We start from the raw sequence: 56296 nt of genomic DNA, 5'->3' as shown, positions 1-56296 counted from the left end.
TCAGCCTCTCTGAGGCTGATGGCAGGGGGACATCGCAGACTTGGCGACATCCCCCGTCTTCAGGAACCTTTTGATCAGAATGCGCGCTGGAACCCGATTTCGACTCCGACGGCCTCATAGTCGGACAGGCCGAGGCCATCGTAGTCGAGTGTAACCCGCCACCGGGTGTTTTGCCTTATGCTGTAGTCGATGCCGAGGTTGATACGTCCGCGCAGAGCGCTGTCTTCGGGCATCACCTCGATCGCATAGCCCTCACCAGAGGTGTTGGAGCGTATCAGCTTGATCCCGCCGGAGAGCGTCAGAGCGTTGTTGGCGCGCACCCAGCCGACACCATAGCTCAGGTCGAGCCCGAGCGAAGCTTCCGACATCGAAAGTGTCTGGCTCGGGACGTCATTGCCCAGACCGTCGACGTACCGCTTCTGCCGGTCCTCAGTATAGGCATAGCCCAGGTTGGGCAGAAGGGTCAGCGCACCCGACTGCAGTTCGCCGGAAACCTTCACCTGTGCCAGGGCGCGTTGGGTGTCGAAAGTGTCCGTATAGGTGCCAAACGGCGTGATCTTGTTGGAAGACTGTCCAAAGAGCGCACGTCCTTCAAAATACACCGGAGCCTGGGGCAGACGCGCGACGAAATACGGCCCGGCCAGCCAGCCCGTGCCACGAAGCTCTGCACCGTCCTGGCCCGACTCGGAGTGGTCGAACTCCAGCATGCCCCCGACCAGCAGGTTGGGGGTAAAGGTCACATGGCTTCCCAGGGCGCCAAAGACATAGGCGGTCTTTTCGCCATCCACTTTGCTCCAGCTGCCGTTCAGAAGCATCCAGACAGACTTTTCGGTCCCTGAAGCGTAGGAAAAGTTGCCGGAACCCTGGGTCGCGATGGTCGAAAAACTCCGCCCACGCGATCCGCTCAAAAGCCCGCTCAGATCCGGCTGACTGGCAAGAAGTTGTCGGGCCCGCGTCTGCATGAAGGTCGCGATCTGCTCCTGCGTCTCCTGCACCGTCGCACTGGCCACGGACAGCGTGTTGGACTGCAGATTGCCGTTTCCTGCCGAATCCTGCGCCGCCGCAGCGGGCAAGACGACCGTGGCAATACCCGCACCACTTGCGAGCACTGTCATGGAATAGTCCAGTCCACTGCCGGTGAGCCCGGAGGCTGAACCGTTGGCAAGCTCGAAGTCATCGATCACCAGACCCGTTACGATTTCGGAAAAGGTGATCGTGACGTCAAACGTTGCGGCACCTGCCGTCGATGCCTGCGTCGTGGTCAGTGAAACGCTTGGCGAGGTGGCGTCGTGGGTCGATGTAACTTCGTTGGAGGCCCTGTTGAGGTTGCCTGCCGCGTCGGTGAAGGTGCTCGCCGCGACCGAAAGAGAGACGAGACCATCAGCAACGGGCGTCAGAACGGCAGTGTACCTGGTGCCCGAGCCGGTAAGAGTCGCCGTGGCATTGACAAGCGACAGATCGGATCCGTCGAAATCGGTAGCTGCCTCCGACAGGGTGATCGCGGCCGTCAGATCACCCTTCATCGCCCCGGTGAACGAGGCGATGGAGAGCGTGGGCGCTGTGGCATCGTGGGTCGAGGTGACTTCGTTGGAGGCCGTATTGAGGTTGCCTGCGGCGTCGATGAAGGTCCCTGCGGCGACAGACAGCGAGACTGCCCCGTCTGCAAGCGGCGTCAGCACAGCGACATAGCTGGTGCCAGAGCCGCTGAGGTTGGCCGTGGCGTTAACCAAGGAGAGGTCAGCCTGTGTGAAGCTTGTGCTCGCCTCAGACAGGGTGATCATTGCCGTCAGATCGCCGTTCAGCGGACCGGTGAAATCGGCGATGCTGATGGTTGGGGCGGTTGCGTCATGCGTCGAGGTGACTTCGTTGGAGGCGGTGTTGCCATTGCCCGCCGCGTCGGTGAACGTCCCTGCGGCGACAGACAGCGAGACTGCCCCGTCTGCAAGCGGCGTCAGCACAGCGACATAGCTGGTGCCAGAGCCGCTGAGGTTGGCCGTGGCGTTAACCAAGGAGAGGTCAGCCTGTGTGAAGCTTGTGCTCGCCTCCGACAATGTGACCACCGCCGTCAGGTTGCCGTTCGCCGGGCCGGTGAGGGGTGCGATTGAGATGGTGGGTGCGGTGGCGTCGTGGGTCGCAGTGACTGTGTTGGAGGCAGTGTTGAGGTTCCCCACTCCGTCAGTGAAGACGCCTGGTGCAACTGAGATCGAAACAGGACCATCGGCAAGCGGCGTCACCACGGCAGTATAGCTGGTGCCCGTGCCAGTCAGTATGGCGGTCGCGTTCGTGAGGGTGAGATCGCTGGCTTCAAAGTTTGTGCTGGGCTTCGACAGAGTGATCTCTGTCGTCAGGTCGCCGTTCGCAGGCCCGATGAGGGCCGCGATGGAGATGATCGGCGCGCTGGTGTCGGGGGTCACTGTGACACTGAAACTCCCCACCCCCGTGTTGCCCGCCGCATCAGATGCTTCGTAGGTGACGGTCGTCAGACCCGCAGGGAAAGCCGCCCCAGAGGCAAGACCAGCGGTCAGCACCGGCCCCGATGTCACGCCGAGGTTGTCCGTCGCCGTCGGAGCCACATAGGTCACGACAGCCAATGCAGTGCCTGTCTCTGCCGGTACGATGATATTTCCGGGCACGGTGATCACCGGGTCCTCGCCATCCACCACCGTGACGGTAAAGTTCGCCGTGCTGATGTTGCCCGCAGCATCCTCTGCCGCATAGCTGATTGCCGTTACGCCAGCCGGGAAGGTCGCGCCAGAGGCAAGACCCGCCGTCAGCAGCGGGCCACTGGTCACTGCCATGTTGTCCGTCGCTGTCGGCGCCGCATAGGTCAGAACAGCAGTTGCCAACCCCGGTTCGGCATTCACGGTGAGGTTCCCGGGCACAGTTACAGCCGGGGGCTCGCCATCCTCCACCGTCACGCTAAAGCTGGAGGTCCCGATGTTTCCGGCACGCGGTTCGTTCCCTGTCCAATGGTCGGCCTCTGGATCACGACCAATCCGGCAATGCGCAAGCTTGTGCTGGAAATGCTTGCGCTGGAGCGTGAGCCGGGTGTGCTGTCGGTGTCTCTGGCGCACGGGTTTCCGTGGGGTGACATTGCTGAAGCGACCGCGGGCGCGTGGTGCATTTCAGACGGAAACCCTGATCAGGCCAAGACTGTGGCACGTCAGATCGCCGAACATTTCTGGGCCATCAGGGAGGATGCCCGGACGAAGCATCTCTAGCTGCCCGATGCCATTGCTTATGGAAGGCAAGTCGACAAACCGGTGGTCATCGCAGACCTTGCAGACAATCCCGGTGGCGGAGCGCCGGGAGACAGCACCTTCGCATTGTTGGCGTTGCAGGACGCTTGCGTTGAGCGGGCAGCTTTCGGCTGCGTATGGGATCCAAAGTGGATCACGGGTAATGAGCGAAGCAAGCCAGTTACGACACTCTCCGTGAGGTGATCGCGGAATTTACCGCGGAGTCGGCCGAATGCGTTTTTGCAGATGATCTTGCCCTCGGAGACGCCTGGGTGCTGAAGGAAATCACGCGCGACGAAAGCCGCTATGTTGTTCACTGGACCTTTGTGGATGGCACGGACGCTTACCTGACCGTGGATAACGTCAGATCGCCGTTCAGCGGACCGGTGAAATCGGCGATGCTGATGGTTGGGGCGGTTGCGTCATGCGTCGAGGTGACTTCGTTGGAGGCGGTGTTGCCATTGCCCGCCGCGTCGGTGAACGTCCCTGCGGCGACAGACAGCGAGACTGTGCCATCCGCAAGCGGGGTGAGCACGGCGGTATAGCTGGAGCCCGAGCCGCTGAGGTTGGCCGTGGCGTTAACCAGGGAGAGGTCTGCCTGGGTGAAGCTTGTGCTCGCCTCCGACAATGTGACCACCGCCGTCAGATCGCCGTTCAGCGGACCGGTGAAATCGGCGATGCTGATGGTTGGGGCGGTTGCGTCGTGGATGGCTGTGACCCTGTTGGACGCCGTGTTGACGTTGCCCACCCCGTCCGTGAAGCTGTTTGCCGCGACAGACAAAGCAACCTCCCCATCGGCAACCGGCGTCAGTACCGCAGTATAGCTGGTGCCCCTGCCTGTCAGTATTGCGTTGGCGTTCGTGAGGTTCAGATCGCTGGCCTCGAAGTCAGTGCTCGCCTCCGACAGGGTTATCTCTGCGGTCAGATCGTCGTTTGACGCACCGGTTAAGGCCGCGATGGAGATCGTCGGCGCTGTGACGTCAGGGGTCACGGTGACAGTGAAACTTACAGTCCCTGTGTTGCCCGCCGCGTCAGTCGCTTCGTAGGTGACGGTCGTCACGCCCACGGGGAAAGCCGACCCAGAGGCAAGACCGGCGGTCAGCGTCGGCCCAGACGTCAGACCGACATTATCCGTCGCAGTCGGGGCAGTGTAGGTCACGACAACCGTTGCCGTTCCCGCATCTGCCGGTGCCGTAATATCCGCGGGCCCCGTCACCACCGGCGCCTCGGTGTCCAGCGGCGCCTGCACCGTGATCACCACGGTATCGGCGGCCGAGGAGTCGAACCCGTCATTCACTGTCAGGCTGAAGCTCAGCAGCGCATCGGCATCGCCGATGGCCAGCGTCGGCGCGGTAAAGCGGGGCTCTGCAGCTGTCGGATCAGACAGCACCACCGCAACGCCACCGGTCTGGATCCAAGCATGGCTCAGCGTCTGGCCAGGATCATTGGCGTCAGAGCCGGTGCCGTCCAGCGTCACGCTCGCCGCAGACGCAACGGTTCTGTCAACCCCGGCCCGGGCCGTCGGAACGGCATTCAGAACGGTGTTGACGGCAATGCTCACCCTGTTGTCGGCCTCGGCTGCGTCCTTGTTGATCAGGTTGGCCGCCAGGGTTTTGAACGCCGCGTTGCCAACCGTGATGACCCCCGATGTCGTCGCGTTTGTATCAGGAGTGAATGTTGCGGAATAGGTGGTGCCACTGCCGGTGATGGCGCCCAGCCTGCCGCCGGAAACCACAATTGCACCGAGGTCGTTCAAGTTGCCGGTTTGGGTCAGCTCAAAGGAAATGGTCGCAGTCTGGCCGTACAACAGCGTAGAGACATCCGACGTAACGCTGACACGCGGGCGCGTTCCTATCACCCTTTGGTTATTGACGGCGCGCGTGCCGGTGGCCCCGACGATGGCAACCTCATATTCGGACACCTGATCGCCACTGTCCCCTTGCCAGACGACCCCCATGTAGTTTTCTGCGGCCAAACTTGCAGCCGTCGCGCCCTTCTGGGAAATGATTGTCACATCTTTCTGATTGCAGGCAGATTCCAGCGCCGAGGCTGTGATCGCACTCTGCCCCCCGACGCGTACGGGCACCGCGTCATTGCTCCAGTAAGAGCCACCTGCGACGCGTCCACTACCTGACATGAACAAGGTGGTATTTGTGTTCGGTGCTGAATTCACGGACCAGAAAGCCCTGAAATTACAGATGAGATATTCTTGCCCCCAGCCTTGGAACGCGTGAGCGGGCCCTGCGGTTGTGAAGGCGGCAAGGCATAACAGCGTCCTTGCAGCCCGGGGTGTCGTTGCACAAAATATGTCTCGGGCTACCCGCAGCCGCCGTGCCGAAAAAAGCCAGTCAATCATTTTCAGGGATCCAGTCGCCTTGGCGAACAAACACTGCCCACCACAGGCAGTTAACAATTTATTAACTAATCATCGGGCAGCACGTTGGTAATTCTCATTCTGACTTTGCTTCGCGACGCCAGCCTAATTGCGATATTAATGTCGCTGAAACCCGCCCACACGAAATAAAACGTGCTAAACTTATCGTACCAGTTCTGTAAAACATGCCTTTTTGCATCACTCTAGAGGCATGTCCCGGGGGTCGGGACGACTGTAACCCGTGACCTTTGTATTCATGCTGAACACGAATCAGAGTGACCCGCCCTTCGGTGGTGCGTTCGACCGCCCGGGCACTGCGCATGCTCCCCCCATGCGAACCCGTCGGGCGGCATTGTAAGGCTGCCGGTACCTCTCTGTGAGGCTAACGCAGGACAATGATACTTTGCCCCCTTCCTTGGCCCTGAAGGGCTATCGCTTTCCACGTTTGGCTATTGGCTATCCCGTCGGGGCCTACTGCCGTTTCGCCCTCAGCCTGCAGGATGTTGAGGATTTTTTGGCAGGACGCGGCAGAACCGTCAGCCATGAGGCGACCCGAAATTGGGTGGCAAAATTTGGAGCGCAGATTGCGTCCAAGTTCCTGCGTGATCGCCCCCAGTCCGCCGACAACCGGCACTAGGACGAAGTTGTGATCCCGATCCACGAGCAGAAGCACTGGCTCTGGCGTGCGGTCGATGGCAGGGGAGACACGCTCGAAATCCTGATGCAGCCGCGCCGAAACGCTAAATTGCAAAGCGGTTTCTAAGGAAATTCCTGAAGCGGTGGGGCAGGCCTCGGGCCATTGTAACGGATAAATTGCGCAGCTATGGCGTTGCTAAGTTAGAGTTTTGCCCTGGCGTTGATCAAAGATCGCACAAGGGATTAACAATCTCAGCGAGGCGTCACATCGGCACACCCGCCGAAGAGAGAAGATATTCGGCCGGTTCAAATCAGCAAGACAGGCTCAGATGTTCCTCTCTGTCCATGATCAAATCGCAGTTCTCTTTCGCCCTAAACGCCAGCGCCTCAACGCCGCCTTTTACTGCTGCGCACGAATAAATGCCCATGGCCTCTGAGTTGGCTACGTGGGTGAGATCGTCGCCTGAAGCTACCGTATCAGAGCCCTATTCAAGCGCTGGGAAATAAACTGACTATGCCGGGTATGGCCACGAACTTGTGATAAAGCGAGTCGATTTTGGCGTGGTCTCGGGCGCGCTTCTCCAAGCCTGCCAACTCGGTGCGCAGAGCAGCGCGGACCCTCAGCACCGGATCTGCAGCGGCTTGAAGCATGAAAATGCAATCGGCGCGTTCCCATGCCCGCGACTCGAAACGTCCTTTGGCGATACGTCCATCTTCAGCCCAAAATTACGCAACACGCCCCGGAGCGAGAGTTCAAGGTTTACGATGGGCAGCAGGATAGCCTTGCGCGAGGACAGCAGCGCGCGGATATCGATTTACAGTGGACACCCCGGAGCCATCCCATTTGCAAAAATCGCGCGATCCCTTCGGCATCCTGCCTGTCAGTCTTGATCGGCATCTCCCTCAGGGCGCCCTACTCCTGCCGTGTTTGCATCAGAACCGTATCAAAACCAGCCTCACTGAGGTGTCGATAGAGCCACTGCGACAGCGGCCCGACTTCCAGTCCGACGCTGACGATGGTCCAGACAGTGATCGCAATCGCCTCTCCAGATCTTCTGGCACGCTGGACGCTGTCGTTCCCCTGATCACCGTGCCATAGGATGACAGTACGCAAATTGCAGTGCTTTCCAGTGAAACATTCAAACCAATATACAGATCCATGTTGTTACCCTTTCTTCGCAAAGAAATTTGGGGCGGGCCTAACGGCAAAACCCCGGTGACACTCTTCCTACGTGCGAAGGGCAACGAAACCTCAACAACCTCCCGATGGCACTTCACAACAGTGAAGGTGAGCGACGAGCCCCATTACGACATTTTTGCAAAGACCGGCGGCTCGGCGTGGCAGAGGGACAATACGGCTCCAAACTTCCATCCAAGAGCTTACTCGGTTGATGCAACGTCGTCCGTCGAAGGAGACATTCGCCGCAGCAGAGAGTTCAGACTAAACGCGAATGCACATGTGTGGAAAAAAGTGGCATAGATGCAAATCCCTCGTCAGTCACGTGTCCCCGAAGCGCTTTAGCCAGAGCCTGATCCACAAATTTTCCCAAACGCAATATTGCTGGGCAGACAGTTCAATCGGATGCTTTACGGCGTTCTCGAATGACATATCCCATGGCGGCAATGAAAAGTCCGGCCATCGCGTACCAAGTCAATGCATAGATAAGATGGGTGTTGCTAAATGTCAGGCGGGTCAGTCCACCACGCGGCCAGGGGATATTCGAATCCGCGCGATCGGCATCGATGAAATACGCTGTTTGCGCATTTTCCAGACCGGCGGCCCTGCTCATCTCCGTCAGGTCGGCTGAGACCCAGCGCCCGGTCGCGGGCTGATTGCTTTCCAGAAGGGTGCCCCCCGGTTGGTCCAGACGCACCAGTCCAATCACCTCAATGGGTTGCTGAGGTTTGCTCCAAGCGCCTTGGTCAATAGCGTTTGGCACGAACCCGCGGTTGATCCATATAACGCTGTCACTGGTCCTGAGCGGGGTCATGATCCAGTAACCGGGCCCAAACTCTGTGACCGCCTTGACCCGAAGGCTCAGGTCATTGGCAAAGGTGCCTGAGGCGAAGACACGGAGATACTCTGGTGCGGTGCTCGGCGGGGCGGGCACCGCATCGCCATAGGCGCGGGTCTCAACCTTTTCGATAAGGTCCAGCTTCCATGCCAACCGGCGTATCTGCCAATTTCCAAGGGCGATCATGCTGACAAGCATCATACCCGCCAGCACCAGAATCGTCACATCGACCCAGATAGGACGTCGCGCGGCACTCACTGCAATTCGCGCACGCGATCAATCTGGTCATGCGCGGGCATCATGTTGTTGTTGAGGTGCGTCATTACCCAGATCGAGCCGACCAAAACGATCAAAAGCAGAATTCCGGTAAAGACCATTGACATGACCTGCCAACCTTCCTCTGCTTTCACAGTGACGTGGAGGAAGTAGGATACATGCACCATGATCTGGACCGCGCCCAGACCGAAGATGATCGTCAGGGCCAGCCAGAGATTGATCTCCACTTCGCTCAGGACAATCCAAAAGGGGATCAAAGTGAGGACGACGGAAAGGCCAAAGCCGATGAAATAGGAACGGTAGGAGCCGTGGGCTTCGTGTTCGTCGTGATCTTGTGTGGTCATAGCAGCACCCCCGTGAGGTAGACAAAGGAAAAGACCCCGATCCAAATCAGGTCGAGGAAGTGCCAGAACAGGCTCAGGCACAGTATCCGGCGTTTGTTGTCCTCGTTCAGCCCGTGCTTTTGCACTTGCACCAGCAGGACAGCCAGCCAGATCGTGCCGGACAAAACGTGCAGGCCGTGGGTGCCGACCAGAAACCAGAAGGAAGACAAAAAGGCGCTCGCCCCCGGTCCGGCGCCCAGATGCCAAAGATGCTGGAACTCGAGCAGCTCCATCACCAGAAACGCGATGCCAAAGGCACCCGTGACCAACAGCCAAGTCGTCATCTGCCTTTCTTTGCCCTGCTGCATATTGATCACGGCAAATCCATAGGTGATCGATGAAAACAGCAGGAAGAATGTTGCCAGAAGGATCTTCTTAATCTCGAAAAGGTCCGCCGGCGCGGGTCCGGCGGCATAGTTTGTCCCAAGGACGGCGTAGATCGCGAAGAGGATGCCAAAGATAAGGCTATCGCTCATTAAGTAGATCCAGAACCCCAGCATCGTGCCAGTATCGTGATGTCCATCGACATGGCTGGTAGGATCGGTGCTGTAAAAGTCGAAGCTTTTGGCAGGCTTTGCGGGATGCGTTAGGTTTGCCATGGCTGTTTACTCCGCCGGGGCGACCGGCCTGCGGCCATTCGCGATGGCGCGGACCTCGTCCGGCTGCAGATAAAAATCACGATCATAGTCGAAGGTGTGGTAGATGCCGTAGGCGATAGACCCAAAGAAGCCGAGCGCCGCAAGCCACCAGATGTGCCAGACCATGGCAAACCCGAGCACTGTCATCATGCCCGCGATGATAAGCCCGCTTGGCGTGCGCTTTGGCATGTGGATCGGCACGTAGCCTTCTTTCGGCACTTGGGCATCATTGGCTTTCATATGGTCCCAGGCATCCAGCGCATATACACGCGGCACGTGCGCGAAGTTGTAGTATGGCGGCGGGGACGATGTGGACCATTCCAGAGTTCTTGCGTTCCAAGGGTCCCCTCCGCAGGCCAGCGCCTCGCGATTTCGAATCGAGACGACTATCTGAATGATAAAGGCAATCACGCCAATCGCGATCATGGCGACACCCACCGCTGCAATACCGAAGAGCAGCGCGTAACTTGTATCTTCAAACTGGCTCAGACGTCGGGTGACGCCCATAAGGCCAAGGATATAGAGCGGCATAAAGGCCACCCAGAAGCCCCCGACCCAGCCGTAAAAGCTGATCGTTCCCCAGAACTTGTCCAGATGGAAGCCAAAAGCCTTGGGCCACCAGTAGGTGATGCCCGCAAAGATGCCAAAGACCACCCCGCCAATGATCACGTTGTGGAAGTGCGCCACCAGAAACAACGAGTTGTGCAGCACGTAGTCTGCAGGCGGCACGGCGAGAAGGACACCGGTCATCCCCCCGATGGTGAAGGTGATCATGAAGGCAATGACCCACATCATAGGCAACTCGAATTGGATGCGGCCCTTATACATCGTAAACAGCCAGTTAAAAAGCTTGGCCCCCGTCGGGATCGAGATGATCATCGTGGTAATCCCGAAGAACGAGTTCACATCCGCCCCAGCCCCCATGGTGAAGAAGTGGTGCAACCAGACCAGATAGCTCAGGATCGTGATCACGCACAGCGCGTAGACCATCGAGGTGTACCCAAACAGCCGCTTGCGCGAAAAAGTCGGCACAATCTCTGAGAAGATGCCAAAGATCGGCAGGATCAGAATGTATACCTCTGGATGGCCCCATATCCAGATAAGGTTGACATACATCATCGCGTTGCCTCCCATATCGTTGGTAAAGAAATGGGTGCCAAGATAGCGGTCTGCGGTCAGCAGCGCCAACGTGGCTGTCAGAACTGGGAAAGACGCCACGATCAGGATATTGGTCACCAAGGTGGACCAGGTGAAGATCGGCAGCTTCATCCAGTTCATGCCCGGCGCGCGCATTTTCACGATTGTGACGATCAGGTTGATGCCCGAAAGCGTCGTCCCGATCCCTGCGATGTTGAGAGACCAAAGGTAATAATCCACACCGACGCCGGGGCTGAATTCCAGACCCGACAGCGGTGGAAAGGCCAGCCATCCGGTCGCTGCAAATTCGCCCACGAACAGCGACATCATCACCAGAACCACGCCAGCGAACGTCAGCCAGAAACTGAAGTTGTTCAGGAAGGGAAAGGCGACATCCCGAGCGCCGATTTGCAGCGGCATGACGTAGTTCATGAACCCCGTGATAAACGGCATCGCCACGAAGAAGATCATGATCACACCATGGGCGGTAAAGACTTGATCATAGTGGTAAGGCGGCAGAAATTCGAGGATTCCGGCCGAGGCCAGCGCCTGATGGATACGCATAAGGACCGCGTCGGAAAACCCCCTAATGAGCATTACGGTGGCCAGAATCATATACATGATGCCGATTTTCTTGTGATCAACGGAAGTGAACCATTCCGTCCACAGATAGCCCCACAGCCGCTTGTGGGTGAGCCAGCCGACCACTCCCACACCCAGCGCAATGGTGACGATGAAGGTGCCGAGAATGAGCGGGTCGTAAAACGGGAAGATATCCCAGTTCAGCTTGCCCCAGAACCAATGCACCGGATTGGTGATGTCAGCAAAATGTTCGGCGCCTGTTTCAGTTTGTGTGGCCATGTTCAGTTCTCCGTTGGTACGGACATCTGCGGCGTTTCGTGCGGCAGCAGGTCCATGGCAGCAGTGATTTCTTCGGCTCGGTCGACCAGATCGGGGCGCAGGATCGCAAACACACCTTGCGGATTGTCGGCAGAGCAGAGGCCACGGTAAAGCTCGCGATTGTAAAGCCCCGCGATGCCGCCACCGCCAAGGGCGTCGACCATCATCATATCATTCATGCACAACTCGTCGTCGCCCACGCACATGTTCAGGATCCGTTGCCACAGCCCCTCTTGGACCGATCCGTAGTAGCGCACATCTTCGTCGATGCTGGGTTGGTCAAGTTCCACAAAGGACCGACGGTCCAAGGCTTGCTCTGCACTCGCCACCTTCGCGGTCCACTCTTCGAACCCAGCCTCATCCAATGCCTGGACGTCAAATCGCATCCGCGAAAAACCTGTGCCATTGTAGTGCGAGGCAAAACCCTCATAAGTCCCGGCGCTGTTTATGACGCCGTTCAGTTCGGTCTCCATCCCGGCCATGGCATAGATCATCCCCACCATGTCTGGCACATAAAACGCGTTCATCACGGTGCTCGATGTCAGCTTCAACTCGACGGGGCGATCTACAATCACAGCCATCTCGTTCACGGTGGCGACGTTGTACTCCGGATAGATGAAGAGCCACTTCCAATCGAGCGCTACAACCTGCACCTGCAGAGGCGACACGTTTTGATCGATTGGCTTGGTCGCCGAAATCCGGGGCAAGTCACGATAGGGATCAAGCCTGTGCGTCGCCACCCAGGTCAACCCGGCCAGACAGATGATAATCGCCAGCGGCACCGACCACACGACAATCTCAAGGCTGACAGAATGGTCCCATTCCGGATCGTATGTCGCCTCTTTGTTGTCGGCCCGGTACTTGAACGCAAAGAAAAGCGTCATCACCAACACGGGAACAATCACGATCAGCATCAGGACGGTCGCATATATGATCAGATCGCCCTGCTGCGCCGCCACGTCGCCCGCTGGGTTCATTACAACTAAATTGCATCCCGACAGCGCCAGCGTTCCAAGAGCCAACAGACCGACACGACTAGCTCTGGGGCTTATTCTGAGTTGCGAGCTAGACATCCAATACCTCTTGCGTGTTTCTTCAGCGTGTTTCCTACGTACCTTGAAGGAATAGCTCTTAGGGCTGGTTTAGACAGAGCAAATACTGCGATGTTTTGGCGCGGTTGCGAGAAATTGTGGTGATTTTCATTCCGTCCGCTATCCTTAGGGTACAGGTGGCGAAGGATCTAGGTCATGGCGATTGGAAACCCAGCAAGCACAGACATGCCGGAGGAGCGCGACGCCGATCCGGATATGAAACAAATCGTTCATCTTGACGACGTTATCACGACCGTGGTGATGGCGCGTGTGACCGACTACTTTGGCTTTTTCGTTTTTGCCATCGCCTCAGCTCTTGTTTTTCCAACGATTTTCTTTCCATATCTTGAACCGGTGGCCGCGACTTTGGCGTCTTTTGCGGTATTTTCACTGGCGTTTCTGGCGCGACCAGTTGCCAGCCTGATTGGCCGTAAACTGCAAAGGCGCATCGGAAAGGCGGGCAAGATCACAGTTGCTCTGATGGTGTTGGGCACGTCGACAGTCGCAATTGGTTTGCTGCCTGGATACGACCAGATTGGTTGGGTAGCCCCGGCGTTGTTGGCGGCATTGCGCATTGTGCAAGGTCTGGGCTTAGGCGGGTCGTGGGACGGGCTGACACTGCAGTTGAAGTCCGCAGCTCCAAAGGATCGTGATGGGCTTTACAGTATGGTGCCGCAGTTGGGTGGGCCAATCGGATTTTGTGTGGCTGCCGCGATGTTCTACGTCCTGACCGGGTTTCTGACAGAGGAAGAATTCTATCAATACGGCTGGCGGTTTGCGTTTTTTGCCGTGATGGCGGTCAACGTGGTCTCGTTGTTTGCGCGGCTGAGGCTTTTGACGACAAATTTCGGCTCTGATGAAAAGACGATGATGAAATCCGCCCCTCTTGGCTTTCTGCTGCAGACGGAATGGCGCACGATCCTGCTGTCGGCTTTCCTGCCGCTGTCAAGCTACGCGCTCTTGCACATGTTGACTGTTTTCCCGATCAGCTACACGCTACTGTTCACGGACAATGCGATTGATCGCATCATCCTGTGGCAGCTTGTGGGCGGAGCGTTGGCGGTCGGGACCGTTATTTTGTCAGGGGTGCTTGCGGACCGTTACACCAAACGTGCCGTGCTTTTAGGATCCAGTGTTCTGACGCTGTTGCTGTGCCTCAGCATCGGAACGCTCAAAGATAATCCGGCCATCTATATCGTTGCGGGTTTTATCATTTTCGGCTTGTCCTATGGGCAATCCAGCGCGATCGTGCCCGACCGTTTCTCTCCCGATTGCCGGTATTCCGGTTCGGCGTTTGCAACCAACCTTTCCTGGATTTTTGGTGCAGCGTTCGCTCCGCTGGTGGGTCTTTTTCTGGCCAGCACCTTTGGTCTTTGGGCCGCAGCTCTTTATCTCGTTTCTGGCGTGCTCGTCACGTTGGTGACGCTGTTAATTCTGCAACGTCAGTTCGATCAGGCATAATCCGGACCAAAGCGCAGTTACACAGAAGATCTCTCTCGAATGCGCAGTGCGGGCAAACCCACCAAAGTCGCCATCATCGCTGTCATGAGAAATCTGAGCGAGATAGCTAATGCCTCGGTCAAAGCTGATCGCAAGTGGGCACCAAAAGCCGCTTGATCAATACGGATACTCTGGGCTTACAACAATGAACGACCAAACATGGGCATCGGCGGCATGACACCCGCAATGAAATTGAAAAGAGCCGCGTGAATTCTACGCATGGACCCCTTTAAAAATGTGGGACTACCAAAAAGTTTAACGGTTTAAGAGATTTTAGAAACCTGCGGAACTGGCTATCCAGTGCAGCTCAAGCCGCTCGGCGTCCGCTCGCAAGACGCCGAGCGGCAACGCCAAGTTCACAGACTTCAGCCAGCTAGTCGATGATGGACTTGTTCAGCCTCGGGATGATTTCGGACTTCCTGATGTATTCGGCGTTGTTAATGTTCTCGATCATCACCAAAACGCATGAACTGAGGGTTGTTTGCGTGTGAATCAAAAGTCGCTTGCGTCAAACGGCACAGGCCGACAATAGGATCGAGATCAGCCACGTTTTGCGCTTGCACGGTTTCACGCAGAGACAGGTTGTCCCCAAGGGCGTTTCTGTAAAGACCCTCCCTGTCTTCAAAATAGTAGTAGTTCATTCGTTTGGACGCTTTCGTGTGACTTCGATCTCGTCGATGCAGGGACCGAAAACTCCATGTGCTGCAAACTCCTAGATCGCAATGCTGAGGATATCCCGTTTGACCGCATCTTGGTCCTGTTTCCAGAGCGATTTGCGTTTTTCGGGGCAAGTGTCTGACATCTAGCCAACGCTTGAACTCCCCCTCAGCTGCATTGTGGAACAGAGCTTACCATGAAATTAACCGTACAGTACATTTAGATTGACACAATTAACCACCCATTCCATTCTGCCTCGGTAGAGGCTGGACTTAGGAGAGATTCGGCAGACATTTGACACCCAGGGAGTACAAAGATGTCTCGTGAACTGATTGGCGCACTTGTTGCGTTCAGCCTGATTTAATTCGGCGATTCGGCTCGCTCCCTTGAGTCTCTTTGGTCAAGGGCATCCTTGGCTTTGCTTTCGACATCGACCTTGGGGCACTGGGTTTGGACCAGCTGACCTTTACGAACGCTTCACTTTTGACCGCCCCATGATGCGGTCTGTACTTTGCTTCATCGCGCTGATGTGCGGCGTGTCCGAAGCGCTCCAGCGGATTGTCCACATCCACGCGCCCGCATTCAAGCAGAACGTGAGCAAAATCATTGCCTCATTCGGCATGAGAGGAAAATCTCTGGCACTGTCCTTTCAGACCTCGACCATTGGCGTGAAAATTTGCGCCCCGCCCGGCGCCGGCGGCAATATCGCCTACCTCATGGTTTATGATCATGCCAAGTGGATCACAAAGAACCCTGAGGCTTCCTTCGATGAGTTAGCAACGGAGGGCCGAGTGGCGCCCGAAACCGCCAACAATGCTGCCGCCGGGGGTGCCGTCGTCGCGATGATCACGCTGGGCATTCCAAGTGACGCCGTGAAAGCAATCATAATCGGCGCACTGTTCATCCAAGGCCTCAGTTCCGGGCCCAGTCAGATGATCGATAAGTCGGACACGTTCTGGTTCGTCGCGGGCGCGCTGGTTATGACCAACTTCTTTTTGCTGATCTTTGGTGTGGTCGGCTACCTCATGAAGCACTACAATTGGCTGCTTTGTCTCGTCATTCTGGGCGTGATCGTGTCGCGCCTGCTGGAGGACAACTGGCGCCGCGCAATCATTTTGCGTGAAAGCCTGCCGCAGTTCTTTGCAGGCACCCTAAAAAGCCCGCCGTTGCTGGTGTTCTTTGTGACGGGGATCCTGATCTTTGTCAGCCAGACACCGCTCTGGAGCGGGGTGACGAAACATCTTTCGAGAAAGGCCTTATTATGAGCGCGATCAAACTTGGTCTCATCGGTGACAACATCACCCGTTCCAAATCGCCGCGCCTGCACCGGACGGCGGGGCAGATCACAGGGCAGGATGTGACTTACGATCGGCTGATCCCCAAAGACCTTGGGCAGAACTTTGATGAGGTGTTCGACACTGCCAGAGACAGCGGCTACCGGGGTCTTAACATCACCTATCCCTACAAGGAGCAGGTGACCTCACGTGTCACGGTTGCTGACCCGCTGGTACGCGGCATCGGTGCTGTCAATACCGTGGTCTTCACGCCCGGGGGGCCGCAGGGCTTTAATACCGATTATTCAGGGTTCATGCGCGCCTATCAGACAATCCGGGGGGATGCTGCCCCCGGGATAGTCTGCCTGATAGGGGCCGGCGGGGTTGGCAAAGCCGTTGCGTTCGGGTTGATCGGTTTGGGGGCGAAGACCATCCGTTGCGTGGACCTTGATGTGACAAAGTCCAAGGCATTGGCAACGGCGCTCAGGGCTCTGAGCACGGACACAATCATCGAAACGTTCACCGACCCGGTTCTGGCCGCGAGCGGAGCTGATGGCATCATCAACTGCACACCCCTTGGCATGTTCGGTATCGGCGGGACCCCCCTGCCCAAATCCGCGATGACAGGCGCGAGCTGGGCATTCGACGCGGTCTATACACCGGTCGAAACCGAATTTCTTCTGGATGCGACAGCCGCCGGTCTGAACGTGATTTCCGGTTACGAACTCTTCTTCGGTCAGGGTGTCGATGCCTGGCACATCTTCACAGGTATTGATCTGAACACCGCGGCTCTCAGGGCCGCAATCAAGGGAGATGATCTATGAAGACCTCAATCGCCACAGTTTCGATTTCGGGGAGCTTGCCGGAGAAGCTGGAGGCCATTGCAGCAGCCGGGTTCGACGGCATCGAAATTTTTGAGCAGGATTTCATTGCCCATGACGGCAACCCGCGCGATGTAGGCGATTTGATCCGCTCCATAGGCCTTGAGATCACGCTGTTTCAGCCGTTCCGCGATTTTGAGGGGCTTCCAGATCCACTGCGCGCAAAGGCTTTTGACCGAGCTGAGCGCAAGTTCGACCTGATGCAGGAACTGGGCACCGATCTGGTTCTGATCTGCTCGTCCTGCCATCCGCAGGCGCTGGGAGGCATCGACCGCGCTGCAGCAGATTTCCATGAACTTGGCATGCGCGCCGCAAAGCGTGGTCTGCGCGTCGGCTACGAGGCGCTCGCCTGGGGCAAACACGTCAACGATCATCGCGACGCATGGGAAATTGTGCGCCGCGCCGATCATGCCAATGTCGGACTGGTGCTTGACAGCTTTCACACGCTGGCGCGCGGGATCGATCCAGAGACCATCCGCCGTATACCGGGCGACAAGATCTTTTTCGTCCAGCTCGCCGATGCACCGGCAATCGATATGGATCTGCTGTACTGGTCCCGCCACTTCCGCAACATGCCCGGAGAAGGCGATCTCGCGGTCACGGACTTCATGCGGGCGGTTGTAGCCAGCGGATATTGCGGGCCAATCTCGCTTGAGATTTTCAACGACCAGTTTCGCGGCGGCAGCCCTGTTACCGTGGCCAAGGACGGTCATCGCTCTCTTGTCGCGCTTCTGGATGACGTTCGGACCGAAGAGCCGTCGGCCAAACTCGATCTGCCCGCCATGCCGAAGCGCGCCACCGTCTCTGGCGTTTCCTTTGTCGAATTCGCAACGCGTGGCGCTGAAGCTGATGCACTCGAAGCCACGCTGGGAACCTTGGGTTTCGCACATTCCGGCACCCATATTGCTAAGATGCTGTCACTGTGGACCCAAGGCGACATTCGCATTGTCGTGAACCGCGAAACCTCTGGTTACGCGAGCAGCGCATACAACATGCATGGCACGACGGTCTGCGATATCGGGCTGTCTGTGGCAGATGCAGCTGCCGCCGTCTCGCGCGCCACAAGTCTGGGATCGCAACCCTTTTCCCAGCCTCTCGGCCCCGGCGAAATCGATATCCCCGCCATTCGGGGTCTCAGCGGCAGCGTTCTGCATTTCATTGATGAGTCCAGCGGGCTCAGCCACGTCTGGTCGTCAGAATTCACCGGATCGACCGAGATCATGACCGGCGCCGGCATGAAACGCATCGATCACCTCGCACAGACCATGAGTTATGATGAAATGCTCAGCTGGTCACTGTTTTACACCACGCTGTTCGAAATGGGCAAATCGCCAATGGTCGATGTGGTAGACCCGGACGGGCTTGTGCGCAGCCAGGCGCTCGAAACATCGGACGGCGCGTTCCGCATCACGCTGAACGGGGCAGATACGCACCGCACCATGGCCGGCAACTTTCTGGCCGACAGCTTTGGCGCGTCGGTCCAGCATATTGCCTTGGCGACGGACGACATATTTGCCACCTCGGATGCGCTCGCGACCGGGGGTTTCAAACCTATGCCCATGTCGGAAAACTATTATGCAGACCTTGTCGCACGGTTTGATCTGGCCCCAACGCTGCTGCAAAGGCTCAAGGATGGAAATATTCTCTATGATGAGGATACCAATGGCGCGTTTTTCCAGTTCTATTCCCGTCCCTACGCGGGCGGCATGTTCTTTGAAATCGTGCAGCGCAAGGATGGCTATTCAGGGTATGGCGCCCCGAACTCCCCGTTTCGGATCGCTGCGCAAAAACGCCTGATGCGACCAAAAGGAATGCCCAAGACATTACCGAAAAATTTGACAAAGGCATGGCTGTGCGGCGTTCAGTGCTTGGGGGTGCCCATGTGAACCGGGCAGAAGCCGCCAAGACAGACTTCGATGCGGCATTTCAGACACTGATCACCGAAGGCGCTTGGGGAACGGTCTGGGCCAGTGACGCAATCACGCTGCGGGAACGTTCGATGATCACGCTGGCGCTGCTGGCAGCCACAAAGAACTTTGAAGAGATCCCGATGCACATCCGCGCGACCGCAAACACCGGCGTATCCAGACAGGATGTGATCGAGGTGTTCCAGCATGTGGCGATCTACGCAGGTGTTTCCACCGCCAACCATGCGATCAAGCTGGCCAAGCAGGCCTACGCCGCCATGGAAGGAGAGTCGTGATGACCCAGAGTGATCTGTACCAGCGAGGCATGGGATGGCATCCTCGTGCTTTGACGCCGGATTACAAAACCAGTGTGGCGCAGTTGCCCAAGCTTGCGCGTCTGGCGCTGCAAAACTTGGACAGTGAACTGACCGGGCCGATATTTGACCACATCGACATCGACCTGATCCGCAATAATGCCAAATCCGGTGACCCCATCGGTGAACGTATCATCGTGTATGGTCGTGTGCTGGACGAAAATGGCCGCCCCGTGCCCAACACGCTGGTCGAGATCTGACAGGCCAATGCAGGCGGGCGGTATCGTCAAAAAAAGGATGCCTACCTGGCCACGATTGACCCGAAACTTGGCGGCTAAAGCACACAAGAAGCATTCGTGGCTGGGGCGAACATCGCCCATTGCCACGTGCGCGATGATGACCGCAAGGCGACCTCTGACCCCGGGCAGTTTGCCCGCCTCAAGGAGGGGCTGGAGAAACACTGCCCCGGCATGATCGTACAGCTTTCGACCGGTGGCCGCTCTGGCGGGGGGCGCGACCGGGGTGGGATGCTGTCGCTTTCACCCGACATGGCATCGCTGTCAGTCGGATCCAACAACTTTCCGACACAAGTCTATGAGAACGCGCCGGATCTGGTTGACTGGCTCGCCTCTGAACTGAATGCCCATGATGTAAAGCCCGAGATAGAGGCCTTGATCTTGGTCATATCGTTCAGGCCACACGGATGGCGGCGGACGGGCGGCTCAGGGGGCCGCTCTATCTGCAGTTTGTTATGGGTTTGAAGAATTCGATGCCCGCGGATGAGCCTATTATCGATTTCTACATCGAAACCCTGAAACGGCTTGCCCCCACCGCCCAATGGTGCGCGGCGGGGATCGGCCCGGCGCAGCTGACGATCAACGAATGGTCGATTTCCAAAGGCGGGCACACGCGCACCGGACTTGAGGACAATGTGCGTCTGGACCACGACCGCTTGGCGCCCTCAAACGCGGCATTGGTCACACGTGGTGTTGGGCTGTGCAACAAATACGAACGCCCGGTGGCCAGGTGGCAACAGGCCCATGAGATTCTCGAGTTGCGAAAGGTGGCCTTATGAAGAAAGTGTATATCAACCAGAGATCAGCTGAGCCACAAGTAGACTTTACCCCTCGAGACCTACCATCGGAACAGTCGCTCTCGGACGGCGTGACAGAGGCCGAAATGCGCGACGCCACCCAAGATATGATCGTCTGAACCTTGCAAACCTGTTTTCTCAATGAGGCCACAGTGCACTATCGCGGCGCGGCAGGAGATGGCGTCCCGATTGTGTTTCTCAACTCGCTCGGGACTACCTTCGCATCTGGGACGCTGTCATTGCCCGTCTGGGTCTGAAGGTGCCGATACTCTGCATGGACAAACGCGGCCACGGGCTGAGCGATGACAGTTTGATCACCATGGATCTGCTGGTCGCCGACGTGACGGCACTGATGGACCACCTGTCCTTGCCACCCGCACTTATCTGCGGCATATCCGTCGGCGACATGATTTCCCAAGGCGTCTTGGCGCAGCGTCCGGATCTGGCGGCGGGTGTGGTCTTGGGCTGTACGTGGGCAAGGATCGCGGATGATGCTGGCTGGAACGCCCGGATAGATGCGGTGCTACGCGATGGAATCACACCCGTGGCGGACGCGATCCTCGGCCGATGGTTTTCGCCAGATTTCATGATTCGGGAGAAGGCCGCGCCTGCCATGTATGGCAACATGCTGATCCGCACGTCGCCAGTCGGCTACGCGGGGCTCTGCGGCGCAATTCGTGACACTGACTTTACGGACCTATGTCGCGCGATTGGCCTGCCGACGCATTGCGTTGTCGGTGCGGATGACTCGGCAACACCCCCCCGCACTTTTGCAGCCACTCGCCGATTTGATTCCAGGTGCCCCCTTTCAACGGATCGAACGGGCCGGACATCTGCACTTTAAAGAAGTGCCAGAGACAGTTGCGGATGCCATTCGGCAATTGCGGGCACGGCTGAGATGAACCGGATCTTCGATCATCCCGTTTGCGGCGGCTTATTTTCGACGATTTCAATGTCGCCTTATTCCGGTCGCCATAGCAACAGCTGATCTCGACATCATCACCGCGTGTACGAAACTGTGCGCAGCGCGTGATGTGCATACGGCCATTGACTGACTGAAAAAGAAGGAGGTCGTGAAACTGCTCGCGAGCCCGGAACTTCTGTCCTGGGGCTGCGAGAGGTTTTCACGACCTCTCTGATCCGGGCCCGGCGTTAGGCGCTGCGCCTGCGTCTCGCAAGAAGCGGGCGGATCACTCTCAGGTCGATAAAAGCCAGCAGAGTGGTCAGCATGACCGCGCCGCACAAGATCGTCTTCGACAGAGGCTCCATCGCGCCATCGATCTGTACAGCGTGGATTACCGTTGCCAGCACGGCCACCAGCGCCAGAGCGTTGTGCAGCAGTCGCCAGACCCGCAAGCCGACTGGCAGCCTGCGCCGCAACGCGACGAGGAGAGCCGTGATCAGAAGCGCCCAGAGCGCGATGACGCCATAGACAGAAAATGGAGTAGGAGAGACCAGAAACAGCGCATCCAGCGTGTCGGGCGGGCTGGTGATGTAGAGCCCGCCGACATGCAGCGTCACGCATGAGACAATTGCCGTGCCTGTCCAGCGATGCAGCCACCGTCCGGTGGCCGCAGTCACTCCCGGCAGATATCCTGCGGGCAGAAGCGGTTGCACAAGCAAGATCGACAGGCAGATAATCCCTGCGAAGCCGCCGATGATATAGGCAACCCCGCGATACCCCAGCAGCGGACTGTTCGCCGCCAAAAGCACTGGGATCAGGCCGAGGGTGCCGAGAGTACCCCAGAGCACCGCGCCACGCATACGGCTCGGGTTTGGGTTGCGGCTTTCGTCTTTCAAACCGCTTAGGCCGCGACGAGCACGAAGTCCGCGTTCACCGACCTGTCCGCCGCGCTCGGCATGACCGGACGCAGGAAGACCTGCCGGAAATCGCGGTCGTCATAGGCCAGATGCGCGTGGGGCTGGCCGAAATTCGGCACGATCTGCTCCATTTCGAGCTCATAGCTTCCATCGGCGCGGGTCAGCACACTTCCGTGGTTGGCGGGCTCACGCTCACCTCCGAGAGTCGTCGCCGCCCAGATCTGGATGCGGACATTCTTGAGCGCCGCACCATCGCTTGCGCGCAGCACCCTGCCGCGTACGAAGAATCCGTTCCCCAGCTTTTCCACCAGCGGCGCTCCGGGACGGTAATTGTTGCTGCCGCCGCGCATGGACTGTGTCGGCGCGATGCCTTGGGCGATTGCGGGTCCGGCTGCACCCAGCGCACTACAGGCCAGCACAGCACCTGAGGTCACTAAGAACGAGCGGCGGTTGTAAAACGGGCTGTGCATTGTTCGCCTCCGTGTTTCAGAGGTCGGCAGACGTGCCGACTGGTGTATGAAAGATACCAAGAGTCGACCCTTCGCGCACCGCACGGTTGGCCACAATCTCGTGAGGCAATTCAACAAAAACAGACACCACAGAACCGACCGATGACCCTCCGGCGCGGCATTTATGTCGAGGCTAACTACGTATATTAACGTAGTTAGTGCCCACTTATTTGATGAAGGGCGTTTCTCAGAGAGACCAGAAAGGACAGTTATAAGGGCATTGCCAGCTTGGATTTTCTTTGAAAAGCATAACGGAAACCTCCCGCAGGGCTTTTTTTTCGGCAAGAGCCTTGCTTTAGATGTATAATCCCGCGAATTGATGGTGCGTTCCTTTCTCAGGCTTGGAAGGAAGCATTACGAGACAAGTTCGTCACGGGAGCGCCACGACAACGCACGCCACCTGGTCCCACTGCCCGGCAGGCGATTTGCAAAGCAAATCTGCCGAGAGGGGGCGATCAATGACGGAATGATGGCGCTGAAGCACGCGCAATGCGAGGCACTGTTTTCCGGGCTGGCCCCCTCTCGGCGATGCAGTCATCGATTGCAGCGGTCATGGTTTTGATTCCGCTGCATAGTACTGATCATGGGTATTATCACGTCAACGGGCCTGAGGTTGCCGGTTCATTGATCTGGTCGTAGGCGGTGTCGATGCAGACATTGAAAATCAACGACAAGCGCCACCGCTTTCCGTCCCAGATCATCGCTCACGTTGTCTGGCTTTACGTCCGGTTCAACTTGAGCCTGCGCGAGGTTGATGAGTTGATTCTGGAGCGTGGCATGGACGTTTCGTTCGAGACGATCCGGCGCTGGACCGTCAAGTTCGCTCCCTTGATCGCCCACTTTCTAAGGCGACGGCCGCCGTGCCCCGGCGCTGTCTGGTATCTGGACGAAGTCGTTGTGAAGAACGCGGGCCGGTCATACCGGTTCTGGCGCACAGTCGACCAACACGGCGTTGTTCTTGAGGAAATCCTTCAATCAAGACTAGACAAGCGCGCCGCAAAGCGGCTTTTGGTCAAGCTGATGAAGCGCTGGGGCGTCGTGCCCAAGAGGATCATTACGGAGAAATTGCGATCCTGTGGTGTCGCCAAGCGTGAGGAAGCTCCAGGCCTTGATCATTGGTCTCACGAGGGGCCCAATAACCGCGCCGAAAACAGCCACCTGCCCCTGCGAAAACGAGAGCGGATGATGCAAGGCTTCTGATCGCCGGGTGAGTTGCAACGCTTCGTATCTATTCAGTCGGCAACCCGCAATCGTTTCTCCGTCCCAGCCCGCCGTCGTTCCGCTCTCTCCATCCGCGACCATCGGTTCGAAGCATTCGAGGCGTGGAAATCCGCAGCAAATGTCGATTGATCAACGACCGGCATGCCAAATTGCAAACTCGGCGAGTTAACGTGACATCACCCACGTGGCGCCTATCTGCCTGCCCCCCCGGATCTGCCATGACCTGTGCCCAGGCCAACAGCAGATCGTCATAGTCCAGCACGTTCTGCACAAGCTTTGCCCGCACATAGGTGCTGAACGGCGCGCTCGCTGTGCTTGACAGGAAAGGTCATTTTTCGTTTTCCGCATGCAATCGGAGTCAGCGAAGTGACAACAACATCAATTTTGCCTGACGTCTGACAATGGCAGGCGCGAGAAAGCAGTGGTTTGTATCATATGCGAATGGATTTGCCGATCAGCTAGGCGAGTCCAGCTCCGCCACGCCGGTGGCAAGGTTCAGCGCCACCAGGGTCGCCTTGGCCATGTCCTGCACCGATACCCATTCCAGCGGGCCATGCACGTTTTGCATGCCGCAGAAGATGTTGGGGCAGGGGGTGCCGAACTCGGTCAGGCGTGATCCGTCAGTACCGCCCCGGATTGCGCCGGACACAGGTTCCATCCCGGCCTTGCGAACAGCGGCGGTGGCGATGTCCACGGGTGTCATGTCCTTTTCTAGCCAGTAGCGCATGTTGCGGTATTGGTGTGTGATATCGCAGGTTATCCGCGCGCGTGGCTCAGTTTTTGCCACGGTTTCGCAGACCTGCCGCAGCAGCGCACCCTTGGCCTCCAGCCCTTCCATTTCAAAGTCGCGCAGGATGAAGTGCATTTCGACCTGCGCTGCACTTCCGGTCATCGACACGGCGTGGATGAAGCCCTCGCGGCCTTCAGTCGTTTCCGGTGTCATGGTGACGTGGGGCAGCGTCATCAATACTTTGGCGCCCAGATGCAAAGCGTTGACCAACTCGTCCTTGGCCCAGCCGGGGTGGATCGACACACCTGTGATTTTGACCACGCCGGCGTCTGCAGAAAAGCTTTCGTATTCCACGTCACCAGGCATTGAGCCGTCGAAGGTATAGGCGAAATCTGCCGCCAGATCGGCAGGCAGATTCTGGGTGACACCGCGCCCGATTTCCTCATCAGGGACAAATGCCAGACGGATCTTTCCGTGCGCAATATCAGGGTTTTCCAGCAGGTGCCGTGCGGCGGTCATCACAACGGCGACGCCTGCCTTGTCGTCAGCACCCAGCAGGGTGGTGCCGCTGGCGGTGATAATATCCTCGCCCACTTTTTCGGACAGAAACGGGAACTCCTCGGGCGACAGGCGCAGGTCGGGAGCGTCGGCAAAGCTGATATCGCCACCGTTATAGCCCCGATGCACCACTGGCTTCACGCCGCTTGCGTTGAACTGGGGGGCCGTGTCGACATGGGCGAGCCAACCTACCACCGGAGCGTTGACTCCTTCGGTCGCGGGGATAGTGGCCAGTACGACGCTGTCTTGGCTAAGGGTCACGTCCTGCGCCCCCATCGCCTTCAGCTCTGCCATCAGCAGACGCGACATATCCAGCTGGATAGGCGTGCTGGGCACCGTCGGGCTGTGCCCATCGCTTTGGCTGTCAATCACGGCGTAACGGACAAGGCGGTCTTCCAGTTCGGTGTCGAAATCAGTGCGCATGGCGGCTCTCCTGTACCCGCGGGGGATGTGCCGCATGTGGGATTGCTGTTGCCAGAGTGTCAAGGGACCGACCGCGCAATGCATGGGCGCAATGTGACCGTCTACGGTTAGAAAGACTGCACGGGATTGCCGGGTTAATTTCATCCGCCACAGTATTCCGCCAGAGTATTATGGCCCTTGTAGCAGGGATCGTCCCACGGTTGAAATCGATGCGTCCTTTACCCTTCAGGATGGTGTAAATGCCGCACAAGTTAAACGCCGATCGTCGTGACATGATCCCAAAGCAAAAGCATCGGGTGACAATTGGTCTGGGTATAACGAGGACTTGCGGCGACGCGGTTATCTGACGGTTTGGATCAGTGAAAAGACGCTCGGGGTGTGGTTGACGCAGCGTCGAATGACGCCGGTCGGACAAGCTCGTTACTCTGACCTTGCGATTGAGATTTGCTTGACGTTGGGAGCATTTTTTTCACCAACCACTGCGCCTGACCCAAGGCTTGATGCGACGCGTTTCGAGACTGCCGGGAGTTGGCATCACAGTGCCGGATTTTCCACCTTATCGCGCAGGAGCACTGAGGATCTATCTGCCCTTCATCAGCCGCAAAAGTTCTAGCACTGCGATCCGGTATCCCGGGGCACCAAGCCCGGCCATTACAGCCGTTGCAACGCCAGACACAAGCGAGTGATGATACATCTTTTCGCGCTTGTGAATGTTGGAGATGTGGAACTCGATCAGCGGTCCGGGGAACATCTTGAGCGCATCCATGATCGCCATGGAGTAGAAAGTGAATGCGGCGGGGTTGATGATGATTCCCCCACCGTCGTCCGTTGCCTCGTGGATCCAGCCGATCATTTCAGACTCGGAATTGCTCTGCCGGAATTCTAGAGGCCAGTCGCCGGCGGCATCGCGGCAGATTGCTTCGACCTCCACCAGAGTCATGTGGCCATAGATCTCGGGCTCGCGTTGACCGAGGCGGTTCAGGTTCGGTCCATTCAGGACATAGATCGGTTTCATTGCGGTCATCCCGTGTAGCCAAAGAGGCGCGGTAGCCAGAGGGAGATCCCTGGGACCAATGTGATCAGTGCCAACGCCGCGATCAGCACCAGCAGGAAGGGCATCACTTCGCGCACGATGCGCGCCAGCGGTTGACCGGAAATGGTTGTCATGACGAACAGCAACAGCCCGTAGGGGGGTGTGATCAGGCCCAGCATTATATTGACGACGCAGACGATCCCGAAATGCACCAGGTCGATCCCAAGGGCATTGGCCGTCGGGATGAACACAGGCACGACAACCAGCAGGATCGTGGTCCCTTCCAGTAGACAACCGAGTATCAGCAAGATCGCATTCACCATCAGAAGGAATTGCACCGGGCTCATGTCGAACCCCGCAAGGAAGGTGCTGAGGCTGGCCGGGATGTTCTCGATCGTGACGACGTAGTTATAGACCAGCGCCCCCGCGATAAGCATACCAATCGACGCGGTGGTGCGGGCAGAGCCGGAAAGCGATGCGCGCAGGGATGCGAATGACACGCTGCGATAGAGGAAGGCCGAGACCAGAAGAGCATAGAGTGCCGCAACGGCTGCGGCCTCGGTCGGGGTGGTCGCACCGCCATAGATGCCGCCCAGCAGGACGACAGGCATTATCAGGGCGGGCAAGGCGCGGAACGTGATGCCCGGCAGTTCGCCCACAGGCACAGGTGCCTCGACCGGGAAATTCCGCGCGCGCGCGGTGCCCACGATAATGCACGCCTGCGCCAGCCCCATGAGCAATCCCGGCAAAACGCCCGCAAGAAACAGAAAGCCGATGGAGGCATCCGAGACCAGTGCGTAGACCACGACCGGGATCGATGGCGGAATGATCGGCCCGATGACGGCGGAACTCGCGGTCAGCGCAGCAGCGAAGGCAGGTGGGTACTTGCCCCCTTCGGTCATCATCTTCTGCATCATCTTGCCGGTGCCTGCGGCGTCCGCAATGGCAGACCCGGACATGCCTGCAAAGATCACCGACTGCACGACGTTTACGAGCGCCAATCCGCCCCGGAACCGCCCTACGAAGGCGTTGCAGAAGATAAGAAGCCTCATGGTCATGGAGCCGGAATTCATAAGCTCCGCCGCCAGAATAAACAGCGGCACCGCCAGCAAGATGTAACTGGTGAACAGCCCGTTCAGGATCTGCTCGGCCGCAATGCCCATGTCCTGACCGGCCAGCAGCAGATACAGAATTGATGAGCAAATCATCGCGTGCCCAATGGGAAGCCCTAGCAGGGCCAGCACCACGATTGACACGACGCTCAGGGTGAACGGATCGAGCATCACGCTTCGTCCTTGCTGAACGCTGTGTCCGGCACCCGGCCCCGGAATGCCTGCACCAGAAGCCAAATGTAGCGAAGCAGGATGGCCACGACGAAGACGACGAAGATCGAGAACAGATGGTCATAGCGTATGTCTAGGTAGGACGTCTTGGTCACCTTCATGAAGGTCACAAAATCCCAAGTCGCGGGCAGAGAATATCCATAGAGGAACAGCAAGGCCAGTGACGACAGGACAACCATGATCCGCCTCACTCCGGGCCTCACGGACGAGTAGAGGATGTCAAAGCGGATCTCTTCCTTTTCAGGCACGACGAAGGCAGCGCCCCACAAGACCAGCCACAGCCACATGACGATGGACAGCTCCGACGCCCAGCCCACCGGCAGGTTCAGCAGGTAGCGGAACACAACCTGACAGATGAACGCGATGAACATCACCGCCAGCATGATCGACGCGATATCGTCCGCGCGCCGGTGCAACCAGCCGCCGACCGTCCTCAGACGCTCCATTCCCGCTCTCCCCCCTCAGGTCTGCCATGCCCGCACAGTGCGGCGGGCATGGCGTGACGCCCTTACAGCGCGTTGATCTTGTCCAGCATGCCCTCGGGCCAATCCTTAGAGATGTCCGAGTCTAGGTACATCTGCTGCGCATTGGTTCGGAAGGCCTCGACGTCGGGGGTCGAAATCTTCAGCCCCTTCTCCTCGAAGAACGCGCCAAGCTCTTCCTCGCGCGCCAGATGCTGCTCTGTGCTCCAGGCGATGGCCTCGTCGGCGGCAGTATCGAACGCGGTCTGCTCCTCTTCGGTCATCGCGTCATAGGCCGCCTTCGAGATCACCAGCAGGTCGTAGCCGACCAGATGCGACGTGCGCACGATCTGGGTCATTACCTCGTAGAACTTCATGTTCTCGATATTCGGATAGGGGTTGTCCTCCCCGTCGATGGCACCGGTCTGCAGGCCAGTATAGACCTCTGCATAGGCCATCGGCGTCGGGTTCGCGCCAAGCGCCTCGCCCAGGAACTGCCAGGAATCGCCACCTGGCATCCGCAGCTTTACGCCGCTCATGTCCTCGGGCGTCTGGACCTCCTTGTCGATGCGCAGACCGACCTGACGCGTGCCGAAATACGTCGGCCCGAGGATGTGGATGCCAAGCTGATCTTCAGCAAGCTTCTTCATTTCCGCCCCGGCATCGCTCTCGAAGAAGGTCTTCAGGTGCGCCGCGTCGCGGAACAGGTAGGCCGATGTCAGAATCGAGAACGCTGGGATCTGGTTTGCGATGTCCTGCGGGGCCACGTTGCCCATTTCCAGATTGCCGCGCTGGATCGCGATGATCTCGGTGCCCTGTTTGAACAGGTTTCCACCGTAGAACATCTCGACGTCGGCGGTATCGCTGACTGCGGCCTGGAGCTGCTGCATCATCTCGGCGCGAATATCCTGCTCTGAAAACACTGCCGAGAAGCGCAGCTTCGGCTTTTCCTGCGCCCGAGCGGGCAGTCCTGTGGTCAACGCCATAGCGCTGGCTGTCAAAAGCCCGAGGGCTGTTCTGCGTGTCGTCCTCATCATTGTCTCCTCCTTGATGATCCGTGAATTCAGATGCGTGGCATGGCGGCCGACCGTGTCAACTCAGCTTGCGCCGCGACGCGATAGGGAGCTTTCGGACCTTCGCAGCCTTCCGGCGGTTCGACGATCTGGAAGAAGATGCCGTCGCCCAAAAGTATTGAATGAAGCTGCACAAAGCAGGTCTCGCTCACCCGGTAATATCGCAGCTTCAGCGTCAGCCACAGCGCGCCGTCCAGTTCCGCGATTTCCTGAGACCGCACCAGACCGCGCGGTTCCACGACATCCACACATGGCTGTTTTGCCCCCTCGGAAAGAGAGCCACAGAACAGTGACAACGTCAGCATCTCTTCGTAATTCATCGTCTGCCACAGGTCGCGCAGAGCACTCTTGCGTTCGAAGAAGTACAGGATGCCTCCCCCCGCGCTTATGATCGCCGAAATATCATGCTCTTCGAAGCCTGAGGGCTGCGAAAAGGTGCTTGCCCCCACTGCCTCCGTGGCGTCCGCGTCGTCTACCGACAGGCCCATGTCGCAGATGTTCAGGCCGTTGACGGTATAGGCGGACTGAGTGAAGCCCCCAGTCCCGCTACTGAAGACAACGCGGAGCTCACCTTTGATCCAAAGCTCCGCCTCCTTAACAATCTGCCGCCCAACCCAGCTGAAACCGAGGCTTCGCAACATGGCTACAAGCACAGGCCGGTCGCAACCCATCGGGCGGCTGTCCGCGCTGGGCATCCATTCGTTGGTCACGAAAGCAGTCTCCTCCCGTCCGGCCCTCAACCGGATTTTGGCAAGATTGTTCGAGTTGGTTAATTCTGTCAACAAAATGTTCAAGCTGATTAAATTTTGGTCCGTTCCGTCACTGATGACGCGACTTCCGGGAGTCTTTTGACTAAGTAGACCTTTAACCTGCGAAGGAGACCGACGGACATGACGCAGATAACAGACCCCGAAGACGACACCGATCTGCCGCGCCGCAAGTGGAAGCAGAATCCCAATGGCGTGCGCAACGACATCCTGGAGGTCGCGCGGGAGATTTTTGCAAAGAAGGGTTTGTCCGGCACCCGGGTCGAGGAGATTGCCGCCCGCACGTCAACGTCCAAGCGGATGATCTACTACTATTTCACTGATAAAGAAGGCCTGTACCGCGAAGTGTTGGCTGACGCCTACCGCCAGACTCGAGAGGCCGAGGATGCGCTGGAACTATCGGGGCTGCCGCCCGCCGTGGCGTTGCGCAAGGTGGCCGATTTCACCTTCGACAACCACCGCCGTTCGCAGGATTTCATCAGGCTCGTCATGATCGAGAACGTCCACAACGCGCGCTACATGCCCGACGCCAGCAAAATGTCTGGTGAAAACTCCTCTGTCATTCGCATTATAGAGGAGATTTACGCGCAAGGGGTAGCGCAAGGCACATTCCGCCCCGGCATGACAGCGGTTGAGCTGCATTGGCACATCTCGGCGCTGAGTTACTTCAACGTCTCGAACCGAGCGACATTTTCACACATCTTCGGGCGACAATTGTTCGACGAAGAGGGCCAGGCAATCTTGCGACAGCACGTCGGTGACATGATCCTGATGCTGGTGCAGGCCTAGATGTCGCCTTGGCAAACCTTTGCCGACGGGATTGTCAGGTTAATTTCATCCGTCCCAGTGTTTAACCCTGCGGAAAACAGCCATCTGCCGTTTTGCAAACGAGAACGGACGATGCAGCGGTTTGTTTCAGTTCGCCCAGCAACCCGAAACCGTTTCTTCGTTCCATCCTACCGCGGTCCCGCCGTGACCATCGGATGGAAGCATTCGAAGCCTGAAAGCGGCGGCAAACATCGCCTGAAACGGCGACTTTGCACCAATCGATCACTCTGGCGAGTTTATGTGACAACTCCCTGCCACGTGCGGCACGAAGCGGAACTTGTCGCGGGCAAAATCGTTGTAGACGAGGTGTCTCTTTGGGTAAAAACCGTGTTCGGACCAGCGCGATGCACCAAGTAAAGTAAATCTGGAATTAAAGGGGAGACAGGATGATATTCAAGAACTTCAAGAACAAGGATCCACTAGACCAAGCGGCGCTTGCTGCTATCGGGGTGTTCGGTCTGTTTCTGGTTCTTTTTGCTGGATGGCATGCGGTGACCGGACCAGATCAGAGGTCGGCCTCCGAGACCTCTGCCGCAACACAGACAGCAATGGCAGACCCCGCATCTGAGACTTCCAACGAGCCCGAGCAGGTTGCCGAAACTGCACCTCAAGCGTTGGACAGTGCAACAACCGAGACCGCCGAAACAAATGCTGTGGATACGGCGAATTCGGCGCCGGAAGCCGAAGACACATCTGAGACTGCCGTGGCAGACCCTGCGCCAGAACCGGCAACCGAAACCGCCTCAGCAGACCCGGCGGCCAATGAGTCTCAGGACACCGATGCCGCAGAGCAAGCGCCTGCGGTCGAAGAAACTGCATCATCCGAGCCGGACGCACAGACGGAAACTGCGTCTGCATCATCAACGTCCGGGCAAGATGCAAATGCAATCGCCGCCTCTGACACAGCAGCGACCGCCGAAAGCGGCGCACCTGCGTCTACGGCTACGCCTGCGGAAACAGAAACTGCAGATGCGGCAGCGCCGGGCGACGCCGCGCAGAAAGCTTCGGCGGGTGCATGGTCCGAAGAGCAGATGGCCTTCCTTGATGGCGACGCAGAGGCTGGTGCCAAAGTCTTCAATCAGTGCAAGGCGTGCCATGTCGCCGATAAAGAGCAGAACCGCGTCGGGCCCTACCTCGTCAACGTCATCGGCCGCGACATCGCCTCGATCGAGGACTTTAAATACAGCCCGGCTCTTACAGATCTGAAAGGTCAGCAATGGACCCCGGAAAAGCTCAACGCCTGGCTGACCAGCCCTGGCGATTTTGCCAAGGGCACCAAGATGAGCTTTCGCGGCCTCAAGAAGGAAGAGGATCGCGGTAATCTTCTGGCCTATCTCTGGTCGCTTGAGAACTGATCCGACTTGCTGGGCCGACAAGCGCCCGCCCGGCAACTCTGCCCGAGGCGGGCGCTGTTTGTTTTCGTATTCAAGCGCCGATATGATATCACGGCTTCATCGCAAACACATTGGACTTTCACAGCCATTGATAAATTGCGCGACCTACGCAGCGTTCTGCCGTATCTGTCGACCCGGCTAAAATCGAACAGGTCAGTCGAAACGGTGCCCCACGAACTGGAACGGGTCGGGCAATCTGACTTGGTGCGAACCTCACCGGGTTTGACCTGAGACAGCTGCATACCTTTCGGCTCTATGGCAAGGCAGACCCGATGGCGCTATCTGTGAGCCCAAGCGGCACTGCATCATCCTGACGGGTCGCGTGCCGGAGCCCATCATGAACGCAGGAACGCAATGAACGCCAAACCGGGTCAAGACTCTGGACAGGACTCCGTGCTGACGCACGGCATTCTCAGCGAACAGCCAGAGGATTTGCTGCACGGCACCGGTCTGCGCGCCGCATGGGCGGTACTTCGCGAGGCGACGTTGCGGCTCTGGAGCGACGACGCCTTTGGCCTGGCAGGCAATGTGGCGTTTCGCGCGCTTCTGGCTCTGTTTCCGTTCCTCATTTTCACGAGTTCGCTTACAGCCTTTATCGGCGACCGATCAATGGCGGATCACCTGATAGAATTCCTGATCGCGATCATGCCCCAAACCTTGGTCGAACCCATCGTATCGGAAGTAAAACAGGTGATGACGGTTCAACGCGGTGGCGTGCTCAGCATCGGCATCCTGCTGACCATCTGGTTCGCAGTCGGCGGCGTCGAAGGCGTGCGTGTTGGTCTGAACCGCGCCTACGGCATTCGTGAAACCCGATCGGCTGTCGTGCTCTTTGGCGTGCAGGCGGCCGTGGTCGTCATGGCGAGCCTGGTGCTGACGCTCGTAGGATATCTTCTGGTCATCGCGCCAAGGGTTGGATCCCTGTTGCACGTGCTGATGCCGGACTTCGATCCGGCCTCGGTGACTTTTGGACTGATACGTTATCCCGCCGTTGCTGCCATTCTGATGGTGGCGCTTTTCCTGGCTCATGTGCTGTTGCCCGCGCGACGAACGCGTTTTTCGAACATCTGGCCCGGGGTCCTGTTCACACTCACTCTCTGGATTCTGCTCACCTCTGCTTTCTCATTCTACCTGCAAACGTTCGCCAGCTACGCAAGCTACTATGCCGGTTTGGCCGGTATCGTCGCCACCCTCTACTTCATGTACCTCGCCGCACTGATCCTAATTTTCGGGGGCGAGTTCAACCGTGCCCTCAGAATCCGTCGCCTAGCGCGCGTTCTGAGGGAGGGAGAAGAACGGCGGGAGCAGTCCGAAACATCGCAGTGACACAAGATCGGATCATCATGGCCACTGCGTTCATCTTGAAAAAAACATACGTGAGAATCAGTGATTCCGGTACAGATAACCGGTAGCAGGCCGAGGAGTGACCCGGAAAAGAAGCAGGACAACCCGTATGGCGCCAAAGAAAACCAAAGCTGTCCGGATTTCAGAGATCGATGGCAACAACATGCATCGCTACACGCTCCCGTTTCAGGAGATTGCCAGCGCGATGGTCATGGCGGACAAGGTCATTCAGGACGGCACCGTGGAGGCCTACCGCAACAAGAAGACCGGTGGGATGATGCTGGGATACACCTGCCCCGATTGCGACACGCATCACCCAGTAATCGAGATTCATGTCATGGAGGACTCGTCGCTTGAGGATGATCCCAGATACCTGATGCAGATCCAGGGCTGTATTCCCTATGCGGCAATGCTGGAGGCGAACGGTGGCATGCTGCACGTGGTGGAAGAGCCGCACCAGCCCAGCCAAGACCTCGTCGCAATGCTTGCGCATGATTTCAGGGATGACCATCCAACCGAAGCGGAAGATGTCTACGACCTGGTGAATGTCGCCGCTTCTGCGCTGCTGGATGGCGCTGCCTCGATCGCCCTCGACACCCTCAGTGGCATGACGGCCCTCGGCTACGTCTGTGACGAATGCGAGAGCGTTCACGCGGCCCTGATGGTGACCATGCCGCGCTTCAGGGACATGAGGTCCGCATCCGGCTACACCTTCCTCGGAAATCCATTCCTGGATATGATGCTGGAAGATTCCGGGGAGCGGAGGCACTGACAAGAGACGTGATCAGGTTGCCAGGTTGACCTCAGCATCATCGGATCCCTCACGGGACGCCTCTTTGAGCTCAGATTCGTCGGTCGTGGCATACTCTTTCAGTTTTCGGCTATCTAAAGCGGTTTGCCTTTGAGCTGAATCGTATGGGATTCCCATTTGATAAGTTATCGGAAACACTTCCGGCAGGAGGTGAAGGGTGCCGGTCGTTGATCAAGCGGCATTTGCCGCAGATTTCCACGCCTCGAACGCTTCGAGGCGATGGTAGCGGATGGTGAGAGCAGAACGACGGCAGGCTGCCTGTCGTCGCAGCTGCATCATTCAAGTACACCCGACCGGCAACAGTGCGGATTTTTCAGACATTGACTGACGGCACGCCCGCCACGAGTGTCTTTGTTAACAGCGCCCATAACCACAGGCTTCGCCATGTCCCGGATCGTCCGCTACCTGACCCATCCACAGGTTCTGATAGAGCCTCTAAAGGACGTCCGGGCCTGGTCACTGAACAAAGTAGGCAGTAACCGCGTGTCTTCATTGGCCGCTCAACTCGGATCTCTTTCCGTAACGCGCAGGATTGTCAGCAGTAACGAGACCAAGGCACTTGAGACTGCTACACCTCTCGCCTTGGCACTGGGCGTTGCGGTAGAGGTCCGGCCCCGGATGCACGAAAATGACCGCAGCGCCACGGGCTTCCTCCCACCACACGAATTTGAGGCTGTGGCGGACCAGTTCTTTGCCGAACCCGCAGCGAGCGTGAGCGGGTGGGAGACAGCAGAGGACGCACAACGCCGGATTGTGAGCGAGTTTGAGGCCTCTTTAACGGGTCCACACGAAGAGGATGTTCTGTTCGTCGGGCATGGCGGGGTTGGCACCCTGCTGTTCTGCGCCTTGTCGGGTATCAGGATCGACCGACGCTTTGACCAAGGCCTCGGCGGTGGCGGATGCTGGTTCGCATTCGACTCCCAAGTCCGGAGACCAAAACGCGAATGGCAGCCGATGGAAGCACTTATGACCGGCAGCTAAGGGCTACAGCCGCTTTGCGGCGGAGCAGCATGAAGACACCGGGGCGAAACCGCCTCAGGGCAGGCTGCAGCTGACGGCAGCCAGCCCTTTCACGACATTCGCGCCAGGCGCAGCAAGCGCTCTGCTGCAGTAGCACAATTAAGTGGTCTGATCCCCGGAAGCTGACGCTCGGAGCGCCTTTCGATCAATCGGTGATGCTGCCGCCGGTCCTTCCCCTTCAAACTGTCGCAGAAGTCATTTTGGTCGGTTGAAAATGCAGTCCATGGCCCCCGATTTCATCATAGATCGCCTTGAAGCGGTCACTGCAGCGCAAAGCCCCGTCAATAGTCTCGCGCCGGATCACCCCGTCACCGAAGGCAAGCGCAGTGAGCGGCCCCACGCCAGGGACAGTCATGAGCCGTCTGCAGGCCTTGGACTCCCGCACGAGGTGTTTGATGTCGGCATCGATGGCGGCGACAGCCGAGAGCACGGCTTCGCGTGCGCTGATCAGGCCGCGCATTGCGGCGGAGAGGCCGACGACGCCCTCGCTCATGGCCAGAACATCGCGGACGAAGGTCGCAGAGAGCCCGCGTGGCAATCTCGCTCCGAACACAACTGCCAGTCCGCGGATTTGGTTCTCCAGCATGATCCGCTGCCCCACCAGCTTCTTGCGGGCCATAATGAGAGCGCGGACCGCGTGGGAGGGAAGCGATTTGACGTGAACCTGCTTGAAGAACCCGGTCCGGGCCAAATGCGCGGGCCCCCTGGCATCATTGCGGTCGGTCTTGTGCGTGGCCAGGGTCTTGAGCGCATGGTAGACCTGATGGCTTTCGATACAGATGATTGGCACCCCGCGCTCGACCAGACCGTGGTAGAGCATCGGCACCATCCGACCGGTCTCGAAAACGACGGACCTGCAAGCAGGCGCTTTGCTCAACGCTGCGGCGATGGCTTCCGGCGTCGAAGCTGCCACAGTCTCACCGACAATCGTACCCTCTGGGTCGAGGACGCAAATGTGCGTCTTCTCAAGCGAGACATCCAAACCTGCGAAATAGTCCATAAGTCTTCTCCTCTAGCTGATGACCCTGATCTTATCAGAGGTCTTCGAAGAGCTGTCCGACCATTACCCCATGTTGAAAAACTCCGCTACGCGAAAAATGACTTGGAAAATTGGAATACTGTTCTCGCCAAAAGTTATTTCCCAAACATAGGTTTCATAAGGGCACTTTTTCGGGAAAATATTCTCGTGATCCGGCCCGTTTGGGCGAGGAGGTGATCTTTTGAACAGAATAAGCCCACAGCGGACTGTCAGATTGGTGCCCACCATATCCCGCTAGTGTTGTCCTCAAAGATACCATCGACCCTACGCGCAAGCCCTTCGAACAGTATCCTAGCTTGCGGGTGTGCTGGATCGAACTCAGTCCACCCCGCCACTACGAATGTGCCCTGATCGGTCTTGGTGACTTTCTCATCTTCAGTGCCTCCAAAAGACAACCGAGCATCGCAGATCGAAAGTTTGGTCCGCATGGCCGAAGGCGCACGCTGTGAAAAATCTTCGGCTTTTTCAATGACCCATTCTTCATCTTCTAGCTGCGCAAGGAACACGATGGGACTGACTATAAGCAATTGGGGGACGACATAGCCACCTAGGCGCCATTCTGTCTCGTTCACTTCGGCCCCCATCGCTTGCAGGTATTCCTTCACCTGAGAAAGCGTAAGTGGAGGGATGGGCTGTCTAAACCATATACGAGCTGCTTGCATCCACGACCTCCGGTGCGTCCTTGTTCTATTCGTGAGATGCCACGATTCAGCAACCGTCCGCTATTTCCTGTGTGGATGGCTCCCTTAACGGTCGTATCGAGTACCTCCCGAAGCAGCACTGCGCCGGGGTCGCCGGTTAAACGCTCTGAGCGCGTCTCAACGGTCAGAGATCTGTTAAATCCGGTCGCGACCTGTCGTAGCGTTTCACCCATGCGTGCGCCCGCGGCTGCTGCGGATTTTGTTTCAACAGCTTGATTCTAAGGCGCTTTCAGGCGTCCGCAACCTTCACGAAACGATTTGTATGGATCATCCGGGCTCAGAAGAAAAGCTTTTTGACTATTCCTGTCCGATCGAGTGGCATACCTATCGTATTTGACCTACACTGCTTGATAGACGGGCCGTTCCAAGGGGCGTACTGACGATGAGTGCCGAGGCGATTAGACATTTGGCTGATGTCCATTTAGTCGGACGCTACTTAGAGACGAGTCCCGATTTCTGCCCCGACGCTCCAACGCTTGCCTCGAGTCTTTCTGTTTTCGCGACCTCCGATCACTTTGTTGCATCCCTCGCCACGTTTGGATCAAACCTTGAATGCTTGTTTCAAGGTTATACGACACCCACAAATGCTGATGATCTCCGTAAAGCTCTTCTGGGCCGTGGCATCGACAATGTTCAAATTTTTGCGATTGATCAAATTCCGTTGCCGACGATTTATCAAGAACTCGGCGTCGACATGCCTGAAATAGAATTCATTCAGGCTGATGCCTGCGCCATCGGAGATCGGCTTGCGGGCCGTAAGTTCGATTTGATTGTGCAAGATTTTGTGTTGAATTGCATGCCGCCAGTTTATATTCCCGCTCTCTTGCAAGAAGCGCGGCGGCATATCAAACAACAGGGGATTTGCTTGATTAGCTTTTCGGCGGGCGCATCTAAGTTGCTGCAATGCTCCGCTATATCGGCTACTTCTCAGACAGATTGGCCGCAAGAGTTGACAGCAACAACGCGAAGTTTGGCAGATTTGGCGCGTTCGGACGCAGAGTTTTCCGATTTGGCTGAACGGTGGCTAGGTCAGACTATCTCGAATTCAAAGACGGGGGAGGTGATTCAGATTACCAGCCCGTCAGGCCAATTTGAGTTCTTCCTTTCCGAGGCGGAAGTGATGTGCATGATTGAGGCCGCAGGATTTGAAGTCTTTGTAGCAAATGTCAGCAGCGCTGTGGACTACAGCGGTCTTGCGTGTAGCAGATACCGCGTGATCGCCAAACCCAACTAGCACAGGTTCTCGACCTGTCTGTCGATCAGGGCGTTGATTGCGCGAGTCAGCGAAGGGATGTTTTCCTCCATAAAGAACTCTCCATGGGCACCCTCAACGATCTCTACTGCAAAACCCTGTGCATAGGCCTTTCTGAACGCAGTTTCAGGGTCTTCGTTCGTCAGGTAAGGGTTGTGACTGCTATTGCGCCCAAAGATCAGCCCAACTTGTTTGTCGTAAGGCCAAATACTGGCCTGTTCCATAAGAAGCAAGTGACGTACTTCACGACCGCGGGCGCGCAAAGCAAAGGCTGTCGCGCGGGCGATCGTGGCTCCTTGGCAATTGCCTCCCAATAGAAGAGGGCCTTGGGGTTGAAGAGAGATAATCTCTTCGCTGTATTGATGGGCAAGGGTCGCGATCGTATCGGGCACATGTTCCATGATCATATGGGCCGAACGCATTCCATGCAATGGGCGATCTGGGCCAAGGGCTTTGGCAAGAGCCTTCAGTTCTGGGAACCCTTGGAAACACCAAAACAAGCCGGGCTTCTTGCCTCCGCAATTCAGGGTGCGGATAAACCCTGACTGATCAATGTTCTCGCTTTTCCAAGCCGCCAAGAACGCCTTTTGCTTGTCCAAAATTCGTTCCGCGAGGTCGGGCTGTATCTTCCCTAGCGACTTCGGATCCGCTAACAGCGCCCTAATTTGATCCGCCATCGCTTCAATTGTCCCGATGGTTTCCAAGGCTTGTGCGGAGAGCCTCATTCCAAATGCCTTCTCTACAGCCATAACCATTTGCACAGAAGCGAGGGAATCACCGCCAAGTAGAAAGAAGTCATCCTGCACGGTCAGATCTTGGCATTGCAGAACTGCGCGCCATATCAGAACCAAACGCCGCTCCACACCGTCAAGTGATGCCGGAGTAATTGAACTGACGGGCATCTTTTGCGCCACAGGGTTGCGCAGGTCATTCCTCTGGAGCTTCCCGTTGCTTGACATGGGCAAACTATCAACACGGATGAACTCTTTGGGCACCATGGCGGAGGGTAACTTCGCCGCAATATCGGATCGGATCTGTTGAAAATCCAACGTGTGATCCGCAAGGACGAAGGCCGTCAGAACGGAACGGCCCGATATACCCGCCAAATTTACAACCGCGGCCCGTTCGATGCCTGCGCATGCATTGAGGTGAAGCTCGATTTCTACGGGGTCAATGCGGATTCCGTTGACCTTCATTTGATCATCTACGCGGCCAACAAATTCGAGAGAGCCATCTGGTAGGCGCTTTCCAAGATCACCGGTGCGATACATCCGCTGCTTGGTTCCATCCAAAAATGGATCGGGCGCAAATCGTTCTTCCGTCTGAACGTGGGAACCAAGATAGCCGCGGGCCACTCCAGCACCTGCGATGCAGATTTCCCCAATTGCCCCATCAGGCACCAATTTATCTTGCGCATCGCAAAGGTAAATGATGGTGCCCGCTACGGGAAAGCCGATGTTAGCGCCCACATCATCGGCAAAATCTTCCGTCGGGCCACGGCGCAAGAATTGTGCAACGGTGGAAAAGATGGTGGTTTCGGTGGGGCCGTAAAAGTTGAACAGCTTTTTTATCTTGGTGCTCTGGCGAAGGGTTGCAATCAGGCTTTGCGGTATGACTTCGCCGCCAAGTGAGATTACGCGCAAAGATTCTGGCAATGCGCCAATCTGTGCCAGACTTGAAATTACCGTTGGGGTGCCGCCAAGATTGGTAATGTGACCAAAATTCTTGGACCGCATGATCCCGGTCATATCAGCTTCTATCAACAGGCAACCGCCCAATGACAGCGTCGCAAAGATTTGGTGAATGCTCGCGTCAAAACTGATTGAGTCGATAAAAGGCGTAAGGGCCAAGTCATCCGCGTCAAAAAGCGCCTGCGTTGAAAACTGCAAGAGGTTGCAGACGTTTCGGTGTTCCACACCGACCAAGCGCGGGATTCCCGTCGAACCAGAGGTGAAGATCGCATAGGCAAGATCGCTGTCGTGCGTCTCTGCTTTCAAACTTACAAGGGGTTCTTCGAGTTCAAGTGCTTCGTACAAAAAGGCGTCAATGCGCATTGCCGGAATGCCAGCCGGTGTCGCAATATCGGCGGCATGATCATGTAAGATGATTGCCGCCCCCACCTGCTCGAACCCAGCAAGAATACCAGCACGCAACATTTTGGGGTCGATTGGAACAAAAGCTGCCCCCGCCTTAAGCGTACCCAACATGAGTGCAATCAATTGCGGGGTTTTATGGGAAACGAGAACAACCAAATCGTCTCGACCAACCTCGCGTTTTGAAAGAGCAAAGGCAAACGATTGGGCGAGGCAATCAATTTCGCGATAGGTCCAGACCCGTTCTTCAAGGGTCAAGCACGGTGAGTCTGGCCGGGTTCTGGCCCGCGCTTCAAACGCCGATTGTAGGCGCAAAGCCGTAGACTGTGTCACTGGCGTGGTGCCCTTTGATTGTTCCTCAATCGGGAGTCCTGCCTCTCGTTCCAAAAAACGAAGAACCATTTTACCCGTTTCATGGGCTAAACCGGGGCCCATAGTGACGACAAGGTCACCGGGGTGAGCCAGTTCTGCTACCTTTCGGCAAGCCTCTAACGCGGTCTTCGCCCGGACCGCTGGAACCTGAAGATTGTCCAAAATCGTCCATAACTGCGCTTCGGGATTTTCGTCGCCTCTCAGTTCACCTGCGCAGTCGATTGGCAGTATGATGACATGATCCGCCGAACGCAGGGCGATCGCGAAATCTGGCGCCAGGCGCGACAGTCGGCTGTAAAGCTGCGGCTGAAACACCGCGATAACGGCCCCATTCCTTCGGACTGTAGTGCGCGCTACAGAAAGAGTGGCTGCAACCTCTGTTGGATGATGTGCGAGATCATCGAACACGCCCACTTCGGCCATTTGCCCGAGTTTTTGCCAACGTCGGGGAATGGACTGAAATTCCCCCAAACTCTGTGCCGAGATCTCTGGCGAAACCCCGTGGTAAGAAGCCATGGCAATCGCACCAAGTGCGTTCAGAACATTGTGCTTTCCTGGCAGGTTCAAAGATATTTTGACGAGGTGACGTCCATTGTTCCAGACCTCAAAGATCGAAGTGGTTGGCGTCATTTCCAGAATGACGGCCCGCCAGTTTGTACCCGGCGACAATCCATAGCTTTCGACCCGATCTGCCATCTGCGTCGCTATAGCGGCTAGTGTTGGACATTCGGCACACAAAAGAACCCTACCGCCAACCGGAACACGTTGGATGAAATCGGCAAACGCGTCCTCTAGTGCCTGAAGTGATCCGTAATGATCGCTATGCTCATCTTCAACATTGGTTACAATGCAGTGTTGTGGCTGCCAGAAATCCAAGGCGCGGAAGGCTTCGCAAGACTCGTTGACAAAGACACCTTGCCCGCTCCATTTCGCATTTCCCCCAGCAAGGGATGGGCAGGTTTCGCCGATCATGTAGCCAGGATGAAGGTTTGCACTTTCCAGGATATGGGCCAGCAGAGCCGCTGTTGTGGTCTTACCGTGACTTCCCGCAACAGCCACAAACTCTTGTCCCCCAAGCAATTCAGCAAGAGCCCTTGGGCGCGAGATCTGGCGCAGTCCGATCGCCCTTGCCGCTACCAACTCGGGATTGTCTCGAGGCACCGCTGGGCTGAAAACCACCGTGTCTGCGCCCAAAAGATTTGTCGCGCAGTGCCCAATCGTTATCCCGGCTCCTTTTGTCCGTAGCGCGCCGAGGCGCGGATTGTCGGTTTGATCGCTACCAGAAACCCTTAGTCCTAGATCTAAACAAAGCTGGGCAAGCGCACTCATTCCCGCACCCAGAATTCCCACAAAATGAACGCCACGACTGGTCCGCAGACTGACAGGAAGATCCAAAAATTCAATCAATCGACAAGTCCCTTTTCATCCCATATTCGGCAATACGTCGAACCTCACCTAATACACGGTCACGTCCGATCACCGTCTGCGACCAATTGTGCGCCTGAAGGTCGGCAGGGTCCCGCGGTGGACACATAAAGAGCTTCACGTGACCGGGGAAATGCTTCCGTGCCGTCATAAAGGCGCGGCGCGTATGAATAGGTTTGCAGCAGATCGCAATGCGAGAAATCTTATCCCAAGATGTATGCTGAGTGATCACTTTTGCCGTGAAAAGAAAATTCTCCAACGTATTTCTGGCGTTGGGCTCTATCATCAGTGCCTCGGACGGCACGCCTGCTGCTAAGGCGTGATCACGGTAGATCCGCCATTCGGGTACGCTTTCAGGCGAAGGGCCGTGCCCACTGATCACGATCTTCTTTGTGAACCCCTTAAGGTAGAGATCAATTGCAGGTTCCACGTTGGAAATCGACGGAGATCCAAGGACAATGGCCAGATCGACCGTGGCTGGTTCGTCGTCCATGAAGATAAAGCTTGTTAGTGCTCTGATGGATTGCGCTTCGCACATTTGAATCGCCCCGGGTCTGTCGGAGACCTGTAACTTCATTTCACGCGACCATATCGAGCACATCGCGCTGTGCCTAGTAGGGCTGCTGCGCCGCATTGATCCTGAGGCCCGGAAACGCGCCGCTTCCCGCTTCGGGCGCGCCGCTGTCTGATCCCGCATTATTCACCGGGATGGTCTTGGACGCCGCCAGCGTCGGCTTGAGGTCGGTTTAGGCAGCACGTACACGCAACACCGAAGGGTGCGCCGTCGGCGTTTCGCGGCTTGGTTGCTAACGATATATTTCCGGCATCCAGAACGTGAAACGTCAGGCGCCGATGCGCATGCGTTCAGGGCCGCCCGAAGGCGTTGTAGGCGGTCTGAGGGTATGGGCGCCAAGCGGGGGCTCATGGACTGGCGCCGCGCAGGGTCTGGATCTGCGGCCAGAGGGCCGCCCAGAATGGCGCCACGGCTTCGGCGAGGATCAGGGTCATGCGGCGGGCCGAGATGAAAAGACGTCCGCCGCCGCGCAGAACGCGCTCGCGCAAGCGGCGCAGGCTCTACGGCGAGCCGGTCGCGTGCGCCATGGCGCGGCGGGCCACATGCATAGCCTGGTAGGCCAGCATTGCGATCAGCAGCCGCACCTCGTTGCAGGCAAAGGCATCGACGGCAGGCGCCGCCGTCTTCGGCTTTCTGCCGCGCAGGTGGGTCTTCGGCCGTTTGGTCGAGGACAGGGCTAGTGCCAGTACATCCATCAACTCGCCCATATGCCCCTCGGCCTTGCCGCGCTGGCGGTAATGCTCCAGTAGGGCCTGCCCGTTCATCTGGAAATGCGAGATCGAGGTGACGAGGAAGAACCGGTCGAGCAACAGGTCGTCGGGCCGCTCCTTGACCACGAGCACGACGCGGCGAGGCGCGTCCCACGTGCTGGCCTGATGTTCCAGATCATGGGTCCACAGCCGGGGTTCGGTCAGACGCCGTCGTCACGCCAGAGGCGTGCCTTGCAATGAAGGCGCCCCTCCGGGGCGGCCGGGCGATTCATGTGCAGCTCGGCCAGCCGGTCGAGCGTGGGGTTTGCGCGCAGACGGGCAACGTGATGGATCCCACGCGCCTCCAAGCCTGCCAGAAACACGCTAGAAGGAAAGCCCTCGTCGATGCGCACGGTGGTCATTTTGCACAGACTTGTCTCGGCGCGATCGACGACGTCGAGGATCACGTCTAGGGCGCCATCCATTGCCCGGCAGGCGATTGCGAAGCAATCTGCCGAGAGTGCGCGGTACTGACATTGCCCGGGCGCAGACGGGCGTCGAGCATGTCGCCGGTTGTCGTGCCGAAAGCACGCCTCTGGCGTGACGCGATGGACGTGATGAGCGGATGATAGATCCGGGCCCGATAATGGCCGCTCCACTCTGCCTTGGGCTGATGGCCGTGGACCTCGACCGGCAGGCTGTCCACGCCCAACGTAATGCGGGTGCGCCGCTCGCCACCTTTCTCAGAGCGCAGGTTGCGGCCTGCTAGTTCGATGGCCGCCTCGCGCAGAACCTGTCGGTTCTCCGGTCGCGCCAGCATCGCCGTAAAGCGCGACAATGTCGGCTGCGATGCCAGACCGGCCGAGGAACTGACCGCGAGGTGCATCGCGGGATCGTGCCGCAGGGCGTCGGCATCGTCTTGATCCTGCCAGCCCTGCGCCACCAAAAGCAACATGGTCCGCAGCAGAGACGGCAGGTCGTGGACGACGTCGCCCTAGCGGCGATCGTCCTTCATCCGCGCCGCCATCCACGGCACAATACCGGTCGCATCGAGCACCTCCAGAAGCAGCACCGCGCCGAGGTCGCCGGTCAATCTTTCTGCCCGAGTTTCAATCGTGAGAGAACGGCTGAATCCAGTCGCGACCGGTCATAGCGTTTCACCCATGCGTGCGTCCGTGGCTGCTGCGGATTTTGTTTGAACAGCTTGATTCTACGCCGCTTTCGGCCGCACGCAACCTTCACGAAACGATTTGGATGAATAAGCTGGGGTGATGCATCGGCGCTATCCCCTTTGCAAAGGCGACGCATTGCTGCGTATTTGACACGAACTGCCGCGACCGCCATTTAGATAGACACTGCCCGTCCGAGCGAAACCCTTCCGGAGATTTACATTGCCAAGACGAGTTCTTTTCCACAGGGAATTCAAAGCCTTCACAGGTGGGCACCTGAAGGTGTTCGACTACTTCAACCACACCCTCAGTTGTGACAACTACTTGGCAGAAATCCATTTGACGCAGAATAGCGCGACCGACCACCCTTGGCGCGGGAAACAGGGCGTTGTCAAAGACTATGACCCCGAAAATGCAGAAATCCTGTTCGTCGCCGGGATGGACTGGACGGCGCTGGCAGCGCACCCCGGCATCGAAGAGCGTGTACCGGTGGTCAACCTTGTCCAAGGCCTAAGACACGCTTCGCCTTCCAACCCGTTGTTCGGTTTCCTGCGTCGCCGGGCCATCAGGCTGTGCGTCAGCGATCAGGTGGCGCAGGCACTGAAAGCCACCGTCCTATGTAACGGTCCCATCCATGTCATTCCGAACGGCATCGATTTCGGATTACTACCCGTCAGCGATGGTATCGTTGATTGCGACATCTTCGTCAGCGGCTCGAAGCAGCCAAGACTTGCCTCCGACCTGACGGCGCGCCTGCAAGAACAGGGCTACACTGTAGACTGCCAAATAGAACATCTGCCCAGAAGCGTGTTTCTTACCCGTATGGCGCGCACGCGCGTGGTGGTGTTGCTGCCCCTTCCTGAGGAGGGGTTTTATCTTCCCTCGCTGGAAGCCCTTGCGATGGGTCTTGTCGTGATTTGCCCGGACTGCATCGGCAATCGCGCCTTCTGCATCGATCGGGTGACGGCACTGACACCCCCGCTTGACCTCGATCATCTGGTGGCCGCGGTCCATGAGGTGACACGCGATCCACTGCTCTCAAAAACGTTGCGCGACAAGGGCAAGGAAATCAGCCTTCGCCATGATATCCGGAGCGAACGCGAGACATTCCTTAACATCCTTGAGGACATCCGGCAGGCATGAACACAGATACCACGCAAGACATTCTGATAACCGGGCTGCCGCGATCGGGCACGACCTTGACTTGCCATCTTTTGAACAAGGTTCCGAACAGCGTGGCTCTGCACGAACCCATGTCGCCGAACCAACTGGAGGGCCTGGAAACGACCGAACTTCTGGGGACGATTGCGCAATTCTTTGCCGCTCAACGCGACCAGATCCTCACTAAAGGCACCGCGACCAGCAAGGCGTGGAACGGCGCAGTGCCCCCCAACCCGAGGGGAGACGCGGATGCACAGGGGCGCCGAACGACAATACTGAACGGCACTGAGATCGCGGTTTCCAATGTCAGCAGCAGCACCTTCCATCTTTATATCAAGCACCCCGCGTTCTTCACGGCTGCGCTGCCCGTGTTGATAGGCCGGTTCAGCTGCTTTGCAATCGTGCGCAACCCTTTGGCCGTGCTGTTATCCTGGCGCACGGCGGGCATGGCGGTTTCCGACGGTCGTATGCCCGCTGCGGAACAGTTCGATCCGCGTCTGGTAACCCTGCTGAACGCAGAACCGGATGTCCTGAACCGACAGCTCATTCTTCTTGATTACTGCTTTTCACAGTATCGCCGGTTTCTTCCTTCCCGGATAATCTGGTATGAAGACATCATTCGATCCGGTGGCAAGGCCTTGTCCCTGATCAATCCGGCGGCAAACCAGCTGGATGAACCGCTGAGATCACGCAATATGCTTGGCATCCAGACCGACCCTGCGGCAAAGGAAATCGGCATGCGGTTGCTTGAGTCCGAATCGTCGTGCTGGTCATTCTACGAAAAGGTGAATGTCGAAGCCTTGCTGCTTTCGCAATAGCGCCAGGCGTCACCACACGAGCGCGCAAGACGCCATAATCCGGTTCAAGAGACCATCGGCTCAGTATAGTTGCAACAGCACCAGTCTTCAAGTGATATCCCCGCCAGTTGGCCGGTCAACTGGATGTCATTTTCATAAAGGCCGCAAAGATACGAAAGGTCCTCGGCTTGCATGGGCGCCATACCGGTTGAATCGACTGAAACGATGTATTGGCTTACTGCGATCCCCGCCTTGGGCAGCTGCAGAAACTCCATCAGGCCATCAAGTTCCCTTTGCGTGTTGACCCAAAGATGATCCATGCGAAGAAAGTGCAATTGAGATTTGGAAAAATGCGCGCAGAGACGCGCGATCTGGGCCGCGTAAAACCCGCGCTCGACATAGGAATAGGTTCTGTGAACACCCGCCGGGGCGTTGGAAACACGGTCGCGACCTTCACGGATTGCAAATCTGAACGGAAGGTTTTCTGCCCCCCGAGTCATTTCCATCCGCCAATGAGAGTAGGCGCGATAGGCCGGATGGCGCAGGCAGACAATCAATTTTGCGTACGGATTGTAGGCGGCCAAGCGTTCGATTGAATTTGGCCAATACATGTAGATCGGTGTTGCTTCCCCGCGCAGAACATAGGCCTTTGACCAGTCAAAAAGCGCATGCAGTGACGAATGGTCCGGCGCGGCCCAATCAATGCCTTCATCATCGAAGAAATGCGCTTCCTTCTTGGCAGACATCTGAACACACCCGTGCTGTCGCAGCATGGTGTCCAAAGCAGTCGTGCCGGCCTTCTGGATGCCCGATACAAAGAAATCCAGCCGATCTACCCGCGCGGAACCCGCACCCTCTGGGTGATCCATGAAACACGCTCTCCGCAGAAATCAACATTATATTTTATATAGATAACTCCATCGTCAGGATATAAAAATCAGCAGATTACTTGGGGAATGCAGGATGAAATGCGTATCCACCAGTTCGCCTGCGCGTAGAATGCCCTCCCGTTTGGTGGTTCTGTCGCAAACTTTTTGGATTATGGGCCTGTTTACCAAGTTCGGCTTGAACAACTGCCATGTAGCTGAATAACGGAGATAAATCGGATATTTTTCTGGCTTCAAACTGCAGGAATTCGTAGAATCCAATTGAAATTTCTGCAGTTTGGATCCTGCCATGAAGCACCGTTCGCGTCCTAAGGAACAGGATGACCTCCTCCGCCCCCGATTGGTCGACATGATCGACATGCGCCACGATCTGGTGAAGCTGGCGGACTTGATCGACTGGGAATTCTTCGAGCGGGAATGGGCTGGTTTCTTCCCGTCGGCGACAGGGCTGCCTGCGACGCTGCCACGGCTTGTGGCGGGCCTCATGTATCTGCAGCATGCCTATCGGCGCTCGGACGAGGCCGTGATCGCCCGCTGGGTGGACTCCCCGTATGTTCAGCATTTCACAGGTGAGACGTTCGTCGGGAAAACAGCGCCCCACGCTGTTTTCTGATCCTCCTCACTCCAGCACACCCCGCCGATACATACGTCATCACTAAGCCGTTGGCGCGATCGTATCGGCGAAGAGGGCGCGGAGTGGCTGCTGACCAAGACGATTCAAGCGGGCCGGTCTGGCGGTATCATCGACGACGACAGCATTGCGCGGGTCTCCGTCGACACCACCGTGATGGAAAAGAATATCGCGTATTCAACCCCCTCCCGGCAGCATCCTGCGGATGCGCCTGCCGGGCAATGGACGCTCGGCTCTACGAAAAGGCACGGGTGAAGTTGGTCGCGCTTGCGAAGGAGCTTGGCCTCGACCTGCGCCAGACCTATGCGCGCAAGGCGCCGCGGCTGGCGATGCAGATCGGCCGGTATGCCCACGCGCGCCAATACAAGCGGATGCGCAAGGCACTGAGAACGTTGCGCGGATACACGGGTCGCGTCATGCGCGATATCCGTCGGCGGCTGGACAACATCCCAGCGGGTGCAATGCGCGACGGCGTGGCCGATATTCTGGCGCGCGTGTCGAAGCTGCTGCACCAGGCTCCGAAGGGAAAGGGCAAGATCTACGCCCTGCACGAGCCCGACGTCGACTGTATCTCAAAGGGGAAGGCGCGGGTGCGCTACGAGTTCGGCTGCAAGGTCAGCCTCGCCACCACGATCGACGAATGCTTCGTCGTCGGCATGCGCGCCATGCTAGGTAACCCATACGACGGTCACACCCTGGCCGAGGCCCTGGAACAGGTCGAGGCGCTCAGGCTCCACGGCGAGCCGGTCGCGTGCGCCATGGCGCGGCGGGCCACATGCATGGCCTGGTATGCCAGCATAGCGATCAGCAGCCGCACCTCGTTGCAGGCAAAGGCATCGACAGCGGACGCCGCCGTCTTTGGCTTTTTGCCGCGCAGGTGGGTCTTCGGCCGGTTGGTCGAGGACAGCGTGGGCGCCAGCACGTCCCTCAACTCGCCCATGTGCCCCTCGGCCTTGCCGCGCTGGCGGTAATGCTCCGGCAGGGCCTGCCCGTTCATCTGGAAATGCGAGATCTAGGTGACGAGGAAGAACCGGTCGAGCAACAGGTCGTCGGGCCGCTCTTTGACCAAGAGCACGACGCGGCGAGGCTCATCCCAGGTGCTGGCCTGATGTTCCAGATCATGGGTCCACAGCCGGGGTTCGGTCAGACGCCGTCGTCACGCCAGAGGCGTGCCTTGCAATGAAGGAGCCCCTCCGGGGCGGTCGATGGTGATCTTGCACAGGCTGGCTTCGGCGCGATCGACGACGTCGAGGATCACGTCCAATGCGCCATCCATTGCCCGGCAGGCGATTGCGAAGCAATCTGCCGAGAGGGCGCGGTACTGACATTGCCCGGGCGCAGACGGGCGTCGAGCATGTCGCCGATTGTCGTGCCGAAAGCACGCCTCTGGCGTGACGCGATGGACGTGATGAGCGGATGATAGATCCGTGCCCTGTAGCGGCCGTTTCACTCCGCCTTCGGCCGGTGGCCGTGGACTTCGACCGGCAAACTGTCCACGTCCAACGTAATGCGGGTGCGCCGCGCGCCACCGTTTTCAGCGCGCAGGTTGCGCCCGACAAGTTCGAGCGCCGCCTCACGCAGCACCTTCAGGTTCTCCGGTCGCGCCAGCATCTCCGTAAAGCGCGACAGCGTCGGCTGCGACGCCAGCCCGACCTCTTCCGTCAGCGGCGTCAGCCCGGCCGAGGAACTGATCGAGAGGCGCATCGCGGGATCGTCGCGCAGGGCGTCTGCATCGTCGTGGTCTCGCCAGCCCTGCGCCACCAAAAGCAACATGGTCCGCAGCAAAGACGGCAGGTCGTGGACGACGTCGCCCTAGCGGCGATCGTCCTTCATCTGCGCCGCCATCCACGGCACGATACCGGTCGCATCGAGCACCTACAGAATCAGCACCGCGCCGGGGTCGCCGGTTAAACGCTCTGAGTGCGCCTCAACGGTCAGAGAACGGCTGAATCCGGTCGCGACCGGTCGTAGCGTTTCTACCCATGCGTGGATCCGTGGCTGCTGCGGATTTTGTTTCGACAGCTTGATTATACGCCGCTTGCAGGCGCACGCAACCTTCACGAAACGATTTGGATGAATAATCCGGGATTAGAAAGGATAGTCTCATTTTTTATTTTCTCACGATTATGCCCATAAGTTAGCTGCAATGTACATTGCAGCACGCCTCTACCAAGTTAAAATGAAAAGACTCGGGCATCCTTCGGCTGTGTCAAATTGCGCAATCAACGAACGGCCGCTTACGGTGGATTATGTTCCAGCACCCACAGAAACCACAGGCAATAAATGGCTTTAAAATTCGCTTTGGGCGTGATTACACTTCCGAAAGGCGTTTCAAGTGTAGAGCCTAGGATGAGGAAAATGGATGACCGGTCTATACAACAAGGAACATGCATTTCTTTTTATCCATGTCCCCAAATGCGGCGGTACTAGCATCGCTAAAACCCTCAAAGAAAAAACGGGGTCCGTACCTTTTGACCGGATGCCGTCAATCGCAGCAGCTATGCAGAGTGAAAACAACCGTAGTGCCGAAATTGTCCACACTGTAGGCCATGCCCGTGCTATTGATGCGCGCACTGGATTGGGTGAAGCAGAATTCAGCCGCTTGGTTTCGTTCGGTGTGGTGCGCAATCCCTGGAACAGGATGCGGAGCCGATACCACTATGCTCGACGAGCATTTAAGCGGCCGCACCCGGCCCCGTTGGATGGTCCGTTCTCTGACTACGCCATTTGGGCCTGTTTGAATCGACCTTCGACTATGTGCGGCCGAATAGTCGATCATGATGGGAGACTAGTGGTAAGTCGTATCTTGCGTTTCGAGGCACTGACTGAAGATTTTGCGCGCCTGACAACCGAGCTTTTCGGGGATGCCGTCGATCTTCCGGTTGAGAACAAGTCGGAAAATCGCGATGAAGATCAATATTCGGTTGAAGCCGTCAGTTTGATGCAAAAGACCTTCTCCGCTGACTTTTTCCTCTTTAACTATCCCGATCTGCCCGGATGACGGATGGCTGCGTGCTTCAGGCCGTCGCCGTCACGCATCTTCAGGCCTAGGAAGCGGTGGACCTTAAGGCGTCACCGCTCTGTGCGCGGCTCGACGACCTGCTGCCGATCTCAATCCATCTCGGCGAAGCTGAATTGTTGTTCACCGATTCCATCCGTTACGCCGATCTGGCGCGGGCCGCAGTCGTGGCGATCGCACTGTCGATCTGGGAGGACATGCGGCATGCCTTCCTATCTTTCGTCTGCCTTTTTGCTGCAGCCGTGATGTGGTTAGCGCCATCGTTAACTTCCTGAGTCAGTAAATCATTGATGCGTCCCTCTGTATCAGCACGGCTTTGGAGCTTCCGTCCGTTGCAGACCGATGATCCCGGCTTGTGCGTCGCAGCGGCGTTTCCAGAGGGCGATTTGCCCGGTGTCGTGGCGCAGTTTCTGCGATGTAGACGGTAATTGCGCGGGGGCATCTGTGAAGGTGATCCGGGCGCCCTCCATCACCACGCCATGGCGGGCAAAGGCGTCCAAGACTTTAGGCATTACCTGCCCCTCGGGGTGGATTATCTGGCCCGCTGTGCGCTCCCAATAAGCAACGCTCGTGGCGTGAACGCCAGTCTCTGCGGCAAGCTGTGCCTGCGTCCAGTTAAGCCCAGGTCGGGCGGCTCTGAGGGTGTTGTGGGTCATGTTTTGCCGCAGTTGTGAGTTGCCTGTTCCTTGTCAGGCTATAAATAACGGCCTAATAAGCCAACTAAAACAGGCGGTAGGTTAAGGGCTACAAGCTTGGATATATTGTATGCGCCGGTTCCGGCCCATTGAGTCTTCACTTGCGGTTGGGGGCGACCGTGCGTCCGGCTGACGTTTTCGCCTTCGTGAGCGCTCACAATGAGCTCACTGGGGACTCCCGGATGAGCTCATTGTGAGGGAATGGGGGGCGACAGCGTAGGCCCATGGCATCAGCGCATCGATGTCCTTGTCGAGATGGCCGTTGGTGAGTTTGGTGAAGAGATCACGCAGGTAGGCATAGGGTTCGAAGCCGTTCATCTTGCAGGATCCGATCAGGCTTGCTAAGCGCGCCCAGGGACGGCCAACCTCATCGTGACCGGCAAAAAGCGCGTTGCGGCGGTTCATGGCCGGGCTGCGGATGGCGTTCTCGACCAGGTTGGAGTCGACATGGCCATCCTCAAGGAAGATCCGGAACCCTCGCGTTTCAACTGGTGCCATGCCTTGCGGACACCATAGACCTGATAGGTCTCTTCCCCGACCCGTTTGATTCCAGGGCGAAGTTCCGCATCGCGCTGATGCCGGGCCGAGGCTTTGGAAGGGTCCGCCCGTGGCCCTCCTGGACGCGGTGAAGGCCAAGGCAAAAGCCAGCGGCTGTGCCCTACACCCGCTATGTCCGGATGCTGCTGGAGACGGACGTGGCGCGACCGAAGTAAGGCCCGTCAATCGCGGGGCGTCCAGGACTTCCTGATCGCGGTCGTGGATGGCCTGAAGGGCTTCCCAGAGCCTATCATCGCGGCCTGCCGTTTCTTCGCCTTTCAGGACTTCCAGCGCGACTTCGTCTTGAACTCGGGCGCATACTGCTTGCGTTTAGACATCTCTGATCCACTGCTCGTTGAAGATCAGCAGACTGCAAATCGTAGCTTATGTCAGTGTCTGAATTTTTGGGGATAGTTCAGGCATCACCGATGGCGGTCGGAATCCCGGTTAGGATCATTCCTTTGGGGAGGCCCGTGGGCCGCCGGTCGTCTTGGATGTGGACGATAAACATGCACCCTCCCAAGGACGGGATGCGGCCTGACGGGTGCGCTGATCAGCGCCGTCGGATCAGGCGGCCCAGGGCGCGGACCGGGGCGCTGACACGCCAAGACGTGCTGGACAGGAACTCCTGTCGTTGTGTTTCCAGCTGACCACTTAGAGCTTCGGCCTCCTTGCGCGACTGCTCCAGTTGCTGGCGCGCGGCCTCGGTGGCGGCGGCGCGGTTCGTCACCGCGATCGTTTCACGACGGATCGTGGCCAAAGCGGTGTCGCGGTCGCGCAGGGCTTCATCGCGGGCCCGGGTGATCTGGGTCAGGCGGTCGGTGAGCATGTCCAGCTCCTGCTGCTGGCGGGCCTGATGAGCCTCGGCCTCGGCCTGTGCCTCGCGGGCGGTGTTGCAGTCGCGCAGGGCCTCGTCTCTGGCCTGGGTAATCTGCGTCAGGTGCTCGTCCAGCATCGCTTTATCCTTGGTCGCTTGGGTCAGGTGCGCCTCAAGCGCCGCCTTCTCGGTCTTGAGCGCCTCTTCGCGGGCGCGGGTCGGGGCCAGCTGCGCGGAGCGGCTCCGCAGGGCCTGCATGGCCCCCGCGAAAAGCCCCTCGGCCTCGTCAAAGGCGGCGGCGATGTCATCCAGCTGGGCGTGGTCCGCGGCCTGTTCGCCTTGGGCAGCCCACCGCTCCAGGATCTCCAGCGTCTGGCGGATCAGGCCGGGTACTCGGGCATCCTCCAGCACCGCGCGCACGCCGTCGTCGTGATGGCGCAGCGCGCGGTTCACGCGACTTGCCCCGTCCTCGGCCGGTCGCGGCCAGGGAAAGCCGAAAGCCGTCTCGGCCGCCATGGCCACGGCGGCAGGATCGCGCAGCAGCGCCTCGTAGGAGGTGAAGTGCCGGACCTGTCCGCGGCTGTGACGCTCGGCCTGCAGCACTTGCGACAGCCAGGTCAGCAGCGACAGGCCGGGGTCGATCTCGTCACGCCGCTGCAACGATGCCGCGATTTCGGAGGGGCTGCGATGGATGTTCAGATAGACGTAGCGGTAGCCTCCAGCATCCAGCACCCCCCGCCAGAACGGCAGCAGCATGCTGATGCGCGGGTCCTTGAGATAGATCAGCGACCCGTCGCCATATTCCGCCTCGATCACGGCGCGGGCCTTATCGTGGAACTCGGCCAGGCGGGGCGAAAGATGCACGTCGGGGCGCAGCGGGCGCCAGTCGTCCCACCGCGATCTCAGGGCGGTCAGGATCGCGTCGTTCAGCCGGAACACCGGTAGCGACTCGAAATAGCCAGCGGCATTCGCGTCCGTCTTCGGCATCGGCGTCGCAGGCCCGTGACAGCCCAGCCCGTCCAGCATCCCCGCCAACGAAGATGTCCCCGAACGGTGCATTCCCAGGACGATGACCGCCACCCGTCCGGGGCGGTTCGTGGTCGGCGCGTCGGTCATCATCCACCCTGTCGCTTGAGGGTCTGCGGGTTCTGCGCCTGCAGGGCCTCAAGCTGCTGCTGTTTATCCAGCATCCTCTGGCGGACAACCGCCTGATGGACCGGACGCGCGAAAGCCAGTGCACCCGCGCGGGTGGCGATTGCTTGCTCCCGTTGGCCCATCTGATCTGCTCCTGTCCAAACGCTGGATGGATTGAGGCGATACACGCCCATTACTTTGTCCATAAACCCGATCTTTCTGATCCTGTCGAGATAGAAGGCTAGTGCGATCTCGCTCAGGCGCGGATGATAGATCGACAAGGGCGAGCCCAGCAGGAGGCTGCGCCGGAAAATTATGGACGAAAAATTCGCGGTCAGGTTTAAGTGCTGGTTCCGCGCGAAATGTTCGTCGGCCAGCAGCAACGGCAGGTTTTCCTGACGTTGCTGCACCCGGCGGCTGTTCTTGGCCATGTCGAACAGCTCGATCCGCGAGAAGACCGCGCCCGCCTCGGGCTGGCTGGCCAGGAAATCAGCTTGCCGGGCATTTTTGTCCGGGTCGGTCCAATAGTCGTCACCCTCCAGGATGGCGATGTGGTTGCCCGCCGCCTCGCGGAAGCAGTGCTGATAGTTGGCCGAGACACCCAGATTGCCGCCGGTGCTGATGTTGCGGATGCGGGTGGGATAGCGCACGGCGTAACGCGCCATGATCCGCGCCGTCCCGTCAGAGGAGCCGTCATTGGCCAGCAGTATTTCATGCGTGCCGCGGCCGACGCCCGTGAACGGGCAGAACGTGACAAGGCTCAGAAGGAGCATGATGACCTGATTGGTCGGCCAATCCCACCGGACATCAAGCGAGACATGTACGCGTTCCTTGAGGGTTCATTCATGGGAGAGGATCAATCTCCGCTCGCGTACGTCGGATACGGTTTTGCTACTCAGGAGCATGTTGCCATCGACATCTTCGCCAGCCGCATGCCCGAACGCACACAGGCATGGCTTGCCATTGTTGCGGCGCTGCTGGCGTTCTGCTTTCTTGCCGGAGCGGCGTGGTTCGGAGCCCAGCAGATGCTGCGAGAATACGGCTACGGCGACCGCAGCAGTCCATCGGCATCCCGATGGACTGGTACTGGCTTCCACTGGTGGGCGGCATGGCGCTTGCGGCCGTCGCGAATCTTTGGCTGATCCTGTGCCAAGTCCGCGTCCTGCGGAGGATATGAGAACATGTCCGCCTAGCACACAGGAGTTGTCGGTCTTGTCGCGCTTCGGGCACTTATAGGGCTGCGGGTTCCCGTGGCCATCGCTATGGGCGCGGTCGGAATCGTCGGCGGTGTCTACCTCAACGGCTGGTTCAGCCTTGGCTTCGTGCTCGGCTCCCAGCCCTTCGTCACCTCGTCCAGCTATTCGCTGTCGGTCATCCCGCTTTTCATGATGATGGGGGCCTTCGCCTCGCGCGCGGGTCTGTCGGCAAGCATCTATCAGGCGCTCAACGCTGATAGGCCATTGGCGCGGTGGGCTCGCTTCGGCCACGGTCGCCGCTTGCGCGCTGTTCGGCGAGGTCTGCGGATCGTCGCTGGCTACTGCCGCTACCATGGCACGCGTCGCCATGCCCGAGATGACGGCCATCGGCTATGACCGATGACGTTGCCCCCTGCAGCTAATCCAGTTTGAGATAGACTCTGGCCCAACCGAAAGG

50 protein-coding genes and 10 pseudogenes are annotated in these 56296 nt (G+C 58.0%); 27 read left to right on the top strand and 33 right to left on the bottom strand.

Annotated features, from left to right (window positions below; all coding sequences use genetic code 11):
* Nucleotides 1–74 precede the first annotated feature (74 nt).
* Nucleotides 75–3074, bottom strand: coding sequence for an Ig-like domain-containing protein (locus tag P775_RS01555; protein ID WP_099909311.1), 3000 nt, complete (start codon nucleotides 3072–3074; stop codon nucleotides 75–77).
* Here P775_RS01555 and P775_RS30055 point away from each other — a divergent pair.
* Nucleotides 2970–3221: a M81 family metallopeptidase gene (locus tag P775_RS30055; protein ID WP_099909314.1), complete on the top strand. Its 252-nt coding sequence runs from the start codon at nucleotides 2970–2972 to the stop codon at nucleotides 3219–3221. The genes P775_RS01555 and P775_RS30055 overlap by 105 nt on opposite strands.
* A gap of 42 nt (nucleotides 3222–3263) precedes the next feature.
* A complete protein-coding gene (locus P775_RS29360; protein ID WP_180287281.1) occupies nucleotides 3264–3443 on the top strand; it encodes an MlrC C-terminal domain-containing protein in 180 nt (59 codons plus the stop codon).
* A gap of 139 nt (nucleotides 3444–3582) precedes the next feature.
* Here the strand turns inward: P775_RS29360 and P775_RS01545 are convergent, their stop codons facing one another.
* Complete coding sequence (locus P775_RS01545) at nucleotides 3583–5412, bottom strand: beta strand repeat-containing protein (RefSeq protein ID WP_180287280.1); 1830 nt, start codon at nucleotides 5410–5412, stop codon at nucleotides 3583–3585.
* Between the two features lie 604 nt (nucleotides 5413–6016).
* On the opposite strand from P775_RS01545, the pseudogene P775_RS01540 reads away from it, so the two are divergent.
* A pseudogene (locus tag P775_RS01540) lies at nucleotides 6017–6686 on the top strand (IS6 family transposase).
* A gap of 476 nt (nucleotides 6687–7162) precedes the next feature.
* Here P775_RS01540 and P775_RS01535 read toward each other — a convergent pair.
* From P775_RS01535 to cyoA, 6 genes are all read right to left on the bottom strand, one after another.
* Nucleotides 7163–7363 carry a hypothetical protein gene (locus tag P775_RS01535; protein ID WP_099909309.1) on the bottom strand — a complete coding sequence of 67 codons (201 nt, stop codon included), beginning with the start codon at nucleotides 7361–7363 and terminating at the stop codon, nucleotides 7163–7165.
* A 460-nt stretch (nucleotides 7364–7823) separates the two neighbouring features.
* Entirely contained in the window at nucleotides 7824–8522 is a 699-nt protein-coding gene (locus P775_RS01530) for an SURF1 family protein (protein WP_099909308.1), read from the bottom strand.
* Complete coding sequence (gene cyoD, locus P775_RS01525; RefSeq protein ID WP_099909307.1) at nucleotides 8519–8884, bottom strand: cytochrome o ubiquinol oxidase subunit IV; 366 nt, start codon at nucleotides 8882–8884, stop codon at nucleotides 8519–8521. Before cyoD ends, P775_RS01530 begins: the two co-directional genes overlap by 4 nt.
* Nucleotides 8881–9522 carry a cytochrome o ubiquinol oxidase subunit III gene (gene cyoC, locus P775_RS01520; protein ID WP_099909306.1) on the bottom strand — a complete coding sequence of 214 codons (642 nt, stop codon included), beginning with the start codon at nucleotides 9520–9522 and terminating at the stop codon, nucleotides 8881–8883. Before cyoC ends, cyoD begins: the two co-directional genes overlap by 4 nt.
* A 6-nt stretch (nucleotides 9523–9528) precedes the next feature.
* On the bottom strand, nucleotides 9529–11559 hold the full coding sequence (gene cyoB / locus P775_RS01515) for a cytochrome o ubiquinol oxidase subunit I (RefSeq protein WP_099909305.1): 2031 nt from the start codon (nucleotides 11557–11559) through the stop codon (nucleotides 9529–9531).
* 2 nt (nucleotides 11560–11561) lie between these two features.
* On the bottom strand, nucleotides 11562–12671 hold the full coding sequence (cyoA, locus tag P775_RS01510; protein WP_099909304.1) for a ubiquinol oxidase subunit II: 1110 nt from the start codon (nucleotides 12669–12671) through the stop codon (nucleotides 11562–11564).
* 174 nt (nucleotides 12672–12845) lie between these two features.
* Between cyoA and P775_RS01505 the strand changes: the two genes are divergently transcribed.
* Nucleotides 12846–14150 (top strand): MFS transporter, encoded by a 1305-nt coding sequence (locus P775_RS01505; protein ID WP_099909303.1) that lies wholly within the window; start codon nucleotides 12846–12848, stop codon nucleotides 14148–14150.
* A 476-nt stretch (nucleotides 14151–14626) separates the two neighbouring features.
* On the opposite strand, the gene P775_RS27445 is transcribed toward P775_RS01505, so the two are convergent.
* Nucleotides 14627–14830: a hypothetical protein gene (locus P775_RS27445; protein WP_143520767.1), complete on the bottom strand. Its 204-nt coding sequence runs from the start codon at nucleotides 14828–14830 to the stop codon at nucleotides 14627–14629.
* Nucleotides 14831–15340: 510 nt separating this feature from the next.
* Here P775_RS27445 and P775_RS01500 point away from each other — a divergent pair.
* From P775_RS01500 to P775_RS01470, 8 genes and pseudogenes are all read left to right on the top strand, one after another.
* Nucleotides 15341–16111 carry a tripartite tricarboxylate transporter permease gene (locus P775_RS01500; RefSeq protein ID WP_342749622.1) on the top strand — a complete coding sequence of 257 codons (771 nt, stop codon included), beginning with the start codon at nucleotides 15341–15343 and terminating at the stop codon, nucleotides 16109–16111.
* Entirely contained in the window at nucleotides 16108–16944 is an 837-nt protein-coding gene (locus tag P775_RS01495; RefSeq protein WP_099909302.1) for a shikimate dehydrogenase family protein, read from the top strand. Before P775_RS01500 ends, P775_RS01495 begins: the two co-directional genes overlap by 4 nt.
* Nucleotides 16941–18887 carry a bifunctional sugar phosphate isomerase/epimerase/4-hydroxyphenylpyruvate dioxygenase family protein gene (locus P775_RS01490; RefSeq protein ID WP_099909301.1) on the top strand — a complete coding sequence of 649 codons (1947 nt, stop codon included), beginning with the start codon at nucleotides 16941–16943 and terminating at the stop codon, nucleotides 18885–18887. Before P775_RS01495 ends, P775_RS01490 begins: the two co-directional genes overlap by 4 nt.
* Nucleotides 18848–19204, top strand: a complete 357-nt coding sequence (gene pcaC / locus P775_RS01485) for a 4-carboxymuconolactone decarboxylase (RefSeq protein ID WP_425439870.1) — start codon at nucleotides 18848–18850, stop codon at nucleotides 19202–19204. The genes P775_RS01490 and pcaC overlap by 40 nt, the downstream gene beginning before the upstream one ends.
* Nucleotides 19204–19557 (top strand): annotated as a pseudogene (locus tag P775_RS01480) (dioxygenase family protein); the annotation flags it as partial. The gene pcaC and the pseudogene P775_RS01480, both read left to right, overlap by 1 nt.
* Before the next feature lie 3 nt (nucleotides 19558–19560).
* Nucleotides 19561–20297: pseudogene (locus tag P775_RS01475) on the top strand (3-oxoadipate:acetyl-CoA acetyltransferase); the annotation flags it as partial.
* On the top strand, nucleotides 20294–20434 hold the full coding sequence (locus P775_RS27860) for a hypothetical protein (RefSeq protein WP_180287279.1): 141 nt from the start codon (nucleotides 20294–20296) through the stop codon (nucleotides 20432–20434). The pseudogene P775_RS01475 and the gene P775_RS27860, both read left to right, overlap by 4 nt.
* 155 nt (nucleotides 20435–20589) lie before the next feature.
* Entirely contained in the window at nucleotides 20590–21159 is a 570-nt protein-coding gene (locus P775_RS01470) for an alpha/beta fold hydrolase (protein WP_099909299.1), read from the top strand.
* Between the two features lie 308 nt (nucleotides 21160–21467).
* Here P775_RS01470 and P775_RS01465 read toward each other — a convergent pair whose 3' ends face one another.
* Both P775_RS01465 and P775_RS01460 read right to left on the bottom strand, forming a co-directional pair.
* Nucleotides 21468–22115 carry a ferric reductase-like transmembrane domain-containing protein gene (locus P775_RS01465; protein WP_245875521.1) on the bottom strand — a complete coding sequence of 216 codons (648 nt, stop codon included), beginning with the start codon at nucleotides 22113–22115 and terminating at the stop codon, nucleotides 21468–21470.
* Between the two features lie 5 nt (nucleotides 22116–22120).
* Nucleotides 22121–22606 carry a peptidase associated/transthyretin-like domain-containing protein gene (locus P775_RS01460; protein ID WP_099909297.1) on the bottom strand — a complete coding sequence of 162 codons (486 nt, stop codon included), beginning with the start codon at nucleotides 22604–22606 and terminating at the stop codon, nucleotides 22121–22123.
* A 687-nt stretch (nucleotides 22607–23293) separates the two neighbouring features.
* On the opposite strand from P775_RS01460, the pseudogene P775_RS01455 reads away from it, so the two are divergent.
* Nucleotides 23294–23995 (top strand): annotated as a pseudogene (locus P775_RS01455) (IS6 family transposase).
* 325 nt (nucleotides 23996–24320) lie between these two features.
* Here P775_RS01455 and pepT read toward each other — a convergent pair.
* On the bottom strand, nucleotides 24321–25577 hold the full coding sequence (gene pepT, locus P775_RS01450; protein WP_099909296.1) for a peptidase T: 1257 nt from the start codon (nucleotides 25575–25577) through the stop codon (nucleotides 24321–24323).
* A 376-nt stretch (nucleotides 25578–25953) separates the two neighbouring features.
* On the opposite strand from pepT, the gene P775_RS29665 reads away from it, so the two are divergent.
* Complete coding sequence (locus tag P775_RS29665; protein ID WP_425439871.1) at nucleotides 25954–26190, top strand: hypothetical protein; 237 nt, start codon at nucleotides 25954–25956, stop codon at nucleotides 26188–26190.
* Here P775_RS29665 and P775_RS01440 read toward each other — a convergent pair.
* From P775_RS01440 to P775_RS01420, 5 genes are all read right to left on the bottom strand, one after another.
* The gene (locus tag P775_RS01440) at nucleotides 26158–26592 is read right to left on the bottom strand and encodes a type II 3-dehydroquinate dehydratase (protein ID WP_099909294.1); all 435 of its coding nucleotides are present in this window, start codon (nucleotides 26590–26592) and stop codon (nucleotides 26158–26160) included. The genes P775_RS29665 and P775_RS01440 overlap by 33 nt on opposite strands.
* Before the next feature lie 5 nt (nucleotides 26593–26597).
* The gene (locus tag P775_RS01435) at nucleotides 26598–27893 is read right to left on the bottom strand and encodes a TRAP transporter large permease (RefSeq protein WP_099909293.1); all 1296 of its coding nucleotides are present in this window, start codon (nucleotides 27891–27893) and stop codon (nucleotides 26598–26600) included.
* The gene (locus tag P775_RS01430; protein WP_099909292.1) at nucleotides 27893–28399 is read right to left on the bottom strand and encodes a TRAP transporter small permease; all 507 of its coding nucleotides are present in this window, start codon (nucleotides 28397–28399) and stop codon (nucleotides 27893–27895) included. The genes P775_RS01435 and P775_RS01430 overlap by 1 nt, the downstream gene beginning before the upstream one ends.
* A 62-nt stretch (nucleotides 28400–28461) precedes the next feature.
* Nucleotides 28462–29451, bottom strand: a complete 990-nt coding sequence (gene dctP, locus P775_RS01425) for a TRAP transporter substrate-binding protein DctP (protein WP_099909291.1) — start codon at nucleotides 29449–29451, stop codon at nucleotides 28462–28464.
* Between the two features lie 26 nt (nucleotides 29452–29477).
* The gene (locus tag P775_RS01420) at nucleotides 29478–30197 is read right to left on the bottom strand and encodes a hypothetical protein (protein ID WP_099909290.1); all 720 of its coding nucleotides are present in this window, start codon (nucleotides 30195–30197) and stop codon (nucleotides 29478–29480) included.
* 180 nt (nucleotides 30198–30377) lie between these two features.
* On the opposite strand from P775_RS01420, the gene P775_RS01415 reads away from it, so the two are divergent.
* The 4 genes from P775_RS01415 (at nucleotide 30378) to P775_RS01395 (ending at nucleotide 34592) form a co-directional block, all read left to right on the top strand.
* Complete coding sequence (locus P775_RS01415) at nucleotides 30378–31043, top strand: TetR/AcrR family transcriptional regulator (protein ID WP_099909289.1); 666 nt, start codon at nucleotides 30378–30380, stop codon at nucleotides 31041–31043.
* 425 nt (nucleotides 31044–31468) lie between these two features.
* On the top strand, nucleotides 31469–32437 hold the full coding sequence (locus P775_RS28700; RefSeq protein ID WP_245875520.1) for a c-type cytochrome: 969 nt from the start codon (nucleotides 31469–31471) through the stop codon (nucleotides 32435–32437).
* A 393-nt stretch (nucleotides 32438–32830) separates the two neighbouring features.
* Nucleotides 32831–33802 carry a YihY/virulence factor BrkB family protein gene (locus P775_RS01400; RefSeq protein ID WP_099909288.1) on the top strand — a complete coding sequence of 324 codons (972 nt, stop codon included), beginning with the start codon at nucleotides 32831–32833 and terminating at the stop codon, nucleotides 33800–33802.
* Between the two features lie 127 nt (nucleotides 33803–33929).
* Entirely contained in the window at nucleotides 33930–34592 is a 663-nt protein-coding gene (locus P775_RS01395; RefSeq protein WP_099909287.1) for a hypothetical protein, read from the top strand.
* A gap of 210 nt (nucleotides 34593–34802) precedes the next feature.
* On the opposite strand, the pseudogene P775_RS29660 reads toward P775_RS01395, so the two are convergent.
* Nucleotides 34803–34886: pseudogene (locus tag P775_RS29660) on the bottom strand (IS6 family transposase); the annotation flags it as partial.
* A 129-nt stretch (nucleotides 34887–35015) separates the two neighbouring features.
* On the opposite strand from P775_RS29660, the gene P775_RS01385 reads away from it, so the two are divergent.
* Nucleotides 35016–35612: a histidine phosphatase family protein gene (locus P775_RS01385; protein ID WP_099909286.1), complete on the top strand. Its 597-nt coding sequence runs from the start codon at nucleotides 35016–35018 to the stop codon at nucleotides 35610–35612.
* Between the two features lie 352 nt (nucleotides 35613–35964).
* Here P775_RS01385 and P775_RS01380 read toward each other — a convergent pair.
* Both P775_RS01380 and P775_RS01375 read right to left on the bottom strand, forming a co-directional pair.
* A pseudogene (locus P775_RS01380) lies at nucleotides 35965–36651 on the bottom strand (IS110 family transposase); the annotation flags it as partial.
* 248 nt (nucleotides 36652–36899) lie between these two features.
* Complete coding sequence (locus P775_RS01375; RefSeq protein WP_218967602.1) at nucleotides 36900–37262, bottom strand: hypothetical protein; 363 nt, start codon at nucleotides 37260–37262, stop codon at nucleotides 36900–36902.
* Nucleotides 37263–37773: 511 nt separating this feature from the next.
* Between P775_RS01375 and P775_RS01370 the strand changes: the two genes are divergently transcribed.
* A complete protein-coding gene (locus P775_RS01370; protein ID WP_099909283.1) occupies nucleotides 37774–38625 on the top strand; it encodes a class I SAM-dependent methyltransferase in 852 nt (283 codons plus the stop codon).
* Here the strand turns inward: P775_RS01370 and murC are convergent.
* The 6 genes from murC to P775_RS01345 all read right to left on the bottom strand — a co-directional run bounded on the left by murC (nucleotide 38622) and on the right by P775_RS01345 (nucleotide 44772).
* Nucleotides 38622–42515, bottom strand: a complete 3894-nt coding sequence (murC, locus tag P775_RS01365; protein WP_099909282.1) for a UDP-N-acetylmuramate--L-alanine ligase — start codon at nucleotides 42513–42515, stop codon at nucleotides 38622–38624. The genes P775_RS01370 and murC overlap by 4 nt on opposite strands.
* Nucleotides 42508–43110, bottom strand: coding sequence for a YdcF family protein (locus P775_RS01360; RefSeq protein WP_180287277.1), 603 nt, complete (start codon nucleotides 43108–43110; stop codon nucleotides 42508–42510). Before P775_RS01360 ends, murC begins: the two co-directional genes overlap by 8 nt.
* 344 nt (nucleotides 43111–43454) lie before the next feature.
* Nucleotides 43455–43595: a hypothetical protein gene (locus P775_RS27855; protein WP_180287276.1), complete on the bottom strand. Its 141-nt coding sequence runs from the start codon at nucleotides 43593–43595 to the stop codon at nucleotides 43455–43457.
* Nucleotides 43596–43607: 12 nt separating this feature from the next.
* Nucleotides 43608–44006 carry a transposase gene (locus P775_RS01355; RefSeq protein WP_281256054.1) on the bottom strand — a complete coding sequence of 133 codons (399 nt, stop codon included), beginning with the start codon at nucleotides 44004–44006 and terminating at the stop codon, nucleotides 43608–43610.
* Nucleotides 44007–44017: 11 nt separating this feature from the next.
* Nucleotides 44018–44263, bottom strand: a complete 246-nt coding sequence (locus P775_RS01350; protein WP_143520766.1) for a hypothetical protein — start codon at nucleotides 44261–44263, stop codon at nucleotides 44018–44020.
* 2 nt (nucleotides 44264–44265) lie between these two features.
* Nucleotides 44266–44772 (bottom strand): transposase, encoded by a 507-nt coding sequence (locus P775_RS01345; RefSeq protein WP_281256053.1) that lies wholly within the window; start codon nucleotides 44770–44772, stop codon nucleotides 44266–44268.
* Nucleotides 44773–45187: 415 nt separating this feature from the next.
* Between P775_RS01345 and P775_RS01340 the strand changes: the two genes are divergently transcribed.
* The gene (locus P775_RS01340) at nucleotides 45188–46108 is read left to right on the top strand and encodes a glycosyltransferase (protein ID WP_143520764.1); all 921 of its coding nucleotides are present in this window, start codon (nucleotides 45188–45190) and stop codon (nucleotides 46106–46108) included.
* The gene (locus tag P775_RS01335; RefSeq protein WP_099909276.1) at nucleotides 46105–46944 is read left to right on the top strand and encodes a sulfotransferase domain-containing protein; all 840 of its coding nucleotides are present in this window, start codon (nucleotides 46105–46107) and stop codon (nucleotides 46942–46944) included. The genes P775_RS01340 and P775_RS01335 overlap by 4 nt, the downstream gene beginning before the upstream one ends.
* Nucleotides 46945–46988: 44 nt before the next feature.
* Here P775_RS01335 and P775_RS01330 read toward each other — a convergent pair whose 3' ends face one another.
* Complete coding sequence (locus tag P775_RS01330) at nucleotides 46989–47792, bottom strand: sulfotransferase domain-containing protein (RefSeq protein WP_099909275.1); 804 nt, start codon at nucleotides 47790–47792, stop codon at nucleotides 46989–46991.
* Nucleotides 47793–48099: 307 nt separating this feature from the next.
* On the opposite strand from P775_RS01330, the pseudogene P775_RS01325 reads away from it, so the two are divergent.
* Nucleotides 48100–49178 (top strand): annotated as a pseudogene (locus tag P775_RS01325) (IS5 family transposase); the annotation flags it as partial.
* Nucleotides 49179–49887: 709 nt separating this feature from the next.
* On the opposite strand, the gene P775_RS01315 reads toward P775_RS01325, so the two are convergent.
* A complete protein-coding gene (locus tag P775_RS01315; RefSeq protein ID WP_281256052.1) occupies nucleotides 49888–50235 on the bottom strand; it encodes a transposase in 348 nt (115 codons plus the stop codon).
* Between the two features lie 568 nt (nucleotides 50236–50803).
* Between P775_RS01315 and P775_RS27440 the strand changes: the two genes are divergently transcribed.
* The gene (locus P775_RS27440) at nucleotides 50804–51442 is read left to right on the top strand and encodes a sulfotransferase family 2 domain-containing protein (RefSeq protein WP_143520760.1); all 639 of its coding nucleotides are present in this window, start codon (nucleotides 50804–50806) and stop codon (nucleotides 51440–51442) included.
* Between the two features lie 56 nt (nucleotides 51443–51498).
* A complete protein-coding gene (locus tag P775_RS01305; protein ID WP_099909271.1) occupies nucleotides 51499–51735 on the top strand; it encodes an alpha/beta hydrolase in 237 nt (78 codons plus the stop codon).
* Nucleotides 51736–51765: 30 nt separating this feature from the next.
* Here P775_RS01305 and P775_RS29545 read toward each other — a convergent pair whose 3' ends face one another.
* The 5 genes and pseudogenes from P775_RS29545 to P775_RS01275 form a co-directional block, all read right to left on the bottom strand.
* On the bottom strand, nucleotides 51766–51972 hold the full coding sequence (locus P775_RS29545; protein WP_245875518.1) for a hypothetical protein: 207 nt from the start codon (nucleotides 51970–51972) through the stop codon (nucleotides 51766–51768).
* 371 nt (nucleotides 51973–52343) lie between these two features.
* A pseudogene (locus tag P775_RS01295) lies at nucleotides 52344–52632 on the bottom strand (transposase domain-containing protein); the annotation flags it as partial.
* Nucleotides 52629–52760, bottom strand: a pseudogene (locus tag P775_RS01290) (IS3 family transposase); the annotation flags it as partial. The pseudogenes P775_RS01295 and P775_RS01290, both read right to left, overlap by 4 nt.
* 485 nt (nucleotides 52761–53245) lie before the next feature.
* Complete coding sequence (locus P775_RS01280; RefSeq protein WP_143520758.1) at nucleotides 53246–54568, bottom strand: hypothetical protein; 1323 nt, start codon at nucleotides 54566–54568, stop codon at nucleotides 53246–53248.
* Between the two features lie 56 nt (nucleotides 54569–54624).
* Complete coding sequence (locus tag P775_RS01275) at nucleotides 54625–55308, bottom strand: glycosyltransferase (protein ID WP_245875517.1); 684 nt, start codon at nucleotides 55306–55308, stop codon at nucleotides 54625–54627.
* Between the two features lie 48 nt (nucleotides 55309–55356).
* On the opposite strand from P775_RS01275, the gene P775_RS01270 reads away from it, so the two are divergent.
* Nucleotides 55357–55785 carry a TRAP transporter small permease gene (locus P775_RS01270; RefSeq protein WP_099909312.1) on the top strand — a complete coding sequence of 143 codons (429 nt, stop codon included), beginning with the start codon at nucleotides 55357–55359 and terminating at the stop codon, nucleotides 55783–55785.
* 120 nt (nucleotides 55786–55905) lie between these two features.
* A pseudogene (locus P775_RS01265) lies at nucleotides 55906–56242 on the top strand (TRAP transporter large permease subunit).
* Nucleotides 56243–56296: the final 54 nt, after the last annotated feature.

The organism is Puniceibacterium antarcticum, from assembly GCF_002760615.1.
GTDB lineage: Bacteria > Pseudomonadota > Alphaproteobacteria > Rhodobacterales > Rhodobacteraceae > Puniceibacterium > Puniceibacterium antarcticum.
Note: the sequence above shows the minus strand (reverse complement) of the source record. Positions and strands in the feature narration are given on the sequence as shown.

What these genes read in the sequence shown, in the direction of transcription:
- pepT (WP_099909296.1), bottom strand. Translation starts at nt 25,577, where the DNA reads ATGCGCACTGATTTCGACACCGAACTGGAAGACCGCCTTGTCCGTTAC.
- P775_RS01415 (WP_099909289.1), top strand. Translation starts at nt 30,378, where the DNA reads ATGACGCAGATAACAGACCCCGAAGACGACACCGATCTGCCGCGCCGC.
- cyoC (WP_099909306.1), bottom strand. Translation starts at nt 9,522, where the DNA reads ATGGCAAACCTAACGCATCCCGCAAAGCCTGCCAAAAGCTTCGACTTT.
- P775_RS01335 (WP_099909276.1), top strand. Translation starts at nt 46,105, where the DNA reads ATGAACACAGATACCACGCAAGACATTCTGATAACCGGGCTGCCGCGA.
- P775_RS01395 (WP_099909287.1), top strand. Translation starts at nt 33,930, where the DNA reads ATGGCGCCAAAGAAAACCAAAGCTGTCCGGATTTCAGAGATCGATGGC.
- P775_RS01460 (WP_099909297.1), bottom strand. Translation starts at nt 22,606, where the DNA reads ATGCACAGCCCGTTTTACAACCGCCGCTCGTTCTTAGTGACCTCAGGT.
- P775_RS29545 (WP_245875518.1), bottom strand. Translation starts at nt 51,972, where the DNA reads ATGCCTAAAGTCTTGGACGCCTTTGCCCGCCATGGCGTGGTGATGGAG.
- P775_RS01490 (WP_099909301.1), top strand. Translation starts at nt 16,941, where the DNA reads ATGAAGACCTCAATCGCCACAGTTTCGATTTCGGGGAGCTTGCCGGAG.
- cyoD (WP_099909307.1), bottom strand. Translation starts at nt 8,884, where the DNA reads ATGACCACACAAGATCACGACGAACACGAAGCCCACGGCTCCTACCGT.
- P775_RS30055 (WP_099909314.1), top strand. Translation starts at nt 2,970, where the DNA reads ATGGTCGGCCTCTGGATCACGACCAATCCGGCAATGCGCAAGCTTGTG.
- cyoA (WP_099909304.1), bottom strand. Translation starts at nt 12,671, where the DNA reads ATGTCTAGCTCGCAACTCAGAATAAGCCCCAGAGCTAGTCGTGTCGGT.
- pcaC (WP_425439870.1), top strand. Translation starts at nt 18,848, where the DNA reads ATGGCTGTGCGGCGTTCAGTGCTTGGGGGTGCCCATGTGAACCGGGCA.
- P775_RS01440 (WP_099909294.1), bottom strand. Translation starts at nt 26,592, where the DNA reads ATGAAACCGATCTATGTCCTGAATGGACCGAACCTGAACCGCCTCGGT.
- P775_RS01400 (WP_099909288.1), top strand. Translation starts at nt 32,831, where the DNA reads ATGAACGCCAAACCGGGTCAAGACTCTGGACAGGACTCCGTGCTGACG.
- P775_RS01385 (WP_099909286.1), top strand. Translation starts at nt 35,016, where the DNA reads ATGTCCCGGATCGTCCGCTACCTGACCCATCCACAGGTTCTGATAGAG.
- P775_RS01435 (WP_099909293.1), bottom strand. Translation starts at nt 27,893, where the DNA reads ATGCTCGATCCGTTCACCCTGAGCGTCGTGTCAATCGTGGTGCTGGCC.
- P775_RS01495 (WP_099909302.1), top strand. Translation starts at nt 16,108, where the DNA reads ATGAGCGCGATCAAACTTGGTCTCATCGGTGACAACATCACCCGTTCC.
- cyoB (WP_099909305.1), bottom strand. Translation starts at nt 11,559, where the DNA reads ATGGCCACACAAACTGAAACAGGCGCCGAACATTTTGCTGACATCACC.
- P775_RS01370 (WP_099909283.1), top strand. Translation starts at nt 37,774, where the DNA reads ATGAGTGCCGAGGCGATTAGACATTTGGCTGATGTCCATTTAGTCGGA.
- P775_RS01505 (WP_099909303.1), top strand. Translation starts at nt 12,846, where the DNA reads ATGGCGATTGGAAACCCAGCAAGCACAGACATGCCGGAGGAGCGCGAC.
- P775_RS01275 (WP_245875517.1), bottom strand. Translation starts at nt 55,308, where the DNA reads ATGGCGCGTTACGCCGTGCGCTATCCCACCCGCATCCGCAACATCAGC.
- P775_RS01470 (WP_099909299.1), top strand. Translation starts at nt 20,590, where the DNA reads ATGGACAAACGCGGCCACGGGCTGAGCGATGACAGTTTGATCACCATG.
- P775_RS28700 (WP_245875520.1), top strand. Translation starts at nt 31,469, where the DNA reads ATGATATTCAAGAACTTCAAGAACAAGGATCCACTAGACCAAGCGGCG.
- P775_RS27440 (WP_143520760.1), top strand. Translation starts at nt 50,804, where the DNA reads ATGACCGGTCTATACAACAAGGAACATGCATTTCTTTTTATCCATGTC.
- P775_RS01430 (WP_099909292.1), bottom strand. Translation starts at nt 28,399, where the DNA reads ATGGAGCGTCTGAGGACGGTCGGCGGCTGGTTGCACCGGCGCGCGGAC.
- P775_RS01280 (WP_143520758.1), bottom strand. Translation starts at nt 54,568, where the DNA reads ATGCACCGTTCGGGGACATCTTCGTTGGCGGGGATGCTGGACGGGCTG.
- P775_RS27445 (WP_143520767.1), bottom strand. Translation starts at nt 14,830, where the DNA reads ATGAACTACTACTATTTTGAAGACAGGGAGGGTCTTTACAGAAACGCC.
- P775_RS01270 (WP_099909312.1), top strand. Translation starts at nt 55,357, where the DNA reads ATGCGTGCCGCGGCCGACGCCCGTGAACGGGCAGAACGTGACAAGGCT.
- P775_RS01330 (WP_099909275.1), bottom strand. Translation starts at nt 47,792, where the DNA reads ATGGATCACCCAGAGGGTGCGGGTTCCGCGCGGGTAGATCGGCTGGAT.
- dctP (WP_099909291.1), bottom strand. Translation starts at nt 29,451, where the DNA reads ATGATGAGGACGACACGCAGAACAGCCCTCGGGCTTTTGACAGCCAGC.
- P775_RS01500 (WP_342749622.1), top strand. Translation starts at nt 15,341, where the DNA reads ATGATGCGGTCTGTACTTTGCTTCATCGCGCTGATGTGCGGCGTGTCC.
- P775_RS01360 (WP_180287277.1), bottom strand. Translation starts at nt 43,110, where the DNA reads ATGAAGTTACAGGTCTCCGACAGACCCGGGGCGATTCAAATGTGCGAA.
- P775_RS27860 (WP_180287279.1), top strand. Translation starts at nt 20,294, where the DNA reads ATGAAGAAAGTGTATATCAACCAGAGATCAGCTGAGCCACAAGTAGAC.